At 60.5% G+C, this 54,077-nt stretch carries 56 protein-coding genes and 4 tRNA genes (1 of these 60 running past the window's edge); 31 read left to right on the top strand and 29 right to left on the bottom strand.

Annotation, left to right across the window (positions count from 1 at the left end):
• Positions 1-1,069, bottom strand: partial view of a pyridoxal phosphate-dependent decarboxylase family protein gene (locus tag K5Q02_RS17105; RefSeq protein ID WP_225832478.1) — the 5' portion only. Its footprint begins 281 nt before the window's first position; only the first 1,069 of its 1,350 coding nucleotides appear in the window; the start codon lies at positions 1,067-1,069; the stop codon falls past the left edge of the window.
• 225 nt (positions 1,070-1,294) lie between these two features.
• Entirely contained in the window at positions 1,295-3,904 is a 2,610-nt protein-coding gene (acnB, locus tag K5Q02_RS17100) for a bifunctional aconitate hydratase 2/2-methylisocitrate dehydratase (RefSeq protein WP_225839719.1), read from the bottom strand.
• Positions 3,905-4,299: 395 nt separating this feature from the next.
• Between acnB and K5Q02_RS17095 the strand changes: the two genes are divergently transcribed.
• A complete protein-coding gene (locus tag K5Q02_RS17095) occupies positions 4,300-4,776 on the top strand; it encodes a DUF1289 domain-containing protein (RefSeq protein WP_225832476.1) in 477 nt (158 codons plus the stop codon).
• 189 nt (positions 4,777-4,965) lie between these two features.
• Here K5Q02_RS17095 and ppnP read toward each other — a convergent pair whose 3' ends face one another.
• Together ppnP and K5Q02_RS17085 are read right to left on the bottom strand one after the other, a co-directional pair.
• A complete protein-coding gene (gene ppnP / locus K5Q02_RS17090) occupies positions 4,966-5,247 on the bottom strand; it encodes a pyrimidine/purine nucleoside phosphorylase (RefSeq protein WP_042553669.1) in 282 nt (93 codons plus the stop codon).
• A gap of 82 nt (positions 5,248-5,329) precedes the next feature.
• A complete protein-coding gene (locus K5Q02_RS17085) occupies positions 5,330-5,872 on the bottom strand; it encodes an exonuclease domain-containing protein (protein ID WP_225832474.1) in 543 nt (180 codons plus the stop codon).
• A 192-nt stretch (positions 5,873-6,064) separates the two neighbouring features.
• On the opposite strand from K5Q02_RS17085, the gene K5Q02_RS17080 reads away from it, so the two are divergent.
• The 5 genes from K5Q02_RS17080 to K5Q02_RS17060 all read left to right on the top strand — a co-directional run bounded on the left by K5Q02_RS17080 (position 6,065) and on the right by K5Q02_RS17060 (position 11,184).
• Positions 6,065-8,278 (top strand): putative bifunctional diguanylate cyclase/phosphodiesterase, encoded by a 2,214-nt coding sequence (locus K5Q02_RS17080; RefSeq protein WP_225832473.1) that lies wholly within the window; start codon positions 6,065-6,067, stop codon positions 8,276-8,278.
• 11 nt (positions 8,279-8,289) lie between these two features.
• A complete protein-coding gene (locus K5Q02_RS17075) occupies positions 8,290-9,930 on the top strand; it encodes a sensor histidine kinase (protein WP_225832471.1) in 1,641 nt (546 codons plus the stop codon).
• Between the two features lie 2 nt (positions 9,931-9,932).
• Positions 9,933-10,196: an ATP-binding protein gene (locus tag K5Q02_RS17070; protein WP_230411027.1), complete on the top strand. Its 264-nt coding sequence runs from the start codon at positions 9,933-9,935 to the stop codon at positions 10,194-10,196.
• A 91-nt stretch (positions 10,197-10,287) separates the two neighbouring features.
• Positions 10,288-10,548, top strand: coding sequence for a YkgJ family cysteine cluster protein (locus tag K5Q02_RS17065; protein ID WP_225832467.1), 261 nt, complete (start codon positions 10,288-10,290; stop codon positions 10,546-10,548).
• A 36-nt stretch (positions 10,549-10,584) separates the two neighbouring features.
• Positions 10,585-11,184, top strand: a complete 600-nt coding sequence (locus K5Q02_RS17060) for an START domain-containing protein (RefSeq protein ID WP_225832465.1) — start codon at positions 10,585-10,587, stop codon at positions 11,182-11,184.
• Positions 11,185-11,245: 61 nt separating this feature from the next.
• Here the strand turns inward: K5Q02_RS17060 and K5Q02_RS17055 are convergent, their stop codons facing one another.
• Positions 11,246-11,914: a Bax inhibitor-1/YccA family protein gene (locus tag K5Q02_RS17055; RefSeq protein WP_225832463.1), complete on the bottom strand. Its 669-nt coding sequence runs from the start codon at positions 11,912-11,914 to the stop codon at positions 11,246-11,248.
• A 179-nt stretch (positions 11,915-12,093) separates the two neighbouring features.
• Here K5Q02_RS17055 and K5Q02_RS17050 point away from each other — a divergent pair.
• Positions 12,094-12,184: transfer RNA gene (locus K5Q02_RS17050), tRNA-Ser, on the top strand.
• Positions 12,185-12,345: 161 nt separating this feature from the next.
• Positions 12,346-12,783, top strand: a complete 438-nt coding sequence (locus K5Q02_RS17045) for a GNAT family N-acetyltransferase (protein WP_225832461.1) — start codon at positions 12,346-12,348, stop codon at positions 12,781-12,783.
• 102 nt (positions 12,784-12,885) lie between these two features.
• Here the strand turns inward: K5Q02_RS17045 and K5Q02_RS17040 are convergent, their stop codons facing one another.
• The 3 genes from K5Q02_RS17040 to K5Q02_RS17030 all read right to left on the bottom strand — a co-directional run bounded on the left by K5Q02_RS17040 (position 12,886) and on the right by K5Q02_RS17030 (position 15,090).
• A complete protein-coding gene (locus K5Q02_RS17040) occupies positions 12,886-14,115 on the bottom strand; it encodes a two-component system sensor histidine kinase NtrB (protein ID WP_225832459.1) in 1,230 nt (409 codons plus the stop codon).
• Positions 14,116-14,438: 323 nt separating this feature from the next.
• Positions 14,439-14,687, bottom strand: coding sequence for a DUF1654 domain-containing protein (locus K5Q02_RS17035; protein ID WP_225832457.1), 249 nt, complete (start codon positions 14,685-14,687; stop codon positions 14,439-14,441).
• A 196-nt stretch (positions 14,688-14,883) separates the two neighbouring features.
• Positions 14,884-15,090 (bottom strand): hypothetical protein, encoded by a 207-nt coding sequence (locus tag K5Q02_RS17030; protein WP_225832455.1) that lies wholly within the window; start codon positions 15,088-15,090, stop codon positions 14,884-14,886.
• Positions 15,091-15,467: 377 nt separating this feature from the next.
• On the opposite strand from K5Q02_RS17030, the gene gacA reads away from it, so the two are divergent.
• From gacA to K5Q02_RS17005, 5 genes are all read left to right on the top strand, one after another.
• Positions 15,468-16,112, top strand: coding sequence for a response regulator transcription factor GacA (gacA, locus tag K5Q02_RS17025; protein WP_225832453.1), 645 nt, complete (start codon positions 15,468-15,470; stop codon positions 16,110-16,112).
• Positions 16,099-17,937, top strand: a complete 1,839-nt coding sequence (gene uvrC, locus K5Q02_RS17020) for an excinuclease ABC subunit UvrC (protein ID WP_225832451.1) — start codon at positions 16,099-16,101, stop codon at positions 17,935-17,937. Before gacA ends, uvrC begins: the two co-directional genes overlap by 14 nt.
• Positions 17,938-17,970: 33 nt before the next feature.
• Positions 17,971-18,531, top strand: a complete 561-nt coding sequence (gene pgsA / locus K5Q02_RS17015) for a CDP-diacylglycerol--glycerol-3-phosphate 3-phosphatidyltransferase (protein ID WP_225832450.1) — start codon at positions 17,971-17,973, stop codon at positions 18,529-18,531.
• A 66-nt stretch (positions 18,532-18,597) separates the two neighbouring features.
• Positions 18,598-18,673 (top strand) — tRNA-Gly (locus tag K5Q02_RS17010).
• Positions 18,674-18,712: 39 nt separating this feature from the next.
• Positions 18,713-18,786 (top strand) — tRNA-Cys (locus tag K5Q02_RS17005).
• A gap of 175 nt (positions 18,787-18,961) precedes the next feature.
• Here K5Q02_RS17005 and K5Q02_RS17000 read toward each other — a convergent pair.
• Together K5Q02_RS17000 and K5Q02_RS16995 are read right to left on the bottom strand one after the other, a co-directional pair.
• Positions 18,962-19,255: a hypothetical protein gene (locus tag K5Q02_RS17000; protein WP_225832448.1), complete on the bottom strand. Its 294-nt coding sequence runs from the start codon at positions 19,253-19,255 to the stop codon at positions 18,962-18,964.
• A gap of 215 nt (positions 19,256-19,470) precedes the next feature.
• Entirely contained in the window at positions 19,471-19,704 is a 234-nt protein-coding gene (locus K5Q02_RS16995; protein WP_225832446.1) for a hypothetical protein, read from the bottom strand.
• A gap of 336 nt (positions 19,705-20,040) precedes the next feature.
• Here K5Q02_RS16995 and K5Q02_RS16990 point away from each other — a divergent pair, with 336 nt between their 5' ends.
• Positions 20,041-20,520 carry a hypothetical protein gene (locus tag K5Q02_RS16990; protein ID WP_225839718.1) on the top strand — a complete coding sequence of 160 codons (480 nt, stop codon included), beginning with the start codon at positions 20,041-20,043 and terminating at the stop codon, positions 20,518-20,520.
• A gap of 109 nt (positions 20,521-20,629) precedes the next feature.
• On the opposite strand, the gene K5Q02_RS16985 is transcribed toward K5Q02_RS16990, so the two are convergent.
• Positions 20,630-20,920 (bottom strand): Arc family DNA-binding protein, encoded by a 291-nt coding sequence (locus K5Q02_RS16985; RefSeq protein WP_225832444.1) that lies wholly within the window; start codon positions 20,918-20,920, stop codon positions 20,630-20,632.
• A gap of 165 nt (positions 20,921-21,085) precedes the next feature.
• Here K5Q02_RS16985 and K5Q02_RS16980 point away from each other — a divergent pair, with 165 nt between their 5' ends.
• Positions 21,086-21,298, top strand: a complete 213-nt coding sequence (locus tag K5Q02_RS16980) for a hypothetical protein (RefSeq protein WP_225832442.1) — start codon at positions 21,086-21,088, stop codon at positions 21,296-21,298.
• Positions 21,246-21,548, top strand: a complete 303-nt coding sequence (locus K5Q02_RS16975) for a hypothetical protein (protein ID WP_225832440.1) — start codon at positions 21,246-21,248, stop codon at positions 21,546-21,548. Before K5Q02_RS16980 ends, K5Q02_RS16975 begins: the two co-directional genes overlap by 53 nt.
• 16 nt (positions 21,549-21,564) lie before the next feature.
• Here the strand turns inward: K5Q02_RS16975 and K5Q02_RS16970 are convergent, their stop codons facing one another.
• Positions 21,565-21,894, bottom strand: a complete 330-nt coding sequence (locus tag K5Q02_RS16970; protein ID WP_225832438.1) for a YgaP family membrane protein — start codon at positions 21,892-21,894, stop codon at positions 21,565-21,567.
• Between the two features lie 223 nt (positions 21,895-22,117).
• Here K5Q02_RS16970 and K5Q02_RS16965 point away from each other — a divergent pair, with 223 nt between their 5' ends.
• The 4 genes from K5Q02_RS16965 to K5Q02_RS16950 all read left to right on the top strand — a co-directional run bounded on the left by K5Q02_RS16965 (position 22,118) and on the right by K5Q02_RS16950 (position 23,417).
• Positions 22,118-22,369 carry a DUF1652 domain-containing protein gene (locus tag K5Q02_RS16965; protein WP_225832436.1) on the top strand — a complete coding sequence of 84 codons (252 nt, stop codon included), beginning with the start codon at positions 22,118-22,120 and terminating at the stop codon, positions 22,367-22,369.
• 93 nt (positions 22,370-22,462) lie between these two features.
• Entirely contained in the window at positions 22,463-22,714 is a 252-nt protein-coding gene (locus tag K5Q02_RS16960) for a hypothetical protein (RefSeq protein WP_225832434.1), read from the top strand.
• Positions 22,715-22,806: 92 nt separating this feature from the next.
• Positions 22,807-23,142 (top strand): DUF883 family protein, encoded by a 336-nt coding sequence (locus K5Q02_RS16955; RefSeq protein ID WP_042554592.1) that lies wholly within the window; start codon positions 22,807-22,809, stop codon positions 23,140-23,142.
• A gap of 188 nt (positions 23,143-23,330) precedes the next feature.
• Positions 23,331-23,417: transfer RNA gene (locus K5Q02_RS16950), tRNA-Leu, on the top strand.
• Between the two features lie 130 nt (positions 23,418-23,547).
• Here K5Q02_RS16950 and K5Q02_RS16945 read toward each other — a convergent pair.
• Together K5Q02_RS16945 and K5Q02_RS16940 are read right to left on the bottom strand one after the other, a co-directional pair.
• Positions 23,548-24,336 (bottom strand): outer membrane protein OmpK, encoded by a 789-nt coding sequence (locus tag K5Q02_RS16945; RefSeq protein WP_225832432.1) that lies wholly within the window; start codon positions 24,334-24,336, stop codon positions 23,548-23,550.
• 265 nt (positions 24,337-24,601) lie between these two features.
• Positions 24,602-24,853, bottom strand: a complete 252-nt coding sequence (locus K5Q02_RS16940; protein ID WP_042554594.1) for a hypothetical protein — start codon at positions 24,851-24,853, stop codon at positions 24,602-24,604.
• Between the two features lie 147 nt (positions 24,854-25,000).
• On the opposite strand from K5Q02_RS16940, the gene galU reads away from it, so the two are divergent.
• Complete coding sequence (gene galU, locus K5Q02_RS16935) at positions 25,001-25,837, top strand: UTP--glucose-1-phosphate uridylyltransferase GalU (RefSeq protein WP_225832430.1); 837 nt, start codon at positions 25,001-25,003, stop codon at positions 25,835-25,837.
• A gap of 57 nt (positions 25,838-25,894) precedes the next feature.
• Here galU and K5Q02_RS16930 read toward each other — a convergent pair whose 3' ends face one another.
• The gene (locus tag K5Q02_RS16930) at positions 25,895-26,317 is read right to left on the bottom strand and encodes a VOC family protein (protein ID WP_225832429.1); all 423 of its coding nucleotides are present in this window, start codon (positions 26,315-26,317) and stop codon (positions 25,895-25,897) included.
• Positions 26,318-26,436: 119 nt separating this feature from the next.
• Here K5Q02_RS16930 and gorA point away from each other — a divergent pair, with 119 nt between their 5' ends.
• From gorA to K5Q02_RS16915, 3 genes are all read left to right on the top strand, one after another.
• Positions 26,437-27,792 (top strand): glutathione-disulfide reductase, encoded by a 1,356-nt coding sequence (gene gorA, locus K5Q02_RS16925; RefSeq protein ID WP_225832427.1) that lies wholly within the window; start codon positions 26,437-26,439, stop codon positions 27,790-27,792.
• A gap of 7 nt (positions 27,793-27,799) precedes the next feature.
• Positions 27,800-28,423, top strand: a complete 624-nt coding sequence (locus K5Q02_RS16920) for a trimeric intracellular cation channel family protein (RefSeq protein ID WP_225832425.1) — start codon at positions 27,800-27,802, stop codon at positions 28,421-28,423.
• 73 nt (positions 28,424-28,496) lie between these two features.
• Complete coding sequence (locus tag K5Q02_RS16915; RefSeq protein WP_225832424.1) at positions 28,497-29,876, top strand: FAD-binding protein; 1,380 nt, start codon at positions 28,497-28,499, stop codon at positions 29,874-29,876.
• Positions 29,877-29,899: 23 nt separating this feature from the next.
• Here K5Q02_RS16915 and tcyN read toward each other — a convergent pair whose 3' ends face one another.
• The 4 genes from tcyN to K5Q02_RS16895 all read right to left on the bottom strand — a co-directional run bounded on the left by tcyN (position 29,900) and on the right by K5Q02_RS16895 (position 33,238).
• Complete coding sequence (gene tcyN, locus K5Q02_RS16910; protein ID WP_225832423.1) at positions 29,900-30,655, bottom strand: L-cystine ABC transporter ATP-binding protein TcyN; 756 nt, start codon at positions 30,653-30,655, stop codon at positions 29,900-29,902.
• A 26-nt stretch (positions 30,656-30,681) separates the two neighbouring features.
• Positions 30,682-31,350 carry a cystine ABC transporter permease gene (gene tcyL, locus K5Q02_RS16905; protein WP_225832421.1) on the bottom strand — a complete coding sequence of 223 codons (669 nt, stop codon included), beginning with the start codon at positions 31,348-31,350 and terminating at the stop codon, positions 30,682-30,684.
• Positions 31,347-32,144, bottom strand: coding sequence for a cystine ABC transporter substrate-binding protein (tcyJ, locus tag K5Q02_RS16900; protein ID WP_225832419.1), 798 nt, complete (start codon positions 32,142-32,144; stop codon positions 31,347-31,349). Before tcyJ ends, tcyL begins: the two co-directional genes overlap by 4 nt.
• Before the next feature lie 95 nt (positions 32,145-32,239).
• A complete protein-coding gene (locus K5Q02_RS16895) occupies positions 32,240-33,238 on the bottom strand; it encodes a D-cysteine desulfhydrase (RefSeq protein WP_225832418.1) in 999 nt (332 codons plus the stop codon).
• Positions 33,239-33,463: 225 nt separating this feature from the next.
• On the opposite strand from K5Q02_RS16895, the gene K5Q02_RS16890 reads away from it, so the two are divergent.
• Positions 33,464-34,243, top strand: a complete 780-nt coding sequence (locus tag K5Q02_RS16890) for a MetQ/NlpA family ABC transporter substrate-binding protein (RefSeq protein WP_225832416.1) — start codon at positions 33,464-33,466, stop codon at positions 34,241-34,243.
• A gap of 69 nt (positions 34,244-34,312) precedes the next feature.
• Here K5Q02_RS16890 and K5Q02_RS16885 read toward each other — a convergent pair whose 3' ends face one another.
• A complete protein-coding gene (locus K5Q02_RS16885) occupies positions 34,313-35,230 on the bottom strand; it encodes an AraC family transcriptional regulator (RefSeq protein ID WP_225832415.1) in 918 nt (305 codons plus the stop codon).
• Positions 35,231-35,335: 105 nt separating this feature from the next.
• Here K5Q02_RS16885 and K5Q02_RS16880 point away from each other — a divergent pair, with 105 nt between their 5' ends.
• The 6 genes from K5Q02_RS16880 to K5Q02_RS16855 all read left to right on the top strand — a co-directional run bounded on the left by K5Q02_RS16880 (position 35,336) and on the right by K5Q02_RS16855 (position 40,978).
• Positions 35,336-35,896, top strand: a complete 561-nt coding sequence (locus tag K5Q02_RS16880) for a carboxymuconolactone decarboxylase family protein (RefSeq protein WP_225832413.1) — start codon at positions 35,336-35,338, stop codon at positions 35,894-35,896.
• Positions 35,897-35,916: 20 nt separating this feature from the next.
• The gene (locus tag K5Q02_RS16875; protein ID WP_225832411.1) at positions 35,917-36,981 is read left to right on the top strand and encodes an acyl-CoA dehydrogenase family protein; all 1,065 of its coding nucleotides are present in this window, start codon (positions 35,917-35,919) and stop codon (positions 36,979-36,981) included.
• Positions 36,978-37,808 carry an ABC transporter ATP-binding protein gene (locus tag K5Q02_RS16870; protein WP_225832409.1) on the top strand — a complete coding sequence of 277 codons (831 nt, stop codon included), beginning with the start codon at positions 36,978-36,980 and terminating at the stop codon, positions 37,806-37,808. The genes K5Q02_RS16875 and K5Q02_RS16870 overlap by 4 nt, the downstream gene beginning before the upstream one ends.
• The gene (locus tag K5Q02_RS16865; RefSeq protein ID WP_225832407.1) at positions 37,774-38,973 is read left to right on the top strand and encodes an ABC transporter substrate-binding protein; all 1,200 of its coding nucleotides are present in this window, start codon (positions 37,774-37,776) and stop codon (positions 38,971-38,973) included. The genes K5Q02_RS16870 and K5Q02_RS16865 overlap by 35 nt, the downstream gene beginning before the upstream one ends.
• A gap of 5 nt (positions 38,974-38,978) precedes the next feature.
• Positions 38,979-39,740, top strand: a complete 762-nt coding sequence (locus tag K5Q02_RS16860; protein WP_225839717.1) for an ABC transporter permease — start codon at positions 38,979-38,981, stop codon at positions 39,738-39,740.
• A 161-nt stretch (positions 39,741-39,901) separates the two neighbouring features.
• Complete coding sequence (locus K5Q02_RS16855) at positions 39,902-40,978, top strand: sigma-54 interaction domain-containing protein (RefSeq protein ID WP_225832405.1); 1,077 nt, start codon at positions 39,902-39,904, stop codon at positions 40,976-40,978.
• Positions 40,979-40,990: 12 nt separating this feature from the next.
• Here K5Q02_RS16855 and K5Q02_RS16850 read toward each other — a convergent pair whose 3' ends face one another.
• The 9 genes from K5Q02_RS16850 to K5Q02_RS16810 form a co-directional block, all read right to left on the bottom strand.
• A complete protein-coding gene (locus K5Q02_RS16850; protein WP_225832403.1) occupies positions 40,991-42,124 on the bottom strand; it encodes an LLM class flavin-dependent oxidoreductase in 1,134 nt (377 codons plus the stop codon).
• Positions 42,118-43,134, bottom strand: coding sequence for an LLM class flavin-dependent oxidoreductase (locus K5Q02_RS16845; RefSeq protein WP_225832401.1), 1,017 nt, complete (start codon positions 43,132-43,134; stop codon positions 42,118-42,120). Before K5Q02_RS16845 ends, K5Q02_RS16850 begins: the two co-directional genes overlap by 7 nt.
• A gap of 23 nt (positions 43,135-43,157) precedes the next feature.
• Complete coding sequence (locus K5Q02_RS16840) at positions 43,158-44,201, bottom strand: LLM class flavin-dependent oxidoreductase (RefSeq protein ID WP_225832399.1); 1,044 nt, start codon at positions 44,199-44,201, stop codon at positions 43,158-43,160.
• Positions 44,198-45,214, bottom strand: a complete 1,017-nt coding sequence (locus K5Q02_RS16835) for an LLM class flavin-dependent oxidoreductase (RefSeq protein WP_225832398.1) — start codon at positions 45,212-45,214, stop codon at positions 44,198-44,200. The genes K5Q02_RS16840 and K5Q02_RS16835 overlap by 4 nt, the downstream gene beginning before the upstream one ends.
• Positions 45,211-46,164 carry a 5'/3'-nucleotidase SurE gene (gene surE / locus K5Q02_RS16830; RefSeq protein WP_225832396.1) on the bottom strand — a complete coding sequence of 318 codons (954 nt, stop codon included), beginning with the start codon at positions 46,162-46,164 and terminating at the stop codon, positions 45,211-45,213. Before surE ends, K5Q02_RS16835 begins: the two co-directional genes overlap by 4 nt.
• The gene (locus K5Q02_RS16825) at positions 46,161-47,501 is read right to left on the bottom strand and encodes an LLM class flavin-dependent oxidoreductase (RefSeq protein ID WP_225832395.1); all 1,341 of its coding nucleotides are present in this window, start codon (positions 47,499-47,501) and stop codon (positions 46,161-46,163) included. Before K5Q02_RS16825 ends, surE begins: the two co-directional genes overlap by 4 nt.
• 11 nt (positions 47,502-47,512) lie before the next feature.
• Positions 47,513-49,831, bottom strand: a complete 2,319-nt coding sequence (locus K5Q02_RS16820; protein WP_225832393.1) for a TonB-dependent receptor — start codon at positions 49,829-49,831, stop codon at positions 47,513-47,515.
• Between the two features lie 201 nt (positions 49,832-50,032).
• Entirely contained in the window at positions 50,033-51,610 is a 1,578-nt protein-coding gene (locus tag K5Q02_RS16815) for an alkaline phosphatase D family protein (RefSeq protein ID WP_225832391.1), read from the bottom strand.
• A gap of 64 nt (positions 51,611-51,674) precedes the next feature.
• Positions 51,675-53,945 (bottom strand): TonB-dependent receptor, encoded by a 2,271-nt coding sequence (locus K5Q02_RS16810; protein WP_225832389.1) that lies wholly within the window; start codon positions 53,943-53,945, stop codon positions 51,675-51,677.
• Between the last annotated feature and the right edge of the window lie 132 nt (positions 53,946-54,077).

Here is a 54,077-nt window from a genome sequence, read left to right as displayed (position 1 = left end):
CGATCATTTCGCGCAAGCCGTCGCGGCCGAGACTGGCCAGCGCCGCCCAGATCGCCACGCCGCGCGCGCGCCGGGAAAACTCCAGGGTCAGATTCTTCTGCGAATCCTTCGAGGCCATGGCATAGGCTGCATCGCTGTTCATCGCCGCAGCCAGGGCATCGCCATCGCGACAGATGGCCATGGCGCTGTCGTACGGGGTGTTTAGCCATTTGTGGCCGTCGGTGGTCCAGCTGTCGGCTTGTTCGATGCCTTCGGCCAGCCCAGCCGACGAAGAGGCTCGTGCCCACAGGCCGAATGCGCCGTCGACATGCACCCAGGCACCAGCAGCCCGGGCGCGGGGAATCAGTTCGGCGAAACGGTCGAACTCGCCGGTGTTGACCTCACCGGCCTGAAGAATCAGCAGGGTGTGGTCATCCAGTTCCGGGAGCCGGGCGGGGTCGATACGGCCATGTTCGTCGACCGGCGCCAGTTGCAGGCGACGCATGCCGAAACCGAGCACGCGCAAGGCTTTTTTCACCGTGATGTGGGCGGTTTCGGAGATCACCACGCGAATCTCCGGGGCGCCGATCAAACCGTCCTGATCGAAATCCCAGCCTAGTTTCGCCAGCAACTGGCGGCGTGCTGCGGACAGGCAGGCGAGGGTACAGGCCGTGGCGCTGGTACCGAAGCCGACTGCGCTCTCGGTCGGCAGGCCGAGCGCCTCGCAGACCCAGCGGGCTGCGACTTTCTCCAGCTTGTCGGCAACTGGGGAGCCGTCGAATGACGACGCGCACTGATCCCACGCCAGCACCATGCGCTCGGCGGCTGCGGCGGCAGGCAGAGTGGCGCCGATCACGAAACCGAAATAGCGCGGGCCGTTGCTGGTGACGGTGGCGGGCGTGCCCAGTTCGTCGAGCTTGTGTAGCACCTGCTCGGCAAGACTTCCGGTGGTTGGCAGAGGCTGATCGAAGCCGTCCAGCGCCGCGATGGCGCTTTCCAGCGGGTAGACCCGGCGTTGCGCGATGCTGTCGTAATAGGCGAGGGCGCGACGATCGGCGTCGACCAGTAAAGCGCGTTCATCGGTGTGCATGGGGCGGTTCTCGGCAGGGAAATTCGATGGCTAACCCTAACCGAGCGAGCTGTTTTGCCGGCAGATACAGCCTTCTGGTGCTTTTCCCCTACAGTCGACCGGCCAGTACAGCTGTATCCGGTACAGTTGCCGCCGAGTGTCCGACGTTTCTGCGGTGATACTGCGTTTTCCTACGCGCATAAAAAAGCCCCGCACCAGGCGGGGCTTTCTAACGCAGGTGAAGCCTTAAGCTTGAACGACCGGGATGTTCGCGTTGGCCGCTGCTTCGCGGAACTCGGCGATCTGATCGAAGCTCAGGTAGCGATAGATGTCGGCAGCCATGCTGTCGATATTCTTCGCGTACTCCATGTACTCCTCGACGGTCGGCAGCTTGCCCAGGATGGACGCGACAGCGGCCAGCTCGGCAGAAGCCAGGTACACGTTGGCACCATCACCCAGGCGGTTCGGGAAGTTACGGGTCGACGTCGACACAACGGTCGAATTCGGCTCGACGCGTGCCTGGTTACCCATGCACAGCGAGCAGCCCGGCATTTCCATGCGCGCGCCGGCCTTGCCGTAGATGCCGTAGTAGCCCTCTTCGGTCAGTTGGTGAGCGTCCATCTTGGTCGGCGGCGACAGCCACAGACGGGTAGGCAGCTGACCTTTGACCTGATCCAGCAGCTTACCGGCAGCGCGGAAGTGACCGATGTTGGTCATGCACGAGCCGATGAACACTTCGTCGATCTTCTCGCCCTGAACGGTCGACAGCAGGCGCGCGTCGTCCGGGTCGTTAGGTGCGCAGAGAACGGGCTCCTTGATATCGGCCAGGTCGATTTCGACGATTTCGGCGTACTCGGCGTCCTTGTCTGCGCTGAGCAGCACAGGGTTGGCCAGCCAGGCTTCCATCGCTTGAGCGCGACGCTCCATGGTGCGCGCATCGCCGTAGCCTTCGCTGATCATCCAGCGCAGCAGGGTGATGTTCGACTTCAGGTATTCGGCAATGGCTTTTTCCGGCAGCTTGATGGTGCAACCTGCAGCGGAACGCTCGGCAGAGGCGTCGGACAGCTCGAACGCCTGCTCGACGGTCAAGTCGTCCAGGCCTTCGATTTCCAGGATGCGGCCGGAGAAGGCGTTGATCTTGCCTTTCTTCTCGACGGTCAGCAGACCTTGCTGGATGCCGTAGTAAGGGATGGCATGTACCAGGTCACGCAGGGTGATGCCCGGTTGCAGCTTGCCCTTGAAACGCACCAGAACCGACTCTGGCATATCCAGCGGCATAACGCCGGTGGCTGCGGCGAAGGCGACCAGGCCCGAACCGGCCGGGAAGGAGATGCCGATCGGGAAGCGGGTGTGCGAGTCACCACCGGTGCCGACGGTATCCGGCAGCAGCATGCGGTTCAGCCAGCTGTGGATGATGCCGTCGCCAGGACGCAGCGACACGCCGCCACGGGTGCGGATGAAATCCGGCAGAGTGTGGTGAGTGGTGACGTCGATCGGCTTCGGATAGGCCGCGGTGTGGCAGAACGACTGCATCACCAGGTCAGCGGAGAAACCCAGGCAAGCCAGGTCTTTCAGCTCGTCGCGGGTCATCGGGCCAGTGGTGTCCTGGGAACCGACGGTGGTCATCTTCGGCTCGCAGTAGGTGCCCGGACGAACACCTTTGTCTTCCGGCAGTCCGCATGCCTTGCCGACCATCTTCTGTGCCAGGGTGTAACCCTTGCCAGTGTCGACCGGCGCTTCTGGCAGTTTGAACAGGTCGGTTGGGCCCAGACCCAGCTCGGCACGTGCTTTTTCGGTCAGGCCACGGCCGACGATCAGCGGGATACGGCCGCCAGCGCGAACTTCGTCGAGCAGAACCGGGGTCTTCATTTCGAAGGTGGTGATGACGTCGTCAGTACCGTGCTTGCAGACTTTGCCTGCGTGCGGGTACAGGTCGATCACGTCGCCCATGTTGATGTTCGAGACATCGAATTCGATCGGCAGGGCGCCGGCGTCTTCCATGGTGTTGTAGAAGATCGGCGCGATTTTCGAGCCGAAGCAGAAACCGCCAGCACGCTTGTTAGGCACGTACGGGATGTCGTCGCCGAAGAACCACAGCACCGAGTTGGTGGCGGATTTACGCGAGGAACCGGTACCGACCACGTCACCGACGTAGGCAACCGGGAAGCCGTCGCCGTACATCTGGGCGATCTGCTTCATCGGGCCGATGGAGCCTTGTACGTCAGGTACGATGCCGTCGCGGGCCATTTTCAGCATGGCCAGGGCGTGCAGCGGAATATCCGGGCGCGACCAGGCATCTGGAGCGGGCGACAGGTCGTCAGTGTTGGTTTCGCCGGTTACCTTGAAAACCCGCAGGCTGATCTTGTCGGCCAGGGTTGGACGCTTCTTGAACCATTCGCCATCGGCCCAGGACTGCAGCACGCCTTGAGCGTGTACATTGCCTGCTTTGGCTTTTTCGGCAACGTCGTGGAACGCGTCGAACATCAGCAGCGTGTGTTTGAGCTGTTCAGCTGCGATGGCGGCCAGTTCGGCGTCATCCAGCAACTCGACCAGGGTCGCGATGTTGTAGCCGCCCTGCATGGTGCCGAGCAGTTCGGTGGCGCGCTTCTTGTCGAGCAGGGGGGAAGTGGCTTCGCCCTTGGCGATAGCGGAGAGGAAACCGGCTTTTACATAGGCCGCTTCGTCGACGCCTGGCGGCACGCGATTGGTGATCAGGTCGAGGAGGAATTCTTCTTCGCCGGCCGGCGGGTTCTTCAGCAGGTCAACGAGACCAGCGGTTTGTTCGGCGTTTAGCGGCTGGGGCACGATACCCTGGGCGGCACGCTCTGCTACGTGTTTGCGGTAGGCTTCAAGCACAGTTATTACCCTCATCAGTGGTCCCAAATAGGGTGTCCGGGACGCATGCAGGAACGCATTAAACACATCCGCAGCTCAGCCTCATGGGCTGTGCGCGATGGTTTCAATGCTTCCATCCGGAAGCTGCTTTCAAAGTTTTACGCCGGCAGGACGGGTCTGATGAGGGGCTGGCATGGCCTGGGGATGACCATGCCAACATCGACCTGCAGGATCGACTGTGCTCGTGACGCTTTGAAAACAGCTTCCAACGGACATTGGCGCCTTTCGCAAGGCGCGCTGATTCTAGCGGAATACTGGAGCAAAGTTAAGCGAAAGACCCATCATCCTCTGGGGTGTTCCGTATTAGACAAAGGGCTAAGATGTCCCCTTAACAGTCCTGTGTATCGATGTAACGCATGTCCAATCAACCTATCAAGACGCCTTGTGTCGGCCTGTGCTCTACGGTCTTCGGTGATTCCGTGTGCCGCGGCTGCAAGCGCTTCCACCATGAAGTGATCAACTGGAACGGCTACAGCGACGAGGAGAAACAGTCGGTCTGGCTGCGCCTGGAGATGCTTCTGGTGCAGGTAATGACGGCCAAACTGGAAGTTTTCGACGAGGGGCTTCTGCTCAAACAGCTGCAGCAGCGGCAGATTCGCTATGTTCCTCACCAGTCCGCGTATTGCTGGGCCTACCAGCTGCTGGCGCGTGGTGCCCGGGTGATCACTCAGGTGGACGCCTACGGTATTTCCCTGCTGCCGGAATTTCGCGACTGGGAACTGCCAGATCTGCGTGACGCCATCGACCGGGAGTTCTTCCTGCTCTCCGAGGCGCATTTCGAGCGCTATATCGCCCCGCGCTTTTTAAAGGAAGGCATGGAGTTGCGCGTTTAGGTCTGCCAGCCCTGTAGACCGATTCTGAGCCCATCAATACCTGGGGATCAGCTGTCCTGGGTATCGCTGCACTCAACCACGGACTATGGTCGTGTCAAACTTTCGGTAGGGCTGCTCGGCAGTTATTGCATCCCTTCCACGTAAAAGCCCAGCACTTGGCCGGGCTTTCAGTTACCGCAGGACGACTTGTCAGCGGTATTCGCACAGGTAAGCGGTGTCTTGCTCGACCTTCAGCTGGAACTTGCTGTTGGCCGGCACGGTGAAGCGGCTGCCTGCAGTGAAAGTCTCCCAGTTGTCGCTACCTGGCAGCTTCACGGTCAACGCGCCAGCGATCACATGCATGACTTCCAACTGGCTAGTGCCGAATTCGTAATCCCCTGCAGCCATTACGCCAATGGTGGCCGGGCCTTCTGCCATGCCGAACGCGATGGATTTGACGGTGCCGTCGAAATACTCGTTGACCTTGAACATATGCATCCTCGCTAGGGGCAGAAATAAATGGCCGGCAAGTATGCCCAAGGCATTTCCTGTCGTCACCTGTAAGCGTGTGCCTTCAGCGAGCCATCACCAGCGGAAGTAGACGCGCGGTATTACGAGCATCGGTCAGGGCGCGGTGCTGCTGGCCGCTGAAGCCGATACCGGCAAGCTGTAACGCCGCGTTCAGCCCAACCGGGCGTGCCAGATGGCGCTCTTCGGCGAAACGTCGCTTGAGGTTCACATGAGGCAGCGTTTGCAGGTGGCTGACCAAGCCGTTGGCTTGCCAGTCCTGCTGCAGCTGCTTGCGATCGTAGTCACCCCAGCTGCACCAGCCTTGTAGACGTGTCCGATGAGGCTCCAGCCAGCGTTCGAATTGTGGCCATAGAGCTGACAGCGTCGACGCCGAATCGACATCCGCCTGGCTGATATGGGTCAGCTCGCGGCAAAAGCGGGTGAGATTTGGGCGGCGCAGCGGCCGCACGAAGCGCTGGAAATGGTCAATCTCGTGACCGCTGGCGTTTACCAGACTGGCGCCGATCTCGATGATTTCCATCTGCTCGATGGGCCAGCCACCTTCTTCCGTGGTGGCTTCCAGATCGATGACCAGCCAATACCCCATAGCTTCTCCTTGTCCGTTAAACCCGGTGCATCTCAGGTGGTGATGAGTGCTGCAGACTCAGACCGATGAATGGCCGCATTCGTGCCATTTGCGAAATGCCATCATGCCTCTTGTCTCTTTCCAAGGCTGGCTATACTTGGCGGCACGGAAGGTATTGTTCCTCTTCGTATGGGTGATAGGTGAGCGTGTTTCATGGATGACTCCGTAGTGTTTTTCGACGATGAGCCTGTTGGCAGCACGCAGCAGCCGGTTTGGCACATTCTCACCGTAGACGATGATCCCGGCTTTCAACGCGCCACGGCTTTCGCCATGAGCGAGATGGAAATTCTTGGCCGGCGTATCGAGATACAGCAGGCCTTCAGCAATCGCCAGGCGGCGATGATTCTCGCCGAACAGCGCGATATCGCCCTGGTTCTGCTCGACGTGGTGATGGAGACCGAGGATGCCGGCCTGCGCTTGGTCAAGACCCTGCGCGAGGTGATCGGCAATGCCGAGATCCGCGTCGTGCTACTCACTGGCGAGCCTGGCATGGCACCTGTGCAGGAGGTCATGCGTGATTACGACATCAACGATTACTGGTCCAAAAGCGAGCTGAGTGCCGAGCGCCTGCGTACGGTGCTGACCGCCGGGCTGCGCAGTTACTCGCAGCTCAAGGCCACCGCCCGTGCCCGTCGTGGCCTGCAGATGATCGTCGAGTCCAGCAATGCGCTGTTCTGCTCGAAGAATACCCGCGAGTTGTCAGCCAAGATCCTCTCCGAGATTGCCTCGTTGCTGGACTTGCAAGCCGAAGGCATCGTCTGCGTCAAGGCGCAGGAGCCTAGCCCCGGCAGCCTTCCCAATGCTCATGTGATCAGCGCCAGCGGGCGCTTTTACGGTTCCATCGATGGCGACCTGGATGGGCTGCGCGACGATGCCGTGGCCAGCGCCTTGCGCTGTAGCCTGCAAAAGCAATGCACGCTGCGCTTCGACGATTGCACCGTACTATTTTTTCCGCGCTTTCAGGCCGGCGCTGACTACGCCTGTTACGTAGCGACCGAGCGCACCTTGGATGATACCGAGCTTGAACTGCTCGAGGTCTTCAGTGCCAGTATCAGCCGTGGCCTCTATAACGTCGCGTTGTTCAGCCGCCTGGAGGAGATGGCCTACCAGGACGACTTGCTGAAGATCCCCAATCGCAATGCGCTGATTCGCATGCTCGACATGACGCTTAGCAGTTCGAATAAGGACGAGCGCGTTCTGGTGCTGATCGATATCGACAACTTCTCCGGCGCCAACACCGCTTTCGGGACTGGTTATGGAGATTTCATCCTGGGCCTGGTGGCCAACCGACTGCGCGAGACCTTTGATGGCAACGTGCTGATCGCCCGGGTACGCGATGATCTGTTTGCCATTCTCGGCCCGGAAGATCAGGTACGCGCCGAGGATATCGTGGCGTTGTTCCGCCGCCCCAATCGTCCTTATGAACTCGGCCAGGTGCATAGCCTGAGCAGCGTGACCCTGTACCTGCGCGATTTTGACGACACCGCCAGCGTCGCGCTTCAGGATGCGCGGCTTACGCTCAAGCAGGCCAAGCAATTGGGCCATGATCAGCATGTGGTGCACGACCGTCAGCTGCAGGGGGCTCACGCCGAATCCTTCCGCTTGTTGCTGGCACTGCGTGATGCGGTGGCCAGCGATCTGATCAGTATCGAGCTGCAGCCCCAGCTGGACATGCGCAGTGGCGTTGTCACTGGTGTCGAAGCCCTGGCTCGCTGGTACCAAGCCGACGGCAAAGCGATACCGCCACTGCAATTCATTCCACTCGCTGAAGCCACCGGCTACATTCTGCCTCTGGGCGATCTGCTCATGCGCTTGTCGCTGCAAGCGGCCAGGCGCTTGGACGAGGCCGGCTATGGCGACATTCGGGTCGCCATCAATGTCTCGGCAACGCAGTTGCTGCAGCGCGATTTCATCGAGCGCTTCACCCAGCATCTGGAGTCGGCAGGGGTGCGGGCCAGCCAGGTCGAGCTGGAAATCACCGAATCGGTGGCCATGCGTTCGTTCGAGCAGGTCTGTGAGCAGTTGCTGGCCCTGCGCGAGATGGGCGTGAAGGTCGCCATCGACGATTTTGGCACCGGCTTCTCGTCGCTTAGCTACTTGCGGCAACTGCCCGCCGATCGCCTGAAGATAGACCGCAGCTTCGTGGAGGAACTGCGTGCGGAAGATGACGGTAAGTCGATCGCTGAGGCAATCATCCAGATTGCCCGGCGCGTAGGCATGTCGGTCATCGCTGAAGGCGTGGAAAACCAGGATCAGGTCGAATGGTTAACCCAGCATGATTGTGTGGAAGCGCAAGGCTATCTTTTCGCCAAACCCATGCCGCTGGAGCGTTTGCTGAGCTGGCTGGGTGAGCGTGCGTACCGGTGATAATCAGCCGAATGGCAAGGTGGCGCAAAGCGCTGTCAAAACCCCTGCCACGCAACCTGCTGGTTTTGTTTCTGCCTTGGTCGCTGCTGATCATCGTGCTCAGCGTACTGCTCTATGACCGCATGCTCAATGACCGCCTCGAGCCGCTGCTGGATGCGCAAAGCGACAGCCTGGGGGAGGGCGTCGCCGTTTTGGAGCGCCACCTGGCCAGCCTGCGCGGTGATCTGCAGTTCCTCAGTCAGCAACCCTTGCTGACGCGAGCCATCAAATACGCTTCCGATGACAGCTACGCCGCATTGAGCGAGCTGTTCGTCGAGTTTTCCAGCAGTCGCGGGGTTTACCAACGCATCCGTTGGCTCGATGAAACCGGCATGGAGCGTGTTCGTGTCGATGCAGTATCCGGCGCGGCGCTGGCCGTCGACGCCGCGGATTTGCAAAATGACTCCGCTGCCTACTATTTCGTGGAAACCATGCACCTGTATCGGGGCGAGTCCTACCTGTCGCGCTTCGACCTCGATCGGCAATATCGGCCTGATGGCTCGATCCGCGCGCTGGTGCCCATATTGCGGGCTGCGGTGCCCGTGTTCAGTGATCGGGGCGAGCGGCGAGGCATCCTGATCCTCGACTATCGAGCCGAACGCCTGCTTGGCCGCTTGCAGGAAACCTCCGCCGCTTATGGTGGCTCGCTGCAACTGCTCGACCATGAAGGTTACTGGATGTTGGGTGAGCGCCCCGAACATGCCTGGGGCTTCATGCTCGGCAAGCCCGAACTGACGCTCGCCAGCCGCCAGCCATCGAGTTGGCGACGATTGCAGCAAGAGCAGCGGGGCTCATTCATCGACTCTGCCGGTTTCTGGGCGTACAACCATTTCCGTCCGGGCGACGGTAACTCGGCGACCATAAACGTGGCGGATCACTGGTTGCTGCTGTCACACCTGCCCGCTGAGAATCTTGATGCCTTGCGCTGGGAAGTGTTGTGGCGGGTACTGCTGTTCTTCGGTGTACTGCAGGGGCTTGGACTGCTGGTCAGCGTGCGGCGCGCCATCGACGAAGCGGAGCGTTTGCGGGCTGAGCACGAGTTGCATGTCAGCAGCCGAGCCCTGGCCTTCAGCAATGAGCAATTGCAGCGCACCGTCGACCAACTGCAGCGAACCCGGCGCGCCCTGTTGCAGGCGGAAAAGCTGTCGTCCTTGGGCACCATGGTTGCCGGTGTCGCCCACGAACTGAACACTCCAATCGGCGCGGCAAGTGTGGCGGCTTCGACGCTGGAGAAAGCCAGTCAGGAGTTCCAGGCCGGAATGCGTGAAGGCTTGAAGCGCACCACGCTGGATCGTTTCGTACAGCGTACCGATGATGGTCTGGGCATCATTCTTACCAGCCTGGAGCGTATGTCGCAGCTTACTCGGGCGTTCAAGCAACTGGCCACCGACCGTGCCAGTACCGAGCGCCGTCGCTTCGATCTGCGCGAGCTGGTCGATGAGGTCGTTCTGCTGCTGCAGCCGAGGCTGCGGCAGAGCCCGCACCGTATCGAACTCGACGTTCCGCAAAATCTCATGCTTGACAGCTATCCAGGCCCTCTCGGGCAGATCTTGCAGAACCTCATCGACAATGCTCTGATTCATGCCTTCGATCCGGGCGTTAAAGGGGGGTGACGGTGCGCTGTGAGGTCGACGAATCCCAGGGGCATTGCGTGATCGAAGTCAGCGATGATGGACGTGGAATGGACGACGACCTGCAGGGCAAGATCTTCGACCCATTCTTCACAACTCGCCGCGGACAGGGCGGCACGGGCCTCGGCCTGCATATCACCCACCAGCTGGCGGTGGATATTCTCGGCGCTCAATTGGATGTAGACAGTGCCCCTGGTCAGGGCTCACGCTTTAGCATTCGCTTTAGCATTCGCTTGAGCCTGGGCTGACGGCAGTGACGGCAGGGGCTGCCAGCCTCCCGCCAGGCACGCTAGAATTGCCGCCGCTTAGCGCCGTGTCGTTCGTTCGAGGTTCCTCCCCATGCAATGCCGTCCCGGTTGTGGCGCCTGCTGCATTTCTCCCTCCATTAGCTCCTTCATTCCTGGCATGCCCAACGGCAAACCGGCGGGGCAGCGTTGCGTAAACCTCGACCCGGGCAACCGCTGCACAATCTTCGGTCACCCGGATCGCCCCGCAGTTTGCTCGGCATTTTCGGCAGATCTCGATGTCTGCGGTAATAGCAGCGAGGACGCTATCCGCCTGCTCGCCTGGCTGGAGGGCGCTACGGCAACAGCTGTTTAGGCGCTACAAGAAAACAAGTCAGCCTCGGAGAATGAAATGTCGTTGACCCGATTGTTGGTAGCAAGCACTGCCCTGTGTATCGCGTCTGCCACTCACGCCGAAGGGTGGAGCCTGGTCAAGGACGAAGAGGGCATCAAGGTGTACTTGAGCGACGTGGCCGGTTCACCCTACAAGGCCTATCGCGGCGTGACCCTGATCAAGGCTGATATAAGCAGGCTCAGGGCGCTTCAGGAAGACGTCAAGGCGTCGTGCGCCTGGATTCACGAGTGCCAGGAGCAGCGGCTGCTCAAGCATGAAGGGGACAAGAGCTGGACATACACGCGTTTCAATACTCCATGGCCCGTCACGCCCCGTGATTCGATCATCGAAGTGACGACCGAGCAGGGCGCCGATGGCAGTGTGACCCGCAAGTTGCATGGCGTGCCCGACTACAAGCCGGAAGAGAAAGGCTATGTGCGGGTGGCTGAAGTAGAAGGGCACTGGACGATGACCCCCAAGGCTGACGGCATGGTAGAGGTCATCTACGAAGCACATTCCGACCCAGGAGGCAGCGTTCCTTCGTGGCTCTCTAATAAATTCGTCGTAGAGGCGCCGTTCAATACCCTCAAGGGCATGCGGGAAAAGGCCACTCAGTAGAATTTGCCAGAAATGAAAAGGCCCGCCAATTGGCGGGCCTTTTCACGTACGGGGGAGTCGATCAGTCGTCGCTGCCCATGATGCCGAAGATTTGCAGCAGGCTGATGAACAGGTTGTAGATCGATACATACAGGCTAATGGTCGCCATGATGTAGTTACGCTCACCACCGTGAATGATCGCGCTGGTCTGATACAGGATGCAGGCCGACGAGAACAGCACGAAGCCAGCGCTGATTGCCAGTTGCAGGCCGCTGATCTGGAAGAAGAAGCTAGCCAACACAGCACCCAGCAGGACGAAGAAGCCGGCGGTGATGAAACCGCTCAGGAAGCTCATGTCCTTACGGGTAGTCAGCACATAGGCAGACAGACCACAGAACACCAGAGCCGTCATCATGAATGCCGAGCTGACGACTTCAGCGCCATTAGCCATGCCCATGTAACGGTTGAGGATCGGGCCCAGGGTGTAACCCATGAAGCCAGTCAGTGCGAAGGCGGACAGCAGGCCCCAGCCGGAGTCACGCAGCTTTGCCGTCAGGAAGAACAGGCCATAGAAGCCGATCAGCACGACGAAAATGTTTGGGTACGGCACGTTGGCACGTTGAGCCATGAACGCCACGATGCCACTGAATGCCAAAGTGAGAGCCAGCAAACCGTAAGTGTTGCGCAGAACGCTGCTGACTGCGGTTTGTTCAACCCGTGTAGGGTTGTGTGCGTAATCTTGTTCGCGCATGGCGACACTCCTGTAAAGGCTAATGGTTCCGTGACCAAGGTCGGGAGGCATCATAGCAGAGCCTTGGGTACTGCCCAATCAGAGTGTTTGACAGTGTGTTACGTTCCGGTAAGATGCCGCCCGCAACCAACAAGGTTGCAAAGGGATGTTTCGGCAAGATGAAGCATCCAAGTCGACCTGGAGGGTTGGCAGAGTGGTTGAATGCACCGGTCTTGAAAACCGGCGAACGTTAATAGCGTTTCTAGGGTTCGAATCCCTAGCCCTCCACCAAAAAATAGAAAAAGCCTGGCGGATCGCTGGGCTTTTTTTTGCGTTTTTTCTCCGGTGCGCTGCGTTATGGGCTTTTGCAGCGCCCAAGTTGAACTGAGCGATCAGGCGCGGTGGGCCAATTTTCCTGGCTTTTCGCGTTCAGCCTATGGAGGTAGTGCGCCATGGATATATTGATAAGGCTTGGCACCGAGTCCGATGTCAGTGCGATATTTGATATTCGAGTCAGTGTGAAAGAAAACCACCTTTCCCGCGATCAACTGACGGAAATGGGCATCACCCCAGATGCCATACGGCAAGTAATCTCCACGACCCCGAGCATCTGGATCGCAGAGGTGAATGGTATGCCGGCAGGTTTTTCCATGGCGGACGTAGAAGATGCCTGCGTCTTCGCTGCTTTTGTCCGGCCAGAGTTCGAGGGGCTTGGGTTGGGGCGCAGTCTGATGGCAAAAGTCGAGACACTCCTGTTTGAGCATCACCAGACCATATGGCTTGAAACCGCTGAGGCGAGCCGCGCCAATGGCTTCTATCGGAATCTCGGCTGGGAGCCTGTGGAGCGTTTGCCGGGCGGCGATATACGTTTTGAAAAACATCGCGCATGATCTTGGCTACGCGCTATCGAGTCATTGGGTTAGCCATTAGAGCGTTAGTGATGTTCTGCGCGCTGTTCGAGCGAGTCGCAACACTGCGCAAATTCTTGCTGCTTAATGATCAGCCCCTTCAATGGCCATAGAGTGCTCCGTTCCATAGCTGGGGAAGTGCAGGCGAAAGCAACTACCTTGTCCCGGTTCGCTTTCTACGGTGAGCTGACCATTCATTTCATTGATGAAGCCGCGCACCATGGAGAGCCCCAGGCCGGTGCCTTTGCCGTCCTCCTTGGTGGTGAAGAAGGGCGCGAAGACCTTGTCCAGTACCTCAGGCGTCATGCCGCAGCCGTCGTCGATCACGCTGATCACCACATAGCTTCCTGGCTGGAAGTTGGAGTTGTGATGGCTGAAGTTTGTGCGGTCGAGGTTGGCGTCGTGGGTGCTGAGGGTCAGCGTGCCGCCGTCTGGCATGGCATCCCGGGCGTTGATAGCCAGGTTGAGGATGGCGCTTTCCAGTTGCTGTTTGTTGGCCTTCAGGAAGCGTGCATCGGGAGCCAGGCTGAGATTGAGCACGACCTTGCTGCCAACTGCAGTGCGGATAAGCGAAGCCATGCCGAGCAGCACCTGGTTGGGATCGATTCGCTCCAGTTTCTTGGCGCGCTTACGGGAGAAACGCAGCAGGTTGTCCGCTAACGAGGTGGCTCGATCCACTGCCTCCTTGCAGAGATCATAATATTTGCTCAGGCGGCTGGAGCCCGCTGTCTCGATATCCTTCTCCATTAGCGACAAGGCCATGGACATGCTGGCTAACTGGTTGTTGAAGTCGTGGGCAAGGCCGCTGGTGATCTGGCCGACCACTTCCATTTTCTGCGACTGAAACAGAGCGCTCTCCAGATGCTGCTGATTGAGCTCTTGGGCGACCTGCTGGCGAAGGTCCTGCACGCTGTTCATAAAGCCCAGCATGGTGCCGTTTTCGTCGAACAACGGGACGATATTGGCCAGCACCGGCACACGACTGCCGTCGCGGCGTTCGACGATGGTACGGAAGTTGGTCACTGCCTTTTGGGTGACAAGAATGTCCGCCAGCGGCGTGAGTTCATGGGGAATATGCACGCCTTCGGGAGTCAGCAGCTTGTGCGCCCCGCAGAACTTGACCTGGCTGTCGCCCAGCATGGGGGCCTCGCCCCAGATTTCCGCTGCCTTGTGGTTGTACGCTACGACGACGCCAGTGGAATTACAGAGATAAACGCCTACCGGTAGATGCTCGATGAGTTCGTGGCTGAGCTTGCTTGCCAGAGAGGTGCCGGCAGGCAGCAGCAGGCTTATGCTGAGCGAGTTTTCTGACATGAGCTTCTACTGATACGGGAAGGGGATCTCGCTAGCTAGGTTAGTGCCATTCCCCTCCCAGTGCGAGAGGGGCTGAAAGATACCCGTATTAGCGCTGCAGGGCTTGGCGTCAGTTCTGGCTGAACCCGTCGAGAATCTGCAACAGTGTGTAGGCGCCTGCACCTAGCAGAGATACCAACGATACGCTTAGGGCGAGCGCAATCGAGATCATGCTGGGGTGATCTCTGCCTGATTGTGCGGTCTGTCGAAGCATCGTGCTATCAGCCCATAGCTCAAAATAGAATGAGCCTTGTCGCCTTCGCTCAGGCTATTTTCGCAACCGATCAGTCATCTTTTGGAACCGTCCAGAACAACTGGTAACCGTCGTCCCGGTGAGCGATCGTGACGTTATCGTTCTCACCGATTTCTTCGAGGATGCGCGCCCAGTCGTCTGGGTTATCACCCTCCGCGTGGAGCAATACGGCTGTCCGAGATTTTTGCGCAGCCGGTGAGTTGATGGCCCGTGAAACCCTGGCGCCGAGCAATGCGTAGGAAGAGGGCGTCGCTGCTGCTGATGGGGTGCCTTTTGCCATGTGAGCCAACCTGCTTACTGTTTTTATATACAGTAATAGTGGAGGCAGTAAATGTCACTCTGTCTTCACGTTTGCAGCGAGCGTTTTGTGACTACGCCGAGGGGAGCGTGGCTGCCTACTCAACTATCAGTAGTTTAAATAGGCAGAGGTGAAGCTAAATCACGCGCGGCCGTACAAGGTTCTCGCTGGTGAGCTATCAGTAGCCCAGCGAGCCCTTGAGGTCTGCATAAACGGCAGTCATCAGGATCTTGTTCTGCATCTGCGCGGCAGACAGTCGACGTGTCGCAACGAGATTGCACTGCAGGTCAAGGCAATCGACCTGCAGACCGTCCGAGGAGGTTTCCGTGATGATGTGGTAACGGCCAGCGGTTACGGTTTTGAGCTGCTTGATGAGCATGTCCATGTGATTTCCCCTGGGTATGTTTCACGGTCTGTAATTTGAGAGCGGTGACTCACGGCTGGCGTTCCGCTTAAATTATTCGCCTTTGCACTGCTCGAGTTTCCGTGCTGGCGATTACAGTTCGATGGCGCTGGTATTTCGCTCTTAAGGTGCGATAGCTGGACCCTTGAGCAGCCAGAGCTGCGACATCCTTGCGCATTTATTTCGGCTGCTGGCAGATTGCTGAAGGCGTCGAAGAGGTGATGCCAACGCCGCTAGAAACTTATAATTGGCGCTAGTGAATTGACGTGCGGAGCTAACTCAGGCGTCAGGTTTTTTGTTATGGTGCGGTTCTCTCAGGTAGTCGCTGTGCGGCGCTCGCGCAGGTACGAGGTGTTCATTTGATTAAGGTATTGGTTGTCGATGATCATGACCTCGTTCGTACTGGCATCTCACGCATGCTGGCCGATATAGAGGGCCTGCAGGTCATTGGCCAGGCCAGCTCCGGCGAAGAGTCGCTGAAGAAGGTTCGTGAGCTGAAGCCGGATGTAGTCCTGATGGACGTCAAGATGCCTGGCATTGGCGGCCTTGAGGCCACGCGCAAGCTGACCCGTAGCCATCCCGATCTCAAGGTCGTGGCTGTTACTGTGTGTGAGGAAGATCCGTTTCCGACGCGCCTCTTGCAGGCCGGTGCAGCCGGTTATCTGACCAAAGGCGCTGCGCTGGAAGAAATGGTGCAAGCCATTCGTATGGTCTTCGCCGGGCAGCGCTTTATCAGCGCGCAGATTGCTCAGCAGCTGGCCCTGAAATCGTTTCAGCCGCAGAGCAGCAATTCGCCGTTCGATCTGCTCTCCGAGCGCGAGATTCAGATCGCCCTGATGATTGCCGGCTGCCAGAAGGTGCAGAGCATCTCCGACAAGCTCTGCCTGTCGCCCAAGACGGTGAACACCTACCGTTATCGGATTTTCGAAAAGCTGGCGATCACCAGCGATGTGGAGCTGGCGTTGCTTGCAGTGCGTCACGGCATGGTCGATGCCACTAGCTGAAGCCACTCCCGTGTTCGATGCCAGTGCCTTTCTCGCCACCTGCAGCGGTCGCCCAGGCGTATACCGTATGTTCGACGCGAGCTCGAATCTGCTCTACGTCGGCAAAGCCAAGAACCTGAAGAAGCGTCTTGCCAGCTACTTTCGCAAGACCGGTTTGGCGACCAAGACCTCCGCGCTGGTCGGCAAGATCGCCCAGGTGGAAACCACCATCACCGCCAACGAGACCGAGGCGCTGCTACTCGAGCAGACACTGATCAAGGAATGGCGGCCGCCGTACAACATCCTGCTGCGTGACGACAAATCCTATCCATACGTATTCCTGTCGGATGGTGACTACCCGCGCCTGGACATCCATCGCGGCGCCAAGAACAGCAAGGGCCGCTATTTCGGGCCTTACCCGAGTGCTGGTGCGATCCGGGAAAGCCTGGCGCTGCTGCAGAAGACTTTTCTGGTGCGCCAGTGTGAAGACAGCTACTTCAAGAACCGCACGCGACCCTGCCTGCAATACCAGATCAAGCGTTGCAAGGCGCCTTGCGTCGCCCTCGTCGAGCCGGCCGAATACGCCGAGGATGTGCGCCACTCGGTGATGTTTCTGGAAGGGCGCAGCAATGCCCTGAATGCCGAGCTGTCCACGAACATGCAGCAGGCCTCCATGGCACTGGATTTCGAAAAGGCCGCCGAGCTACGTGACCAGATGGCGCTGCTGCGTCGCGTGCAGGATCAGCAGAGCATGGAGGGCGGTACCGGCGACGTCGATGTCATCGCGGCCATGGTCAACCCAGGCGGCGCCTGCGTGCACCTGATCAGCGTGCGTGGCGGGCGCGTGTTGGGCAGCAAGAATTTCTTTCCCCAGGTGGCGATCGAGGAAGAGACGCAGGACGTGCTCGTGGCGTTTCTCGGTCAGTACTATCTGGGCAGTCAGGAGCGCGATCTGCCGACCGAACTTATCGTCAACGCGCCCCACGAAGACTATCCCGTGCTTATCTCAGCCATTCAGGAGCTGCGTGGGCGTGAGCTGGGCATCAGCTACCGCGTCCGTGGCACCCGAGCGCGCTGGCAGGCGCTGGCCGTGACCAATGCCGAGCAGGCGCTGGGCGCCAGGCTGGCCAACCGGGCGCATATGGCCGGTCGCTTCGACGCCCTTGCCGAAGCCCTGGACATGGACGGAGTGCCACAGCGCCTGGAGTGCTTCGATATCAGCCACTCCAGCGGCGAGGCCACGGTAGCCTCCTGCGTGGTGTTCGGCCCCGAAGGCCCGATCAAATCGGACTACCGGCGCTACAACATCGAAGGCGTCACCGGTGGCGACGACTACGCTGCCATGCACCAGGCGCTGACCCGCCGCTTCAGCAAGGTTAAGCAGAACGAAGGTAAGCTGCCGGACATCCTGTTGGTCGATGGTGGCAAAGGTCAGTTGGCTATGGCCCGCGAAGTGCTGACCACCCTCGAGGTTCCAGAGCTTATTCTGCTCGGTGTAGCCAAGGGCACCACGCGCAAGCCGGGCCTGGAAACCCTGTACCTGAACGACGCCGCAAACGAGTTCACCTTGCCGGGCAATTCGCCAGCCCTGCACCTGATCCAGCAGATCCGCGATGAATCGCACCGTTTCGCTATCACCGGGCACCGTGCCCGGCGTGGCAAGACACGCCGCACATCGAGCCTGGAGGAGGTCGCTGGCGTCGGGCCGAAGCGCCGCCGTGAACTGCTCAACCACTTTGGTGGTCTGCAAGAATTGTCTCGTGCCAGTGCAGAAGAGATCGCTAAAGCACCTGGTATCAGTAAAAAGCTCGCTGGGTTGATTTATGCAGCCCTGCACAGCGAGTAGAATGCCGCCTCACCTAACCGCCCAGTCGAGCCGATGAATATCCCCAACCTCCTAACGGTGCTCCGCGTTCTGCTGATCCCGATCTTCATTTTGTTGTTCTACATGCCATTTTCGTGGAGCTACTGGGCTGCCAGCGCGGTATTCGCCTTTGCCGCCGTAACTGACTGGCTCGATGGCTACCTGGCACGCCGCTGGGAGCAGAGCACACCGTTCGGGGCTTTCCTTGATCCGGTCGCCGATAAGCTGATGGTCGCCACCGCCTTGGTGCTACTGGTTGCCGAACACGCCAACCTGTGGCTGACCGTACCTGCGACCATCATCATCGGCCGTGAAATCGTCGTCTCGGCGTTGCGTGAATGGATGGCCGAGCTGGGGGCGAGGGCGCATGTTGCAGTGTCCAACCTGGCCAAATGGAAGACCGCCGCACAGATGGTGGCTTTGGTGATCCTGCTCGGTAACCCGCCGTTGTTCGGCTTCTGGGTACTGATCGGTTATGTGCTGCTGATTATCGCTGCAGTACTCACCTTGTGGTCGATGGTGCAATATCTGCTTGCCGCTTGGCCGCACCTCAGCGTGACCGCAGAAAAGAAATAACTTTTTTGAATCAAGAGCTTGACTGGGCGTTGCGAAGCTATAGAATGGCGCCCGTCGATAAGACAAGCGGGAATAGCTCAGTTGGTAGAGCACGACCTTGCCAAGGTCGGGGTCGCGAGTTCGAGTCTCGTTTCCCGCTCCAATTTAAATGGGCCGTCTAGTACGGCCTGTTCAGTTTAAAGGCTGAGTAGCAGAGTGGTTATGCACCGGATTGCAAATCCGTGAACGCCGGTTCGATTCCGACCTCAGCCTCCAAACAGAAAGCCCCGTAGTTAATAGCTACGGGGCTTTTTTGTGTCTGTTTGGATAGTTGTAGTAGTTCACGCACGCTGTACGTGATATCCAAACGGGTGACTTGCATATCCCATCAATGGGAGGCGCTACTTTGTTGGAGGCTACTCAGCTAGGGGCGCTTGTCGGGGCGTGCCAGTCAGCCGTTCATCAGTTTGATCCACCGGTAGCAGCAGTACAGTAACGCTGGCGCTATGGAGAGGGAAAGGCTTACGCCAAGAGAGAGCCCGACCACAAAGTGGATCACGACGAAAACCACAACGGCGAACGCAAGCAGCGCCGTGGTCAGCCCATCTACCAAGGCAACATCTTCTGCGGCCTTGTTCCAGGTGTTTTCCGGGCGATTCTTCAGCGAGCGTTTTTTGCGCACGAGCCAGACGTCAGTGACGAAATCCACTACCCATTCGATCAGCCCGCCGATAAATACCAACATACTCACTCCTTGAAACGGCCTTCAATGATCCTGGCCGTGAGATATAGCTGAGTCAATGGCGAAAGGCATCGGTATTTATGTGGGGCGCGTCGCAGAAATGAAAGGCCAGTCGTTGGCGTAAGCGCGTCAAGCCGCAGCCTGTTTAATAGGCGCGATGCGATGAGAGCCATCGCATCGCGCCTACGACTGACTCCTGCATTGATAGCCGATCATCATCAACCCTTGGCTCTCACTATTCGTCCAGCCTTTACCTCGCCAGCATATTTGTTGAGCCGATCCTCGCCGTTGATCAGCACGCCGACCATGCGAAGAATGGCCCAGGCATCCGCTTCGTTCTCTGTACCTCTTAGGCGCTCTGCAATTTTGACCAAATCGACAGATGCCCATTTCAGATCTTCTGCGACTGCTTTGAGGTCTTGTTTCAATATCTGCGTTTGACGCTGTCCCATACTGCCTCTTTCGTGTTTGTTGGTTCTTTAATTGCCCATAATGATCCGGCACCGTTTCTGATCCGGCATGAGGCAAGTTTGGAGCTGCTCAGCACCAACCTATCCTGCATCGCCAATTATTGCCTTAGCGCTGGATAAGAGCTGAATGCCTCTGGGATGGAGACGAACAGCTGCGTGGCGATAGCCCTGAGTCTTGGTCTGGCATCCAGCGGCGATCAAGGTGAACGGCAACCCCTTACCGCTTTCCAAGCATTGTACTTATTGCCTGCGGTAACCGTTGTGTCCCTGATCGCTATCCCCGATACACCCGAAAAAGAAACATCCGCCAGCGATTCCATGATGTTCGGCACGCCGAAGGAACGTCTGGATTTCTACCGCCGGGAAATTCATTACGAGACGGGTCAGCTATCGAGCCGTACCAACGCCTATCTGGGGGCACAGTCGTTTTTGGTGATTGCTTATGCATCATCGATGGCGAATACCAATGAGACCTGGGGTGATCTGTTCACGTTGATCATTCCCGCGCTGCTGGCCTTGCTGGGAATCGTCAGTTCGCTGAGCGCATGGCCTGGCATCAGGGCCTCTGCGGCGATCATCGGGCACTGGCAGTTCAAGCAGGACACCCTGTTGCGCAGCGAGCCGCGGTTCGGGCACGCCTATGACGACTCACCGTTGTTTTGCGAAACCGAGGCGTGTGAAGAGCGCTACCGCAAGTCGCTACTGTTCTCGCTGCGCTCGCCCTGGTTGTTCAGCGGCTTCTGGGGGATTTTGGGCGCGTTCTCGGTGTGGCTGCAGTTCGCCACAGCCCATATCTGACATAGCCGAATGATGGAGCGAGGCGGGCACGTCGCATTCACTGCACCGGCTCGGGCCCCGCGTGGGCGGGGCCGCATATCGTTATGGCGTGATAGCCAGCCCGACAGGCTCAGCGCGTGCCTGTCTTAAGACCATCGAGATAATCGATATTGGGCTCCTGCACCTTCTTGCCGGGCTTGGCAGTGGTCTGCAGTTCGCTCTTCAGCTTCGCTTCCAGTGCGTCGATCAGCAGAGACTGCCGCGCCTGGCCTTCGAGGTGCGCCTCGATGGCCCGAATTATCTCGGTGTTCATGCTGGTGTAATTCTCGTTGGCCAAGTCTTCAATACGCTTACGCATTCCGTCCGGCAAACGAACCACGAACTTATCAGCAGTACGAGCGTTGAATACTGGTTTGGTCACGGTAGGCTGCTCCATGTTGGTTGGTAATAGCTATTTGATGCTATGCAGCACAATAGTTCATATCCCTGGACGATCGGCTGTTTATTCATGTTGCTGTGGGCTGTATCACGCCTGAAAAGCGAATGGCGTAACATCAGGGGATGTCATCAATGGTTGGAGGTAAGGATGCTCAGCGCAATTGACTGGATCTATCTTGTGGTGCTGGCCGTGCTCGCCATCAGCGTGCTCTATGCCTACTTCAGGCCTGCCGCGAAGAAGCGCAAGGCCGAAAGCGATTCCAGCAGCTCCAGTGGTGGCTCTGGCGGTACCATGATTACCGACAACGATGTCTCGGCGGATTCTGGCGGTGGTGGCGACGGCGGCGGTGGGGGAGATTGAGCAGGATGCATTCACTATCGTGCTGTGGAGCAAATATTTCGCTCCGCCGCAGAGTGATATTCCCTTTCCGAAAATCGCTATCGATACCGGCCTGGCCGAGAGTGTGGTTTCCACCTGGGTCACGCACTCCCGGCCTTACCCGGACGGCAGTGGCTACAAAGTGTTCTTCAAGGTCGAAACGCCACCTGATGTCCGCGAGCTGGTTCCAAGAATGACGCCCACCAACATGCTTATCGTGCTGGCCACATGATCGGTAGGCGTTAGCCCTACGGCGAGATAGGGTCACTGGCCGGGAAGGTTTCCTCGAGCGCGTTATCCATCTGCGCCTCCCTATCTTGCGCCTGGCGGCTGATAGTCACTTCATCGAGGTCTGCGGGGGCGTGTCGCTCGTATGGCGCTCCCTCTGTTTCAGCAGAGCTCAGAAAGTCTTTGAGCTGGCAATGGCCGGTAATGCCACGCTGGGCGATCAGTGCCGACGCCGCGATCTTGATCAGCCCGACGACTCCACCCTGCCTGATACCACTGACTGCACCCACCACGCCTACGGCTAGTGAGAGCAAGCGCTCGGTACCTTCAACATTGTTGTACGCGTGCATGTGACACCTCATCTGGACGTACCTCCGCATGGAGGTAACGCAATAGTGAGGGGTGTCGCAGGGGCAAGGTTCAGGGTGGCTTACCAACGGTTGATTTGGGTGGCGACGCGCGATTTTGATCGATGATGCCGGCCAGCCGACAGGCGGGACAAAATGCCTCATGCCAGTTTATTTGCGCGAACTAGACTTGGAGGGTCATCAACGTGAGGAAGGAGTTTCCAAGATGATGTCCGCTCTCGAGCAACGCCACATCGTCGAGTGTGCGTTTCTACCACTGGCCTGCAACTGCTCGATCGATGGCAGTGAATCAGTAACCATCCAGATCCGGGATCCGGTCACAGCGCAGGTTTATCTGAATGTCACCGGCATATCTCGCTCTGAGCTGTCCACCTCGCGGCAGATATCTCAGCTGGTGGCGCAGTTGCGCCAGGATCTGCGTACGCTGAATTCAGGCAGTGATCGCAAGGAGGCCTGAGGTCGTCATCCGCGCTCGCGGTCAGACAGAGTGAACTGCCTCCACATCCCGCAGCCTCAGTTAGCAGTACTGACTGGTGAAGAGGATGACGATATGGACGGTGGAAAATTCGATGGCCTCGACCTCGAGCGCTTCCATTCGCTGCTGGCGCAAGAGCTGGGGCTGTCGGAGGATGAGCTGGAAACCTGGATGGAAGAAGAGCGCGAGCGGGTCGACGAGGAGGGCCAGTTGATCGGCCACGCCGTCACCTTCAAGCACGACATGCCCTTCGATCTACGTGCTCGCGTGCGCGGCATGGCCGGTGATAATGTCGCCCATACCGGGCTTATCGAGCTGGACTTCTGAGTGCGCAATGGCGGCGATCAGCAAAAAACCTGAACTCTGGCGACCGGCGGCGCCTCCAAAATAGCGTCAATCACTTTATGGAGTATTCGCTAATGGCTCGTAAAACTTCGCTGGAAAGCGGCCTGGATCAGTTTCAACAGGAAAGCGCCAAGGAATTGAAGAAACTTCTCGACCAGGCCAGCAAAGCGCTGGGCGATGCCGAGTCCTTTTCTGGTGACAAGGCACACGAGGCTCGCGAGAAAGTGATCGCGCTGCTCAATGAAGCCAAAGGTTCGATCACCGATAAAGGCCGTGAGGCTGTCGAACTGGGTCGTGAAACCATCGGTAACGCTCAGGATCGCATCGAAAGCAACCCATGGACTTCCGTCGCCGTAGCCTCGGGCTTCGGTCTGCTGATCGGCTTGCTGGTCGGTCGTAGCAGCAAGTAAATCGGTGCTAGCGGGCGCGCAGCCTCTGGTTGCGGCCCGCCAGGATCGACGCGAGCGCAACTGCATGGTCAGCCTGCGGTCGACTCAATAGCCTCGTAGATCACTGATTTACGGGGCTTTTTATTGCGCCGTTTAACCTTGCAGCGCCGCCTGGGGGTGTATATAGTCCAGCCCTCGCATATTTCGCCGCCCCGATGGTGAAATTGGTAAACACAGCAGACTTAAAATCTGCCGACCGCAAGGTCTTGCCGGTTCGATTCCGGCTCGGGGCACCATCTGCGGCAGCCATGCTGCACTCCCTCCGTGCGATCCTCTCTGTTATTCCAGATCACTCCCGTCACGAACCAATGATTGGAGCGTGCGTAGCCTTGCCGCCGTTTTACCGGCAGCAAGACCTACAACCACTTAGAAGTGAGCCTTCACCAGCAGACTGATGGCGCTCTGGTTGGTGCCGCCCAGTACTTCGTCGCCCAACGGGCTGTCGTTGTCGATGCCGTACTTGTGCTTCCAGTAGTCGTATTCGACGCCCACGTAGAACTTCTTGCCCCAGCCCATGGCCTTGGCCAGGTCGTATTTGATCTGCGGGTTGATGTGCAGGTTGGCGTGGTAGCTGTCGTCGTTGTCGACCACCCAGTCGATGAAGCCGTCGATCACCAGGTCGGAATTGCCGACCGGCACGGTGTAGCTCCACACGGGGGTGATCTGCCAGACATTACGGCCGTCGCGCTTGCCGTCGGGGCGGCGCAGGTAGGTGTTGAGCTGGAAATAGTCGAAACCGGGAATTGCCAGGTCGATGGCCGGGCCTAGCAGGTAGGCGTCGACATCGTCTTCACCGAACTCGTAGGTGGCGGACAGCAGTACATCCTTCACCGGGCCGAACGACAGGTCGCTGCCGCTGATCTTGCCGAACGACAGGCGTGGGCTGATCTCACCGTAGAAAGTGTGCCCGTCGCCTGCACCATTGGTGGCCTCGGTGTTGTACTTGATGCCGTCGACGAACAGAAACAGGTCACCGAAGCTCCAGCCGCTGGCGTGCTCGAAAGTCAGCGTCTGCTGGCGAGGCGGGTCGATCTTGAAGTCGATGCCGTTGAGGTAGGTCAGGCTGTTGTCCTGCCACAGCAGAAGGTCAGCCATGGCTTGGACAGGAGTCAGCAGGCTGCCCGCCAGCAGCAGGGAAGTCGCGGTGTGTTTCATCGGGCGTGTTCCGGAGAGTATTGAGTGATCGGCCCGCCGGTTTCGGCGAGCGGCTGCACGAGCGGTACTTGGCGGGCTGCAGATGCAGGCGAGGGCTCTGCAATGCCTGTCCCGGCTTGGCGCGGCGCGGGAGTGTACAGCATTTGCGAGCGTGGATCGTGCCGATATCGAGCGGGCGGTAGAGACGAAAACGCCGTTTTCTCAGGGCGAGAAAACGGCGTTGTTGGCAAAGCTCAATCAAACGTGGTGATCGGCCAGCGGCGGATCACGCGTCGAGCTGTTTGGCCGTCTCGACACCTGATGAGCTGAGCTTGATGGGGTAGTTGAGGGACAGTTCACCAGCAGTGCCCGAAACGGCGCCATCGTGGATAAGACCGCTGTCCTGCAAGTGCTTGAGCGTATCGGCGACCGCATGTTCGCCACGGAAGTTATCCAGAACCTCCTTGCCCAGGCCGGCAGGGTGAGCGTGCAGCAGGCGGGTGAGAACCTCTTTCTTCAAATCATTGTCAATGGACATGCGAACCTCGCGTTGCGGTGGGTTTCATAGTTTGTGACTGCCTGGCTGAGCAAACGTTTTAGGTGATTAACGTCCTGCCGTTGTAAGCCGCGGGCGTCCTGATAAACTGCTTCGGCGTCGATAACCCTCTCTCATTCAGGGACTTCCATGATCAAGAAATGCTTGTTTCCCGCCGCTGGCTACGGCACTCGTTTTCTCCCGGCAACCAAGGCTATGCCCAAGGAAATGCTGCCGATCGTGAACAAGCCGTTGATCCAGTACGGCGTGGAGGAAGCGCTGTCGGCTGGCCTCAACGAGATTGCCATGGTGACGGGCCGCGGTAAGCGCGCCCTGGAAGACCACTTCGATATCAGCTACGAGCTGGAAGAGCAGATCCGCAATACCGACAAGGAAAAATACCTAGTCGGTATTCGCCGCCTGATCGACAACTGCACCTTCTCCTACACCCGCCAGGTGGAGATGAAGGGCCTGGGCCACGCGATTCTCAGTGGCCGCCCGCTGATCGGTGACGAGCCGTTCGCCGTGGTACTGGCCGATGACCTGTGCCTGAACCTCGAAGGCGACAGCGTGCTGACCCAGATGGTCAAGCTGTACAACCAGTTTCGCTGCTCGATCGTGGCGGTGCAGGAAGTGCCGATGGAAGAGATCCACAAGTACGGTGTGATCGCCGGCGAGACGATTCGCGACGATATCTTCCGCGTTAACAGCATGGTCGAGAAGCCGAAGCCGGAAGACGCTCCGTCGAACCTCGCGATCATCGGTCGTTACATCCTGACGCCGGACATCTTCGAACTGATCGAGAAGACCGAGCCGGGCAAGGGCGGTGAAATCCAGATCACCGACGCGCTGATGAAGCAGGCACAAGACGGTTGCGTACTGGCCTACAAATTCAAGGGCCAGCGTTTCGACTGCGGCGGCGCCGAGGGCTATATCGAGGCGACCAACTTCTGCTACGAGCACCTCTACAAGACTGGCAAGGGCTAATCGCTCGCTGATAGGACTGGCTGACAGAAAAACCGCCTTCGGGCGGTTTTTTCATATTCAGCTTTCGTTGATCGGCTTGGCGCCTGGCCCCAGCGGTTGGCCGTAGCTGAACTCGATGTAGTGGCCTGCGGGATCCTTGACGCCGCAGTAATAGCCAACCGGGTAGGGCTCGTCGCGTTGTGCCCAGATCAGGCAGCCAGCAGCCTGTGCCTTGGCGGTGATGGCGTCGACTTCCTCGCGGCTCTGCAGGGCGAAGCCGAAGTGGCTGTAATCGTTGGCCGACAGGCGTCGTGGCTCGCCACCGGGCATGATCACGAAGATGAATTCGCTCTCGCGACCAGGCTCCGCCATCCACACGATCTGCGATCCCTTGCCGGGCCGACGGTGGATGACGTGCATGCCACAGAAGTCTTCATAAAAGTCGATGCAGGCCTGCAAATCCGGAACGTGCAATGCCAGGTGTGTGAGGATCGGGCGCATAAGTAGCTCCTTGTTCTATCGAGACTAGACAGGCCGCCTTGAGGATAAGTTTGCGCCATGTGCCAGGCGGGCAGGGCGCTTCGTTTACGGTATGCTTTGCATCTGTTCAGGAGGCTGTGATGACCTACGATTTCGATCTCTTTGTAATCGGTGCCGGTTCCGGCGGTGTACGTGCGGCGCGCTTCTCCGCGGGCTACGGCGCCCGTGTGGCGGTGGCTGAAAGCCGTTATCTGGGCGGCACCTGCGTCAACGTGGGTTGCGTGCCGAAAAAGCTGCTGGTGTACGGCGCGCAGTTCGCCGATGAGTTCGAGCAGGCGCAGGGTTTTGGCTGGACGCCCGGCGAGGCCAAGTTCAGCTGGCCGACGCTGATCGCCAACAAGAACCGCGAAATCGAGCGCCTCAACGGCATCTACCGCAAGCTGCTGGTGGGCAGTGGCGTAACCCTGCTCGAAGGCCATGCGCGGCTGCTCGACGAGCACAGCGTCGAAGTCGACGGCAAGACCTACAGCGCCGAACGCATCCTTATAGCCACTGGTGGCTGGCCGCATATCCCCGATATTCCGGGGCATGAGCACGCAATCAACTCCAACCAGGCGTTCTTCCTTGAAGAGCTGCCCAAGCGCGTACTGGTGGTGGGCGGCGGTTATATCGCCGTGGAGTTCGCTTCGATCTTCAATGGCCTCGGCGCGCAGACGTCGCTGCTGTATCGCGGTGAGCTGTTCCTGCGTGGCTTCGACAATTCCCTGCGCACGCACCTGCATGAAGAACTCGGCAAGCGCGGCCTGGACGTGCAGTTCAACACCGACATCGCGCGAATCGACAAGCAGGCCGACGGCAGCCTGCAAGCCACCTTGAAGGATGGCCGCATTCTGCAGGCCGATTGCATCTTCTACGCCACCGGGCGTCGTCCGATGCTTGATAACCTGGGGCTGGAAAACACCGCCGTCAGCCTGGATGACAAGGGCTATATCAAGGTCGATGACGAGTACCAGACCACGGCGCCGTCGATCCTCGCCATCGGTGACGTGATCGGTCGCGTGCAATTGACGCCCGTGGCCCTGGCCGAAGGGATGGCCGTTGCGCGTCGTCTGTTCAAGCCGGAGGAGTACCGCAAGGTCGATTATCAGAACATCCCGACTGCGGTGTTTAGCCTGCCGAACATCGGCACGGTGGGGCTGACGGAGGAACAGGCTCGCGAGGCCGGCCACCAGGTGAAGATCTTCGAAAGCCGCTTCCGGCCGATGAAACTGACCCTGACCGAAAGCGATGAGCGCACCTTGATGAAACTGGTGGTCGATGCCGATACCGATCGCGTGCTGGGCTGCCACATGGTCGGCCCGGATGCCGGCGAGATCGTCCAGGGCCTGGCGGTCGCCATCAAGGCTGGGGCGACCAAGCAGGTGTTCGACGAAACCATCGGCGTTCACCCAAGCGCTGCAGAGGAATTCGTCACCCTGCGTACGCCGGTGAACTGACTTGTCGATGAGCCAGCTGTTTTACCTTGCGGATTTGTTCGGGGTGGCGGTATTCGCCATCACCGGCGCGCTGATGGCGGGGCGCAAGTCCATGGATCTGTTCGGTGTGCTGGTGATCGCCATCATCACCGCACTCGGCGGCGGTACGCTGCGCGATGTGATCCTCGATAATCATCCGGTCAGCTGGATTCGCAACGACACCTACATTCTGGTCGCTTCGCTGGCTGCTGTGGGTACGGTGATCTGGGTGCGCCTGACCCAGCCGATCCACGAAAAGGGCCTGCTGATCGCCGATGCCTTCGGCCTGGCGGTGTTCACCGTGATCGGTACCGAAGTCGCCCTGCAGTACGCGATGCCGTCCAGCACGGCGGTGATCATGGGGGTGATGACCGGTGTCGCCGGTGGGGTGATGCGTGACGTGATCTGCAACGAGATCCCGCTGATCTTCAAAAAGGAGATCTACGCCACCGCCTGCCTGGCCGGCGCGGTGACCTTCGTGCTGCTGCGTATGCTGGAAACGCCGCACTGGCTGGATACCGGCATTGCCATGCTGGTTGTGCTGGTGATCCGTCTGGCAGCGATCCGCTGGCACTTCTCGCTACCTCGGTTCCACCTGCTCGACCGCGACTGATACGTTTGCGCGTCAGGGCGCGGCAGGCTTCTCGATAACGCTGTTACCCATTTGTGTTCACCAAGGAAGGTCGATGCATCGTTTGCTCCTGTGTCTGTGCGTGCTGAGCCTGGGCGTCTGCGCTGAAGAGGTGGTCAATGACGTCACCGGCCTCAACCCGGTCGTCGTCGAGCAGGTCGTCGTGCCGCGTAGCGAGCAGGATGTCGTCGAGGCGCTGCGCAGTCATGTCGGGCCAGTCAGTATCGGCGGCGGTCGTTACAGCATGGGTGGGCAGACGGCCTCGGACGGCGCGCTGCAACTGGACATGCGCGGGCTCGATCAGGTGCTCGAGTTCTCCGCCGAGCGCCGGGAAATTCGCGTGCAAAGCGGTATCACCTGGCGCGCCATACTCGAATACGTCGACCCGTACGACCTCTCGCCGCAGATCATGCAGTCCTACGCCAACTTCACGGTGGGTGGTTCGCTGTCGGTCAATGTGCATGGCCGTTACGTGGGCGAGGGGCCGATCGCTGGTTCGGTGCGGGGCATCCGCGTGGTGCTCGCCGATGGCCGTGTGGTGGACGCCAGTCCTAGCCACAACGCTGCGCTGTTCCATGGTGTGATTGGTGGCTATGGTGGCCTTGGGGTGATAGTCGAGGCCACGCTGGGCCTGGTGGAGAACACGCGCATCGCCAGAGAAAGCCAGGTCATGCCCCTGCAGGACTATCGCCCTTGGTTCTATCGCGAGGTAGCCTCCCAGGCGGATCTGGTGATGCACAATGGCATTCTCTATCCCGATGACTTCTCCACGGTGCGGGCCGTTTCCTACCGGCGCACCGAGTCTGCCTTGACCGAAGCGCAGCGGCTGAGCCCCAGGCAGCAGGGGAGCCCTATACAGCGCGCGGGGATTCGTCTTAGTGGATCATCCTCGGGCATCAAACTGCGTGAAGCGGCGTTTGATCCGCTGCTGTTCCGCAGCCCCAAGGTGCAGTGGCGCAACCATGAGGCCAGCCTCGATGTCAGCGAGTTGGAACCGATATCCGGCCCGGGCTTCAGTTATGTGCTGCAAGAGTATTTCGTACCGCCGGCGCAGCTGGAACGCTTCATCGGCGAGCTGGCGCGCCTGACCCATCAGCATCAGGCCACGCTGATCAACGTCTCCATTCGCCATGCCAAGGCTGACCCGGATACCGTGTTGAGCTGGGCTCCCGAGGAGGTCTTCGCTCTGGTGCTCTACTACCGGCAGGGCAGCTCAGACGGCGAACGGCAGAAATCCGCAGCCTGGACTCGGGATCTGATCGCCGCCGCCCTGCGCTGTGGGGGGCGGCATTACCTGCCTTATCAGATTCACGCCAGCCGCGAGCAATTCCTCCAGGCTTACCCGCGGGCGCCGGAATACTTCGCGCTCAAACGCCAGTTGGATCCCACCTACAAGTTTCGCAACCGTCTGTGGGACGCCTATTACCCTCGGTAACTATCGATAGCGAAGCCGCTAGATCACTTCAGCGCATCGCCGAGAAACTTGCTGAGAAACTGCTGGGTGCGTGCCTGTTTGGGCGTGCTGAGCAGTTCGCGGGCATCGCCCTGTTCGACGATTACGCCCTTGTCGATGAAGATGACGCGGTTGGCCACGTCGCGAGCAAAACCCATCTCATGGGTGACGATCACCAAGGTACGCTGCTCCTCGGCCAGGGCGCGGATGGTCGCCAGCACTTCACCGACCAGTTCCGGATCCAGCGCCGAGGTGGGTTCGTCGAACAGGATCACGTCCGGTTCCATGGCCAGCGCACGGGCAATCGCCACGCGCTGCTGCTGGCCGCCTGACAAACGCTTCGGGAAGGCGTCTTCCTTACCCGTCAGACCGACCTTCGCCAACAGCTGCCGGCCGCGCTCGATGGCCACGTTGCGCGATTGTTTCTTCACCACCACCGGGCCTTCGATGATGTTTTCCAGCGCGGTGCGGTGCGGGAACAGATTGAAGTTCTGGAACACGAAACCCACGTGCTGACGCAGCTTGCGAATCAGCCCCTGCTGCTGGCCCATCGGCTTGCTGGCGTCGATCTCGATCTCACCCACGCGAATGCTGCCGCCGTCCGGTGTTTCCAGCAGGTTGAGGCAGCGCAGCAGGGTGGTCTTGCCCGAGCCGCTAGGGCCGATGATAGCCACCACTTCGCCGGCTGCGATATTCAGGTCGATGCCGTTGAGAACGGTCTGGCCCTTGAAGGCCTTGGTCAGGTTGCGAACGGTGATCATGCTGCTGCTCGTGTCCGGTAGGGCCATCAGTTTTCCGCCTCGTGGCGGTTGACCCGCGCTTCCAATCGGTTTTGCAGATGCGCCAATACGCTGGAGAGTATCCAGTAGATCAGGGTTGCCGCGAGGTACATGGTAAAGACCTCGTACGTGCGGGCAGTGATCAACTGTGCCTGACGGAACAGCTCCGGTACCTGAATGGTGGCCGCCAGCGCGGTGTCCTTGACCAGCGAGATAAAGCTGTTACCCAGCGGTGGCAGGGCAGTGCGTGCGGCCTGAGGCAGGATGGCGCGCAGCATCGTCTGAGTCTTGCTCATGCCAATGCTGGCCGCTGCTTCCCACTGGCCGCGATCGATCGAGGCGATGGCCGCGCGCATGATCTCTGCAACGTAGGCCGCCATGTTCAGAGAAAAGCCAATCAGAGCCGCAGTCAGTGGCTCCAGTTGCAATCCCAGCTCAGGCAAGCCGAAGTAGATGATGAACAGCTGCACCAGCAGCGGTGTACCCCGGAAAAACGAGATGTACACCCTGGCGAACCAGCCCAGCGGCGCGATGGCGTAGAGCCTGAGCAGCGCGAGGCCGAAGCCCAGCAGCGTGCCGAAAAACATGCCGCCAAGGCTCAGGACGATCGTCCAGACTGCTCCCTTGAGCAGGAAAGGTAAGGAATCCAGTACCAACTGGAGGTTGTCTTGCATCATTGAGTGACGTCAGCCTTGAACCATTTTTCAGAGAGCTGTTTCAAGGTGCCGTCAGCGCGCAGCTTTTCAATGGCCTTGTTGATGGCCGCAAGCAGCTCGGGATTGCCTTTGCGCAGTGCGATCCCCGATTCCTGGCGGGAGAATGCGTCGCCAGCAACGGCCATACGGTCACCCGTCTTGGCGACCATTTCGAATGCTGCCAGGCGATCGACCAGAACCACATCGATGCGACCAACATTGAGGTCCTGGAACTTGGTCGGATCATCATCGTAAGTGCGGATATCTGCCTGCGGGACGTTTTCCTTCAGCCACTGCTCATAGTTGGTGCCCAGGCCGACACCGACCTTCTTGCCTGCCAGATCCGCCGCGCTCTTCACGCCCTCAGCGTCACTTTTCCGGGTCAGGGCCTGAATCCCCGAGACGGTATAAGGCGTGGAGAAATCGTACTTCTTCTTGCGCTCGTCCGAGATGGTGACCTGATTGACCACTATGTCGATGCGACCCGATTCCAGAGAGGCCAGAATGCCGTCCCACTTGGTCGGTTGAAAGCTGACCTTCACGCCCAGCTCTTTGGCCAGCGCTTCGGAGAAATCCACCTCGAAACCAGCGAGCTTGCCGCTTTCGTCCTGGAAGTTGAAGGGCGGATAAGTGCCTTCGAGGCCCACCTTGATGCTGCCGCTGTCCTTGATCTTCTGCAGATCATCGGCAGCAAATGCCTGGCTACCGAGGCCGGCGCAGAGGGCCAGACCGAAACTGCCGATAAGGAACTGGCGACGCAATGTTGCGAATGTCATAGCTGAGCCTCTGTCTTGTTGTGTGCGGAAGTGCGGCACTCTAATCGTTCTAGGTTTATTCGATAAAATAATAAAAAATTATTTGCATATGCCAATTATGGCGTCAAGGATTGGTAGGCAAACAATGCCGGAGCACCGCCGGTATGCAGGAATACGATCGGCTTACCTTCTGCAAACTCCCCTTTCTGTACGCCGTCCAGCAGCCCAGCAAATGCCTTGCCGGTGTAAACCGGATCGAGCAGCAGTCCCTGGCTGCTGGCAAGCAGACGAATCGCATCGAGTGTACCGGTATTCGGTTCGCCGTAGCGGGGGCCGTAATACTCATCCCACAGCTCGATGGACAAATTATCCGGCACGCTGATGCCCAGCAGTTCGGCGGTTCGTTGCACCAATCCCAGTATTTTGGGGCGTTGCAAGTCAGCAGGCCGCGAGACGGTAATGCCGAGTACACGCCAATCGGGCAGAACATGGGCTAACGCCAGCGCCATGCCCGCATGAGTTGCGCCGCTCCCGGAAGCCAGTACCACAGTGCCGCTATCGAGGCCCAGCGCATTGACTTGCTCAGCGAACTCTAGCCCAGCCTTGACGTAGCCCAACGTACCCAGCGCATTGGATCCGCCAATAGGGATCACGTAAGGGTGCTTGCCGGTGGCACGCAGGCGATCTGCCTTGGCCATCAGCATGATGTCCGGCTCTTCCAGGTTGTCGACAATTTCCACTCGCGTGCCGAACAGATCCAGCAGCAGACGGTTGCCGTTGTGCAGGTAATTCTGCTCCTGGGTATCGATAGGGTTTTCCAGCAAGGCGACGCAGGCCAGGCCTAGCTTGGCAGCCAGTGCCGCAGTCTGGCGTACGTGATTGGACTGGATCGCACCCGCAGTGATCAGCGTATCGGCTTGCTGCGTCAATGCATCGGCCCCGAGATACTCCAATTTGCGCGCCTTGTTGCCGCCAAGGGCAAACAGGGTGAGGTCATCACGTTTGACGTATATGTCCCGGCCTATGTGGTGTGAGAGCCGCACCAAGTGCTGCAGCGGGGTGGCATGGGGTACCAGTTCGAGACGCTCGAATCGGCTCAGAGCTTCACTGATCATGGGGGGATTCACTGCCGAAAAGGAGGATGAATATCACTTTAGAAGTGACAGCCCGAAACACAACAAGTGCGTAAGCTTCTGCTTATTCTCAAAAGAAATATAGGAATGAATTAAAAGTATTTTCATCGTATATCTGTGCGCCGTATCTTCAGCGCGCCGTCCTACCCTGTGCGGCCGACCACCACCATGCCGATGTCGATCCACCGGCAACTACCGAGAATAATCATGAAAAAAACGCTTCTGTTGGCTGCATTGGCCTCCGTCCTGGCTACCCAGGCATTCGCCGCTGAAAAACTCACCGTAGCGGCAACGCCGGTTCCCCATGCCGAGATTCTCGAGCTGATCAAGCCGAAGCTGGCCGAGCAGGGCATTGATCTGCAGATCAAGGTTTTCACTGATTACGTGCAGCCCAACCTGCAGGTCGAGCAGAAGCAACTCGATGCCAACTACTTCCAGACCAAACCGTATCTGGACAGCTTCAATGAAAGCCGCGGCACCCACCTGGTGATCGTCAAGGGCGTACACGTCGAGCCCTTCGGCGGCTATTCGCGCAAGTACAAGAGCCTGAAAGAATTGCCGGACGGCGCCACCATCGCCATCCCCAACGAGGCCAGCAACAGTGGCCGTGCGCTGCAACTGCTGCAACACGCGGGTCTGCTGACCCTGAAAGACCCGGCCAACATCCAGGCAACGCCGAAGGATCTGGCCACCAACCCGCACAACTTCAAGTTCAAGCAGCTCGAAGCGGCCATGCTGCCTCGCGTGCTGGATCAGGTCGACCTGGCGCTGATCAACACCAACTATGCGCTGGAAGCCAAGCTCAATCCGAACAAGGATGCCTTGGTGCTGGAAAACAAGGATTCGCCGTACGTGAACTACCTGGTAGCACGCCCGGACAACCAGAACAGCGAAAGCATCAAGAAACTGGCTGACGCACTGACCAGCCCGGACGTGAAAGCCTTTATCGAGAAGAAGTACTCCGGTGCTGTAGTCCCGGCTTTTTAAAACGCTGCGAGCTCACCCTCGCTGACCAAAACGCCGACAGAAGCCTCGCTTCTGTCGGCGTTTTTATTTCTAGGGTGTCGTAGCACCGTTGAACTGTTTGCGAAATGCTCCTGGCAATATGCCGGTGACCTTGGCGAACGCCCGAGTGAAGGCCGCGACCGACTGATAGCCCACGGCTTCGGCGACGTCTGCCACGGCGACTCCTTGCTTGAGTAGGCGGGTGGCCTGACGAATCCGCAGGCTGATCAGCATCTGCCCGGGCGAGGTTCCCGAGAGTTCCTGAAAGCGCTTGCAAAACGCCGAGCGCGACAGCCCGGTGTAGCTGGCCATTTCCTCCATGGGCCAGCTGTGTTCGGGGCGCGCGATGAGCTGTTCGATCAGCGCGCTGAACTGGGGCTGACGCGCCAGGCCCAGCAGGCCTCCGAGTTGCTCGGCCTGGCCTTGTTCGCGCAGGACGTAGAGAAACAGCAGGTGACTGAGCCGTTCGAGGAAGGCATCGGAAGGGCCATCGCCGCGCGCGCACTCGTCGAGAATCAGCTCGAACAGCCTGCGCGCCGCACTCAGCGATGGATCACCGGCACGCAGTACCAGAAAGGCTGGCAACGCCTGCAGGATCAGGCTGCTCAGGCCAGGGCGGAAATGGAAGAATCCGCAAACCAGACCGACACCCTCACGGGCCTGTTGCTGCAGCGGTTGCATCGCGACCTTGGGGCTGCAGCGCGCAGCATCGGCATCCGCTGCATTGGACAGGCGATAGTGAATGTCATGGAGCAGGAACACGGCATCGCCCGCACGCAGCTCCACGGGCTCGACGCCCTCGTCGAGGTGCAGCCAGCAGTCGCCGTGCAACAGCACATGGAAACTGGCTCTGGCCAGGCCATGAGTACTGGCCTGCCAGTTGCCGCAATAACGGCCGACATGAAACAGGCTGGCGTCCAGCTCCAGGCTCTCTAATAACCATTCAAAAGGGGGCAGGGACGAATTCATCTAATGAAAAGACTCAAGAGCAAGTAATAGCGACTTTCTCATATTGTTGGGTTTTCTTATAACCAAGAAAATGGATGGCAATTCGCTCAACCCTGGAGTTATCCCATGTCTCGCGTGACCTTGCATACCGTGGAAACCGCTCCCGTAGAGGCCCAGCCTTTTCTGCGCAACGCCCAGGCCGCTTCCGGGTTCGTTCCCAACCTGCTGGCGGTGCTCGCCAATGCGCCGGCCGCACTGGAAACCTACGTCACCGTCTCCGGCCTGAATGGCAAGGCCAGCCTGGGCCTCGCCGAGCGCGAGGTGATTCAGCTGATCGCCGCGACCACCCACGGCTGCGCCTTCTGCGTTGCCGGCCACACGGCGGTCGCCAGCAACAAGGCCAAGCTGCCTGCCGAGGTCGTCGAAGCGCTACGTGCCCGCGGCGAGCTGCCGGATGCCCGTTACGAAACCCTCGCTCAGTTCACCCGCGAGGTCATCGCCACCCGCGGCAATGTCAGCGACGCGGCGTACCAGGCCTTTCTCGAGGCAGGCTTCACCGAGGGCCAGGCCTTGGAGGTGATTCTCGGGGTGAGCCTGGCCACCTTGTGCAACTTCGCCAACAGCTTCGCCCACACGCCGCTCAACCCGGAACTGGAGCGTTATCGTTGGGATCAGGCCGGCGCGTGAGCCGCAGAGGAGGTTTCGCCATGCTGGATGCCAACCTGAGCCGCTGGCTCGACGAACAGGCCGGTTCGCTGGACTGCGGCCAGTGCGATGCCGAGGCCGTGCTGCCGCAACTGGCGGCTGCCGGTGTGCTGCGCCTTGGCGTGCCGAAAGCGCTGGGCGGCGAAGGTGGCCATGTGGTCGACGCTTTGCGCGCGGTCGCCGATGTAGCCAGCCATTCACTGACGGCCGCCTTCGTGTTCTGGGGTCAGCGGGCGTTCATCGAGTATCTGCTGCAGGGCGACAATCCGGCGCTGAGCGAGCGCCTGCTGCCTGCGCTGCTCAATGGCGAACAGGCCGGCGCCACCGGGCTGTCGAATGCCATGAAGTACCTGTCGGGGATCGAGGAGCTGGGCGTCAGTGCTACGCCCACCCGTGACGGCTGGACGCTGAATGGACGGCTGCCCTGGGTCACCAACCTGCGCAAGAGCGGTTTCGTGGTGGCGGCAGCAATCGATCTGCCGGGTGCCCAGCCGTTCGTGGCGGCATTTCCGGGAGATCTGAGCGGTGTCGAGCGCAGTGAAGACTTGCAACTGCTCGGCCTGCAGTCCAGCAACACCGCTGCGCTGCAATTGCATCAGGCGCAGCTGCCGCGTGAATGGCTGATCGCTGCTGACGCGCGGCGCTTTCTTCCGCAGGTACGCCCGGCGTTCCTGGGCCTGCAGTGCGGGCTGTCGATTGGCCTGGCACAGCGCGCCCTGGCCGAGGTACGTGGGGCGCTGGCGCAGCGCTCGATCCTGCATGGCGAATACGAACAACTGGCGAGCACCCTGAGCCTCGAACGCCTGCGCCTGGAACAGGGGCTGCATGACGGTACCTTCCTCGCTCAGCCATCGGCGCTGTTCGCCCTGCGCATCGGCCTGGCCGAGCGCGTGGCCGAAGCTCTGCAACTGGAACTGCAGGCCAGTGGTGGGCGCGCCTATCTGCAGCCTCATGGCGATGGTTTTGCCAGGCGCTGGCGAGAATCGGCCTTCGTGCCGGTGGTGACCCCCAGCCTGGTACAACTGCGCGCCGAACTGCAGAAGAAAGCCGCGCAGGTGTCTGCGTGAGCACGGTACTGCAGGCCCGGGACATCGGTCTTGCTTACCCGCAGGGCACAGGCTGGCAGCAAGTGCTCGAAGGGTTTCAGCTCGATCTGCAGGCTGGCGAGGTGGTGAGCATTCTTGGCCCCAGCGGCGTAGGCAAGTCCAGCCTGCTGCGGGTGTTGGCCGGGTTGCAGCAGCCGGGCCAGGGCAGGGTGGAGCTGTTCGGCGAAACCTTGCGTGGCCCTCATCCGCGGGTGGCGGTGGCCTTTCAGGATCCGTCGCTGTTGCCCTGGCTGACGTTGGAAAAGAACGTCGCCTTCGGCCTGGATTTCACTCGGCAGCCACGCCGTGAGGCAGCCCAGCGCGAGGCGCTGATCGATCGCGCCATCGCCGCGGTGGGCCTGAGCCAGGCTCGCGGCCGCTATCCGGCGGAGCTTTCAGGTGGCATGGCGCAGCGCACTGCGCTGGCCCGCTGCCTGGCGCGCGAGCCGCATGTACTGCTGCTCGACGAACCCTTTGGCGCCCTGGACGAAGTGACCCGGGCGCAGATGCAGCAGTTGCTGCTGAAAATCATCCGTGAACAGCGCACCGCAGCCGTGCTGATCACCCATGACATCGATGAAGCGCTGCTGCTCTCCGAACGTATTCTGCTACTGGGCGACACCCCGGCGCGCACGTTGGGCGAGTGGCACATCGACCTGCCGCACCCGCGTGCGGATCTGGTCGACGAGCTTGGCGCGCTACGCGTCGACATCCTCAAAACCCTACGGCGGGCGAGCCGCGATCACGCACCCTCACCCCTGCAGGAGCCACAACATGTGCCTGGACGATCCGACCCATTCCCGACGTGACATTCTCAAACTCGCCACGCTGCTGACCGCAGCCGGCGCATTGCCTTTGCTGAACAGCCTGCAGGCGCGGGCGGCCAGCGAGCCCGACGCGCCGGTGCGCATCGGCTACCTGCCGATCACCGACGCCACGCCGCTGCTGGTGGCGCACAACAACGGCCTGTTCGAGGCCGAAGGCATCAAGTCCGAACGCCCGGTGCTGTTGCGTAGCTGGGCCCAGGTGATCGAGGCGTTCATCTCCGGCCAGGTGAACGTCATTCACCTGCTATCGCCGATGACCGTCTGGGCACGATACGGCAGCAAGGTGCCAGCCAAGGTCGTGGCCTGGAACCATGTCGGCGGCTCCGGCCTGACCGTGGCGCCGGATATTACCGATGTGAAGCAACTGGGCGGCAAGACCGTCGCCATCCCGTTCTGGTATTCGATTCATAACGTAGTGGTGCAACAGCTGCTGCGTGACGCCGGCCTGACGGCGGTGAGCAAGGCGACCACTGCCAACCTCGCCGCCAATGAGGTCAACCTGATCGTGCTGGCACCTTCGGACATGCCGCCAGCCCTGGCCAGCAAGCGTATCGCCGGCTACATCGTCGCCGAGCCGTTCAACGCCCTGGCGGAAAACCTCAAGGTCGGCCGTATCCAGCGCTTCACCGGCGATGTGTGGCGCAATCACGCCTGCTGCGTGGTGTTCATGCATGAACACGACCTGAACAACCGACCGGAGTGGTCGCAGAAGGTCGTCAACGCCATCGTCAAAGCGCAGTTGTGGACCCGTGACCATCGCGAAGAGGCCGCGCAGTTGCTGTCCAAGGACGGCAGCAATCGCTACACGCCGCACACCCCGCAAGTGCTCAGGCAGGTTCTGGCCCCGGCAGCCAGCGAGCGTGAAGCCTACCTGGCCAGCGGCGCCATTCAGCATGGTGACTGGGCCGACAAGCGCATCGACTTCCAGCCCTATCCGTTCCCCAGCTACACCGAGGAACTGGTTCGTCGCCTGAAGGGCACCCTGATCGAAGGCAATAATGGCTTTCTCGCCAGCCTCGACCCGGCCGCCACAGCCCGCGATCTGGTCGATGATCGTTTCGTACGCACGGCCATCGAGTCGGTTGGTGGCCTCAAGGCATTCGGTGCGCCGGACAGCTTCGAGCGGGTCGAGGAGATTACCGTTTGATCAACCTGCTACGCACACACGCCGGGCCCTGGGGGCTTGGCGTACTCGGTCTGTTTAGCCTGTTCGGCTTGTGGTGGCTGCTGATGGCGTTGTTCAGCGGTGGCGAGGGCTTGGCAGCGCTGTTCACGCCCCAGGCCACCCTGGTCAGCCTGATCGAACTACTTCAACGCCCGGAGCTTGCCGAGCACGTATTGGTGAGCCTCAGGCGCATTTTCATTGGCTTGGGCCTGGCATTACTTATCGGCGTGCCACTGGGCTTGCTGGTAGGCAGCCTGCGTCATCTGGAATGGGCGACCACACCGGCATTCCAGTTCCTGCGCATGATCTCGCCACTGTCGTGGATGCCCATCGCGGTGATGCTGATGGGCGTCGGTGATCAGCCAATCTACTTCCTGCTGGCCTTTGCCGCCGTGTGGCCGATCCTGCTCAATACCGCCGCTGGTGTGAAGCAGCTCGACAGCCGCTGGCTGCAGTTGGCACGCAGCCTCAGCGCGACGCGCCGGGAAACCCTGCTGCGGGTGATCCTGCCCGGCATCGTCGGCCACGTGCTGACCGGCGTGCGCCTGGCCATCGGCATTCTCTGGATCGTGCTGGTGCCCTGCGAGATGCTCGGTGTCAGTGCCGGCCTGGGTTACTACATCCTCGACACGCGCGACCGCCTGGCCTACTCGGAGCTGATGGCCATGGTGCTGTTGATCGGTGTGCTGGGTTTTCTGCTCGATGCCGCGGCGAGGTGGCTGCACGGGCGCTGGAGCCATGCAGGCTGACAGAGGCCGAGCGGTGCTCTGGAGCGCGGTTCTGGTGTCTGGCGAAGGAGAAGCCGAGATGGCATAAGGGTTATTAGGATATAAAAATATATTATTTATTGTTATAAGTCGCTGATCAGTATTGTGCTTTTAAACCAGAACGAACTGCCCAGAGTCGACGGATGAAAAGCCTTGCCGAGAACCAATCTGCCGTACTGACCCTCCCGGGAGGGGATGATCAGCCGCTGTCCATCCGCGCCAAGGCGCTGGTGTTCAACGACCCGCGTTCGCGGGAGCTGCTCGACTATCTGCAGCGCCTGGGCCCGGCTGACGTTCCGGTGCTGATTCACGGTGAAACTGGCACCGGCAAGGAACTGGTGGCTCGGCATCTGCACCGCACCAGCGGGCGCAAGGGTAATTTCGTTGCGGTGAACTGCGGGGCGATCAACGAGAACCTCGCCGAGAGCGAGCTGTTCGGCCATGAGGCTGGCGCTTTTTCGGGTGCCACCGGGCGGCGCATCGGCTGGTTCGAAGAGGCCGACGGCGGCACGCTGTTCCTCGACGAAATCGGTGATCTGCCATTGTCCTTGCAGGTGAAATTGCTGCGTGCGCTGCAGGAGCAGGAAATCGTTCGTGTCGGTTCGCGCAAACCGATCAAGGTGGATATTCGCCTGGTTACCGCCACCAACGTGGATCTGGAGCAGGCTGTCGAAGCCGAGAACTTCCGGCTCGACCTGTTCTACCGAATCAATGTGGCACGGGTGGATGTCCTGCCACTGCGCGATCGTCCTCTCGACGTGCTGCCACTGGCCGAGCATTTCCGTGATCGCTACTGCCTGCGGATGAAGATCGCGCCGCCGATGTTTTCAGAAGCAGCGGTCACTGCGCTGCTCGATTACGCCTGGCCCGGCAATATTCGCGAGCTGGAAAACATCGTGCACCTGGCGCTGCTGGTGGCAACAGGAAAGGTCATCCGCCCGGAAGATCTCAAGTTCTCCGGTGGCGGGTTGGCAGCCTCGCGCCACTCGAGCGTTGGCAGTGGCGTACCACGCTTGCCTCAGGAAGTGATCCGCGAGCAGATCCAGCGTCTGTTCGAGGTGCCGGGCGAGTCGCTGTTCAAGGACCTGGAAGAGTTGCTGGTGCGCGAAGCTTACACCTGGTCCAGCTACAACCAGGTGCGCAGCGCCGCGTTGCTGGGTATCACCCGTAACGCCATGCGCACGTTGCTGGTCAACCATGGGCTGCTCAAAGGACGCTGAGTGGCGCCTTTTTCAGAGCTTTATGGGTGCCGCTTGCCAGCCGGGTAGGCGCTTCAGGCGCGGTAGCAACTCACTGCCCAGGTGCAGGGCTTCTTCCAGGTGCGGGTAGCCGGAGAGGGTGAAGCTGCTGACGCCCAGCTTGCGATACTCCTCGAGTCGTTCCACTACCTCATCGTAACTGCCGACCAGTGCAGTGCCTGCGCCGCCCCTAACCAGACCGACGCCCGCCCAGAGATTGGGCGAGACTTCCAGTTCCCGAGCGCCGAGCTGGCGGCCTCGGTGCAGCTCGTTCTGCCGTGACTGGCCCACCGACTCGTAGGTGTCGAACTGCTGCTGCGCCTGCTCGATGGCGTTTCTGGGGATTTCCTTGAGCAGCCCCTCGACCTTCGCCCAGGCCTGTTCGCTGCTGGGAGCAGTGAATATGTGCATGCGCAGGCCAAAGCGCAGCTCGCGGCCGACGTTGCTCGCCTGCGCCCGCATCTGCCCGATGCGTTCTTGGATCATGGCCGGCGGTTCGCCCCACATCAAGTAGACATGGGCCTGGCAGGCGGCCACGCGCTGCGCCGCGGCGGAGGCACCACCGAAGTAGAGCGCCGGCAGTGGGCCTTCAGGTGTTTCCAGTTCCAGGGGGCCGGTTCGGTAATGGCTACCTTGATGGTGGCGTCCCTCACCAGCCCAGAGTGCCTGAAACAGCTGGAGAAATTCCTCGGTACGCGCATAGCGCTCGTCATGCTCGAGAAAGTCGCCCAGAGCGCGTTGTTCGAAGCGACTGGAACCGGTGACGATGTGCAAGGCCAGGCGGTCGCCGCAGATCCGCTGCAGGGTCGCGGCCTTGTGCAGGGTATAGGCGGGCAGCTCAGCCCCGGGCCGCACGGTCAGCAGGAAGCGCAGATTCTGGACTTCCTGGGCGAGCACCGAGGCGATCAGCCACGGATCCTCGAAACCACTGGCGGTGGGAATCATGATCGCGTCGAAGGCGCTCAGTTGCGCTGCGCGAACGATCTGCCTTAGGTAGTCCAGGGTTGGTGCACGGTCGCCCTGCTGGAACAGTGCGGCACGCGGCAAGCCGCTGCTGGTCAGGTGGCGGCCATCACCATTGGTGGGCAGAAACCAGTTCACTTCGACAGCGGGGTTATGGCTCAGCACGCAGTGAATTCTCCAATCTCGATGCCCTTGGCTCTCAGGCGCGGCAGCACCTGCTCGCCCAGGCGCAATATCTCCTGCACCGATGGCCAGGATTCCAGCAGCACATGACCGATACCCACGGCATGCAGCTCTTCGAGCCTGGCGACTACCTGATCGATGCTGCCGACCAGCAGCGGTGGCAGGCCCGCAACCGGCTGCCAGATGTTTGGGTAAAGCTCGAAGCGCCTTACCGCGTTGCTAGCCAGGCCGACCACCCGGGCGTCACCGTAGCCGGCGATAGCCAGCGGGCTGGCCGACTGTCGCTCTAGCCAGGCCGCTGCCTCCCGCCAGGCTTGCTCGGCGTCGTCACGCACGATCAGTCCCAGTCGGGTCGCGAAGCCCAGCGACCGCGACTGTTGACCGGCGGCGTCACGCAGTCGCTGCAGATTGGCTGCCAGGCGCTGCGGATGATCGGCCTGCAGCAGGCATTGGCCAGCATGGCTGGCGATCAGCTGGGGGCTCAGGGTGTCATCCAGCAGCAGTGGAGGAGGCGTGATGTCACGACGGGCCAGACCGGCATTTTCCAGTTGAAAGTAGCGCCCGGAGAAATCCAGCGGCTCACTGTCTGGCTTCAGCAGGTGGCTGAGGATATGCAGGTACTCGCCGATGCGCTCGTTGCGCTGATCGCGATTGAGCAGTTCACCGAAGGTTCGCCGAACGCTGTTCTGATCGCTGTCAGGCAGATGCAGCTGCAGGCGACCATGGCTGATCGACTGCAGGCTCTGGGCGGCTGCCGCTAGTGCGGCAGGCAACATCACTTCGGTCGACAGGCTGGTGGTCAGCTTCAGCCGCGAGGTGTGCGCGCAGAGCGCCGCCGCCACGGTGAAACTCTCCGGGTATCCGGGCCCGCTGGGGATGAAAAGGCCATCGAGGCCGGCATATTCGGCGGCTTGGGCGACCTGAATCCAGGCACCGACGCCGCTGGCTGCGTTGGGTATTGCCGGGAGTTTCCAACTGATCGAAAGGCTCATGGTGCGGGCTCCGGGGGAAACACTCACTGCAGCGGCAAGCGATCCCGAGCGGTAGCGTGTCCGGCATTGGCGGGCGTCCAGCCAAGCGCGGGGGCGATATCCCGGGCGATGGTTTCCAGGCGGCGAAGAACCTGTGCCTGGGTCGAGCTTTCCGATTGTACGACCGCAATGAAATAGTCGGCATAGGGTAGCAAGGATGGATCATTGCGCAGGCTGCGGATGATCTCCTCCGGATGGCCGTGGTGAACGTTGAGCAGTTGCAGGTGCTGCTCGAGGTTCGCAGCCTCATCCATCAGCCCTTCACGAATCAGCCTTGGTACATGCAATTCGATATCGGCTGCCAGCTCGGCCTGGGCACTCTGCCGGTCGGCCGCTGGGAATACCGCGCGAACCACGCCGATGCGAGGCGAACGGTTGGTGTGTTGCCAGGCGTTCAGATAGGCATCGGCCAATGGTTTCTGCACGGTCAGCGGATCGTGGGTGGCGGTTCCGAGCAGCAACCCGTTGCCTTGCTGCGCAGCATGCGCCGCGCCTTGTGGGCTGCCGTGTGAATGCCAGAGCCGGTTACCCAGCGCCTCGCCAGGCGGCTGCAAGCTGGCGCTGCCGGTGAGCGGTGTTCCCGAGAGGATCTCTTGCAACCGTTGTACGCCGTTTTGGAAATCATCCTGGCGACGATCCGGATCACGATCGAACGCTTCGAATACGCCCAGATTTGCGCCGCCGCTGCCGAGGCCCAGCTGTACGCGGCCTTCACTCAACTGGTCGAGAACGGCGGCGTCTTCGGCCAGGCGCAGGGTGTCTTCCAATGGCAGGACGATCACTGCGGTACCCAGCTCGATAAGGCGGGTGCGTGCAGCTACCGCCGACAGCAATACCAATGGTGAAGGCAATTGCCCGAAACCACCGCTAAGGTGGTGCTGGGCGATCCAGCCGCCATCGAAACCAAGGGCTTCGGCCACCTCGAACTGTTCGATCAGGTCGCGATACGCCTGACGCGGATCGCGGCCGAAGGCGTGGGTGAGAAAGCCGAGTTTGAAGGGGCGTTGCGGGCGAGCAGGCTGGGTCATGAAAGAGCGACCTTGTGAGTGGGGCGGTTGGCAACGGCAGGTCTCCAGCCCAGTGCTGGGGCGATCTCCTTGGCGATCAACTCGAGGTGGCGAATCGCTTCGTCGAGGCGCGTCGAGCGGGTTTGCACCTGCACGACCAACTGATCGCCCGCGCCCAGATTCGGGCCCTGTGAAAGCCGGCTGACGATCCCGGCGCTGTCGCCATGCAGGATATCCAGGCGCTCCAGTGCGGCAGCGAAATCGTCGGCGGCGTCTGCGTTGTAGGAGCCGATACTCTGCTTACCGTGGATATAGGCGCGAATGTCCCGGTTCAGGCTGGAAGCCGGATCATGGGCATCGGCGCCGGGGAACACGGCACGCACCAGGGCTACCCGTGAGGGTTGCTGGGCGTGGTTCCAGGCATTGCGGTACCGCTGGATCAAGGCTGTATTGGCGGACGGAGGCAGGTTGGGGTTGGGCGCCACGATCAAACCGTTACCCCGTAGGGCTACCTGCTCGACACGGGAGGTGGCTTCCCAGGTTCGCTGTGCCAGGCCGTGAGCCGGCGGGTTCAGGGTCTGGCCGTTGGCGTTCAGTTGCGCGCCGCCTGTGAAACGCTGCAGCTGTTCGATGCGCGTGTCGTATTCGTCGTGGCGGCGACCGATGTCCTGACCGAAACCGTTGAAACTGTCCGGGTCGAAACCGGCACCAAGGCCCAGCTGCAAGCGGCCGTCGGCGAGCAGGTCGAGCACGGCAGCGTCTTCCGCCAGGCGCAGCGCGGGTTCGTGAGGCAGTACGATGATGCCGGTTGCCAGGCCGATGCGCCGCGTTCGCTGAGCTGCTGAGGCCAACAGTGGCAAGGGCGAGGGCAGGCGGCCGCTCTCGCAGCCGAGATGGTGCTGGGCGACCCAGCCGGTGTCGAAACCGAGCGCCTCGGCCACGCTGAACAACTCCAGGGCGTCCTGGTACACCTGCGGTGTGAAGTGCGGGCTGTAGACACGATTCAGAAAGCCCAGGCGGAAGGTTTCGCTCATGGCTGCCGGGTCTCCTTGGCAGTTTGCAGAGGTAGACCGAGCAGCGCTTTCGAGGCAGTTGGTTGTGCGGTCTCGCCGGGCAAACCGGTAAACGGGCTGATGGTGATATAGCCCTTGGCCAACCACACGGCTTCGTCCTCTTGCTGAGCCTCGGTAGGCGGCGTTGCGGCCGCGAAACTGATCCCGGCTTTGCCGGCCTGGGCTTTGAACAGAGGCGCGAGGTCGTCGGTATAAACGATGTCGAAGGGCACCTTGCTGCCGATACGGGTCAGCTGGATGCCCTGGATGGCGTTCACGGGTGGCAGGTTGACGTTCAGGCCAGTGGCTGGCGGCAGCAGCTCTGAGCCCGGTGTGCGGCTGCGTTCCAGGGTATCGACCAGGCGGGCGACGATTTCCGCGACGCGGGCCGTGTCCTTCTCCTTGAGGTCGACACTCACGGCAATGCTCGACACGCCTTTCTGTAGTGCCGTAGCCGCTGCGTTGAAGGTGCCCGAGATGTTGTTCAGGGGGCCGAGGTTATTGCCCGGATTGGGGCCGACGATGACCAGATCGGGCTTCGGCAGGATCTTTTCCAGGCCCAGCAGAACGGCCATCACTGGTGTGCCGCTGATTTCGATGCGTACGTCTTTGCCCGCACACGCTGGGCTTTCGCAGCGACCGTCTTCCCAGGTGGTCAGGTAGTAGCTGTCGGGGTAGGCCGGATTCTGGTCGCGACCGATACTGATTTCGCGACCATAGAAGAAAGCGCCGCCACGGGCGCTTTGCTCCCGATACGGCGCGCTGATTTTCACCGTATGCCCACGTTCCTTGAGCACTTCGTACACGGCTCTCAGGTTGGGGTGATCGTAGCCATCGTCATTGCTGAGCAGGATGTTCAGCGCGCTGGCTGGCGTGGCCACTAAGGCCAGCGTCAGGGCGCCCGCCAGGCGCCAAGAAGTAGTGAGCGTCATGCGCCGACCTTCTGCTTGCTGAAACGGTTCGCGGGACGCTTGAGGCCCAGGTGCTCGCGCAGGGTGGTGCCGCTGTACTCAGTGCGAAACAGCCCGCGACGCTGCAACTCGGGGATGACCAGTTCCACGAAGTTTTCCAGGGAGCTGGGGAATACCGGGAAGTACACGTTGAAGCCGTCGCAGGCACGGGACTGGAACCAGTGTTCGAAGATGTCGGCGATATCTTCGGCAGTGCCAATGGCTGGGTTGGCATCGGCGAGACGCAGGTAGAGCTGGCGAATAGTCAGGTTCTCCCGGCGCGCCAGCGCAATGACATTGTCCCGGCGGCTACCACGCTGACCCGCAGGAGTGTCCGGCAGCGGGCCATCGAGGTCATAGCCGGACAGGTCGATATCATCACCCAGGGTATCGGCCAGCAGGCGCAGACCGACCACGGGATCGACCAGCGCCTGCAATTCGTCGAACTGCGCCTGCGCCTCTTCACGAGTACGGCCGACGAAGGGGGTGATACCGGGCAGAATCTTGATCTCGTCCGGCCCGCGGCCGAATTCGGCGGCTTGCTCCTTGATCTCGCGGTAAAAGGTTTTGCCGGCCTCGACATCATGGTGGGCAACGAATATCGCTTCGGCCACACGGGCCGCCAGCCGGCGACCATCCTTGGAAGCACCGGCCTGTACCAGTACCGGATGGCCCTGGGGCGGGCGAGACACATTGAGCGGGCCGCGTACCGAAAAATGCTCGCCCTTGTGGCCGAGCACGTGCAGTTTGTCCGGGTCGAAATACACGCCACTGTCCTTGTCGCGTAGGAAGGCATCGTCGTCCCAGCTGTCCCAGAGCCCCTTGACCACGTCGTGGAACTCCTCGGCCCGCCCGTAGCGATCAGCGTGCTCGACGTGGGTTTCCCGACCGAAATTCCAGGCCTCGTCGGAGACTACCGAGGTCACCAGGTTCCAGCCGGCGCGGCCCTTGGACAGGTGATCCAGCGAGGCGAACTTGCGGGCGATATGGTACGGCTCGTTGTACGTCGTGGTCGCCGTGGCGATCAGCCCGATACGCTCGGTGACTGCCGCCAGGGCGGAAAGCAGGGTCAGTGGTTCGAAATGCTCGCCGCGAGCAGTGCGGCTCAGCGCATCGATGTGATGCCCCCAGAGCGCCACGACATCGGCGATGAACAGGGCATCGAACTTGCCGCGCTCGGCCAGTTGGGCGATGCGCTTGAAGTGCTCGAAGTCCTGGCTGGCGTCCGCCTGGGCCAGTGGGTGACGCCAGGCGGCCACATGGTGCCCGCTGTTGGCAAGAAAGGCGCCGAGGTGCAGCTGGTCGGTACGTCGTGACATGCCGATACCCCTTAGTAGTTGTAAGACACGCGCACGCCAACGCTGCGCGGCTCGCCGGCAGCTGCAACGCTGGTACCGGGCAGGAAGAAGTTGCGGGTCAGGTCGTATTCCTTGTCGAGCAGGTTGCGCGCCCATACGCCGGCGCTCCAGTTGCCATTACGCGGCGATACCGTGAGGTTGGCGTTGACCAGCCAGTAAGGGTCGAGGGTGTAATTGGGGCCGAGCAGCAGCAACTGCTTGTACTCGTCGCGGTAGCTGAAGTTGGTTTCGGCGCGTACGTCGAATTCGGCCACCGGCCAGGTGTAGGCGATGGAGCCGCCGTAGCTGAGTTTCGGGAAACTCAGTTGCTCGCCCTTGTAGTTGTTGTAGACCTCACCACCAGCAGCCACGGTGGCAGTGCCGTTGACCGCCAGGAAGTCATCGGTGTACTTGCCTTCCTTGTAGCCAACGTACTGCTGGATTTCCAGGCCATGGATCGGCTGCCAGAGTAGCTCCAGCTCGCCGCCGACGATGCGCGAGCGCGGCGCGTTGACGAAGCTGCCGACCAGCGAGCTGGATTGCTGGCTCCACACGGTCGAGAGCACCTGCTGATCCTGATAGCCGTAGTAGAACAGCGCGCCGTTGAGGCGCAGGGAGTCGGTCAGGTCGCTCTTGAAACCGACTTCGAAGGCGTTCACCGCTTCAGGCTTGAAGGCCTCCAGGGCCAGCACGTTGCCGCTGTTGTGCGCGGTGTAACCACCGGACTTGTAGCCACGGCTGAAGCTGGCGTAAATCAGGCTGGCAGGTGACAGCTGGTACTCCAGGGCGACTTTCCCAGAGGTGCCGTTGTTGGAGAACGAGGTGTGCTGCGGGAATGGATTGACGTTGGTGCCATTGAACTGAACCCCGTCGATGAAACCCGAGAAGTAGTTATCCAGGCTGCGTTCTTCGTACTCCTGGCGCAGACCGATGATGCCCTTCAACCGCTCGGTAATGGCGTAGTCGAACTGACCGAATACGCCAACCGTTTTGACCTTCTGCACGTAGCTGGTGCGCGTGGCGAACGGGAAGCCTGGGCGCACAGGCGTGGTGAGGCGATCACTGAAGTCCGAATGGAATTTCTCGTTGAGCCGATCCTGCGAGTAATACAGGCCGGTGACCCAATTCAGGCGCTGCTTTTCATCCGAGCCCAGGCGCAATTCCTGGGTGAAGCTGCTGACCCGGTCATCGAAGTATTCGTCGGAGTCGGCGTTGCTGGTGGCATCCCAGTCACCCAGCTCACGGCGACGCAGTTCGTTGTAAGCGCTGATGCTGGTCAGCACCAGGTTGCCGTCCAGGTGCCAGTTGAGTGCCAGGCTGGCGGTGTCGTTGGTGTTGTCGACATGCGGCTTGGCGCCGCCCGATACGCCGGCTGCAGCGGCGAACTCCGGGCGCAGGCTCCAGCCAGTGTGGCGGCGGTTGCTGTCGGCACTGATGGAGCGGCCGGGCTGGTTGTAGTCTTCGAACAGACGCAGCCCCTGGCTTTCTGATTTGTCGTAGGAGTGCTGCAGGGTCAGGTGGGCGTCGAAATTATCGGTGATGTCCCATTCCAGCTGGCCGCGGACGGCGAGTTTGTCCTTGTCGCCCAGCGATTGCCCGGTTTCACGATTCTTCTGCCAGGCACCGCCATCATCCCTGATGAACGACAGACGTCCGCGCAGGTTGTCGGCCAGCGAGCCGGAAACGAAGCCTTCGGTGGTCCAGGCGTTGTAGGAGCCGTATTCGGAACTGATGCCCGCTTCGAGCTCGCGGGTCGGCCGATTGGTGATGAAGTTAACCGTGCCACCAGTGGTGTTGCGTCCGTACAGGGTGCCTTGCGGGCCGCGCAGTACTTCCACCCGGTCGATATCGAACAGCACGCCCTGGGTTTGAATGGGCAGGGCGAAGGAGACGTCGTCGACGCTGACGCCAACGCTGGACGAGTTGTTCGAGGTGTAATCGATAAAGCCAATGCCGCGCAGACGGAACTGCGGTTGGCCACTGCCGAATGCCGGTTCGATCTCAAGGCTGGGTGTGGCGTGCTGCAGGTCGTTGACCGTGCTGACGCCTTTTTCCTTGAGCGCTTCGCCGCCGATTACCGAAATCGCAGCGCCGATATCCTGAGCAGCCTCCTGGCGGCGTTGTGCGGTGACCACGATTTTAGGTAGGGCCGCTCCAGGTAGGGCCGCTCCCGGCTGTGCAGCGCGATTCTCCAACTGCTCCTGGGTTTGCGGCACGGTTTGTGCACCGGCGGGGGCCATGAAGACCCCGGCGCTGGCGAGAACGATGGCCAATGCCAGGGGCTTTGGCTGGGACTTGAAGGGTGTCGACATGATGGGAACGCTCCTTGGCGAACTGGTGGGTCAGCTCCCTGGCGCGTCCGGGTGTGGCGTAGCTGGGTTACAGCAGGTTTAGCAATAGCTATGCCATTTATTAAGTGGCTGTTTTTAAATGCTTTTATTGTTTATCTCGTTGGCCTTTGCTGATTTTTAAGCAGCCCGCCATGCAGGCTGTTGAGAAGCGCACAGCAGCGTTCAGGCGTGTTGTAGCTGTGGGCTACCTTTTTCCACCACGAAGTGCTTGAGCGTTGCCAGTTTGGCGTGCGGGTCGAGGCGCTCCGAGATGGCTTGCATACGAACGTCGAGACGCCCGTGCTGCAGGTCGAGCGACAGGTAGCCACGCGAGCGGCTGTCATAGAAGCGAATCTGCGGGTTGTCCGGGAGAATGCCTTGTATCGACTCGTAGCTTGGGCCGTTCGAGGTGATCGAGGTGCCGACGAACTCCGCGGCTACCAGCGGTGAGCTCGGATCCTCCGGGTTGAGATGCAGGTGGTTGGCCCAGAACGAGTGGTAGTCGCCGCTGAGAATCACCGGGTTGCTAACGCGGCTTTGTTGCACGCTTTCCAGCAGACGCAGGCGTGCGGCCTGGTAGCCGTCCCAGCTGTCGCTCCAGTAGCGTTCTTCGTCCTGCCCTGGCCGGTCGATGCGCAGCGGTGCGACTAGCAGGTTCTGCGCGATCAGGTTCCATGAGCTGTCACTGCGCGTGAGTCGCTCACGCAGCCAGCGCTCCTGCTCGAAGCCGAGCAGGGTGCGACGAGGATCTTTCAGGTCGACGCAACTGATCCCTTCCACGTGCCCCTTGCCATAGTTCGGTGCCTGGTAGCAGGGCTGCCGGGAGCGATATTGGCGGCCATCAAGCAGTGGAATGGTCGCCAGATTTCCGTAGGCGAAACTGCGGTAGATGAGCGGGTTGCCATTACGGTCGAACGGTACCTGGCGCAGTGGCAGGTTTTCCAGAAAGGCTTGGTAGGCGGCTGCGCGCCGGCGCAGGAACGCGGTTCGGCCAAGCCTGGGATCTTTCGAGTATTCGCTGGAGTAGTCGTCCTGCACCTCGTGGTCGTCCCAAGTCGCCATACACGGAGCTGCCGCGTGCAGCGCCTGCAGATCAGGGTCGCTGTGGTGCAGCGCATAGCGATAGCGGTAGCCGGCCAGATCGGTGGCCTCCGCTGCGTGGTAGTGGCGTGCCAGCCCGGGGGTATCGAGGGGCATGCTGTATTCGTAGATGTAGTCGCCCAGGAACAGCACCAGATCCGGACGTTCCTCGGCCATGTGCCGGTAGGCGCTGAAGTAGCCGCGTTCCCAGTTGGCGCAGGAGGCAACTGCCAGGCGCAGTCGCTCGGCGTGCGAGCCGGGCGCAGGCAGGGTAAGCGCGCGGCCCTCGGGGCTGCGTTCGCCCAGAGCGCTGAAGCGATACCAGTATTCCCGGCCCGGTTGCAGGCCACGCAACTCCACATGCACGGCATGGCCGCGCAGGCGCAGGGCGGCGCTGTAGCCGCGTTGGACTATGCGCTGAAAGCCAGCGTCCTCGGCGACCTCCCAACCCACCGGCACGCTGGCCGGCAGACGTTCTTCGCTGCCAGGGTAGAGCGGTGCGCTAGCCAGCCGTGTCCAGATCACGAAGCCGTCCGACCAGGGGTCGCCACTGGCTACGCCAAGCGTGAAGGGTGTTTCCAGATTGGCCAGCGCCTGGCCATAACGCAGCAGCCAGGGCGTAGCCGCTGCCCCGGCAAGCAAACGCAATGCACTACGCCTGCTGATGGAATTGTCGGTCATGAGATGTGCTATCCGGATGGCCCGCGGAGTACCCGCGGGCGTTATGAGGCTTTGTCGTGCGGGCTCAGAAGCGATAGGTGGCTTCCAGGCCGTAGCTCCTCGGGTCACCGGAGTGGGCCATTTGTGCGTTGGAAAGGAAGGAGCCTTTGTAGAGGTCGTACTCTTCGTTGAGCAGGTTGCGGGCGTAGACGGCCAGCTCCCATTGCGCGTCCTGCGGTTCCACCGACAGGCGTGCGTTGGCCAGCCAGTAATGGTTGGTGCTGCGCAGTGGGTCGGCGTTGACCAGCGTGTCGTGGTAGGCGTAGTCAAAGAAGCCTGTCCACTCGAAACCGGCTGCCGGACGGCTGTAGCGCAAGGAGCCGCCGTAGCTGGTTTCCGGGAAGCTGGTCAGCTTGTCGCCGGAGAAGTCGTTGTAGACCGGGAAGGCGAAGCCATTGGCGCGGGTGGCCGTCACGTCGAGTCCCTGGAAGTCCTTGTAGCGGCCTTCCTTGTAACCGGCGTTCTGGCGGATGGTCAGGCCAGGGAGCGGCTGCCATTGCAGCTCCAGCTCGGCACCCCAGAGTTCCGATTTGGGGATGTTGAGCAGGCGCCCGACGTTGCCGATCTCGGGGGAGATATAAACCTGAGACTGGAACTGCTGGTCACGATAGTCGTAATAGAACAGCGCGCCGTTGAGTCGCAGGGAGCGGCTCAGGTCACTCTTGAAACCGATCTCATAGGCCAGCAACTTTTCCGGTTTGAAGGGATCGACTTGCTCCGCATAGGTCGAGTTGTAGGCGGTGAAACCGCCGGATTTCACGCCCTGGCTGATGCTGGCATACACCAGATGACCGTCGGCCGGGCGATATTCCAGCGCCAGCTTGGCGGAGGTTTCATCGCTGCTCAGCGAGCGGTCGCCATTGTTGAACGATGGATTCGCGTAAACACCGTTGGTGATGCGCTGCGTGGAGAAGCCTTCCAACTCGCGTTTTTCATGCTCCTGGCGCAGCCCTGCGACCAGCGTCAGGGTGTCGGTCAGTGCATAGCTGCCCTGGCCAAACAGGCTGTAGCTGTCGGCATTCTGCCCGTACTGGGTGAGGGTGGCGTAGCCGAGGTTGGCGGTGAAATCGGAGAAGAACTGCTCGTCGAGTTTCTCCTTGGAGTAGTAGCCACCGATCACCCAGTTGAACAGTTCGTTGCCTTGCGAGGCCAGGCGCAGTTCCTGAGAGAACACGTCGATATCGGTTTTGAAGTATTCATCGGACTGCGGAATGATCGTGCCGTCCCAGTCGATGTATTCGCGACGTTTGAAGCTGTTGTAGGCACTGATACTGGTCAGCGACAGGTGATCGTCGATATCCCAATTGGTGGTCAGCGACAGGCCATTGCTGTCGTTGTCACGATGAGGTTTGTCACCGACCTTGAGCCCGGTGAGCGCCGCGAACGCAGGCGTCAGGCCCCAGCCGGTAGCGTTGTGTTTGCTGTCGGCAGGGATCGCCGCGTAACCGGCACCGCGAGTGGGATGCGGGATCACGCCCTGATAGGCACGGGCGCCACGGCTTTCGGATTTATCTTGCGCGTGGTGCACGTTGAGGTTGAAGCGCAGGTCATCGGTGGCGTCCCATTCCAGTTGCCCGCGAAAGGCGTTGATGTCCTTGTCACCGAGTTTCTGCCCGGTATCGCGACTCTTCTGCCAGGCGCCGCCGTCTTCCCCGGAAAAGGCCAGGCGCCCGCGCAGATTGTCGGTAACAGGCCCGGAAACGAAACCTTGCAGGGTGCTGAGGTTGTTGGAGCCGTAGCCTGCCTTGATCTCACCCTCAAACTCCTTGGTAGGCCTGCGGCTGATGAAATTGACCGCGCCGCCGGTGCTGTTGCGCCCGTAGAGGGTGCCCTGTGGGCCACGCAACACCTCTACGCGGTCGAGATCGAAGAGCAGCCCCTGGCTTTGTACCGGGAACGGATAGGCCACTTCGTCGATGTAAACACCGACAGTCGAGGTGTTGTTGCTGGCGTAGTCACGCAGGCCGATACCGCGGATGCGAAATAGCGTCTGGCTGCTGCCGTACGCGGGATCGATCTCCAGGTTGGGAACCTGATACTGCAACTGATTGATATTGGTGATGCCGCGCTCTTCCAGATCCTTGCCGGTCAGTGGGGTCAGGGCAACGGCGACATCCTGGGCCTGCTCCTCGCGCTTCTGGGCGGTCACGGTGAGCTTGGGCAGGGCGGTGGCCTCTTCGGCGCTTTGCGCTGCGAAACTTTCCGGTGCCTGCAGGGCCAGGAGAATGGCGCTGGCCAGTACCAGTCGGCGACCTCCGGATGGGTGAATGGGGGCGGGGGCATTGTGCGTGTGCATGGCAGATTCCTTGGGATTATGCGGGCACACGGCAGAAGGCCAGTTGCCCGTCGAGCTATCCGCTCTGTGTAGAGTCCGGTGCCGGTGCCATAGCATGCGTTGTGCCACACCCTTGAAAATCCGCTGCAGGCC

The organism is Pseudomonas sp. MM211, from assembly GCF_020386635.1.
GTDB lineage: Bacteria > Pseudomonadota > Gammaproteobacteria > Pseudomonadales > Pseudomonadaceae > Aquipseudomonas.
Note: the sequence above shows the minus strand (reverse complement) of the source record. Positions and strands in the feature narration are given on the sequence as shown.

What these genes read in the sequence shown, in the direction of transcription:
- K5Q02_RS17095 (WP_225832476.1), top strand. Translation starts at nt 4,300, where the DNA reads ATGTCCAATCAACCTATCAAGACGCCTTGTGTCGGCCTGTGCTCTACG.
- ppnP (WP_042553669.1), bottom strand. Translation starts at nt 5,247, where the DNA reads ATGTTCAAGGTCAACGAGTATTTCGACGGCACCGTCAAATCCATCGCG.
- K5Q02_RS17085 (WP_225832474.1), bottom strand. Translation starts at nt 5,872, where the DNA reads ATGGGGTATTGGCTGGTCATCGATCTGGAAGCCACCACGGAAGAAGGT.
- K5Q02_RS17080 (WP_225832473.1), top strand. Translation starts at nt 6,065, where the DNA reads ATGGATGACTCCGTAGTGTTTTTCGACGATGAGCCTGTTGGCAGCACG.
- K5Q02_RS17075 (WP_225832471.1), top strand. Translation starts at nt 8,290, where the DNA reads ATGGCAAGGTGGCGCAAAGCGCTGTCAAAACCCCTGCCACGCAACCTG.
- K5Q02_RS17065 (WP_225832467.1), top strand. Translation starts at nt 10,288, where the DNA reads ATGCAATGCCGTCCCGGTTGTGGCGCCTGCTGCATTTCTCCCTCCATT.
- K5Q02_RS17060 (WP_225832465.1), top strand. Translation starts at nt 10,585, where the DNA reads ATGTCGTTGACCCGATTGTTGGTAGCAAGCACTGCCCTGTGTATCGCG.
- K5Q02_RS17055 (WP_225832463.1), bottom strand. Translation starts at nt 11,914, where the DNA reads ATGCGCGAACAAGATTACGCACACAACCCTACACGGGTTGAACAAACC.
- K5Q02_RS17045 (WP_225832461.1), top strand. Translation starts at nt 12,346, where the DNA reads ATGGATATATTGATAAGGCTTGGCACCGAGTCCGATGTCAGTGCGATA.
- K5Q02_RS17040 (WP_225832459.1), bottom strand. Translation starts at nt 14,115, where the DNA reads ATGTCAGAAAACTCGCTCAGCATAAGCCTGCTGCTGCCTGCCGGCACC.
- K5Q02_RS17035 (WP_225832457.1), bottom strand. Translation starts at nt 14,687, where the DNA reads ATGGCAAAAGGCACCCCATCAGCAGCAGCGACGCCCTCTTCCTACGCA.
- K5Q02_RS17030 (WP_225832455.1), bottom strand. Translation starts at nt 15,090, where the DNA reads ATGGACATGCTCATCAAGCAGCTCAAAACCGTAACCGCTGGCCGTTAC.
- uvrC (WP_225832451.1), top strand. Translation starts at nt 16,099, where the DNA reads ATGCCACTAGCTGAAGCCACTCCCGTGTTCGATGCCAGTGCCTTTCTC.
- pgsA (WP_225832450.1), top strand. Translation starts at nt 17,971, where the DNA reads ATGAATATCCCCAACCTCCTAACGGTGCTCCGCGTTCTGCTGATCCCG.
- K5Q02_RS17000 (WP_225832448.1), bottom strand. Translation starts at nt 19,255, where the DNA reads ATGTTGGTATTTATCGGCGGGCTGATCGAATGGGTAGTGGATTTCGTC.
- K5Q02_RS16995 (WP_225832446.1), bottom strand. Translation starts at nt 19,704, where the DNA reads ATGGGACAGCGTCAAACGCAGATATTGAAACAAGACCTCAAAGCAGTC.
- K5Q02_RS16990 (WP_225839718.1), top strand. Translation starts at nt 20,041, where the DNA reads ATGATGTTCGGCACGCCGAAGGAACGTCTGGATTTCTACCGCCGGGAA.
- K5Q02_RS16980 (WP_225832442.1), top strand. Translation starts at nt 21,086, where the DNA reads ATGCTCAGCGCAATTGACTGGATCTATCTTGTGGTGCTGGCCGTGCTC.
- K5Q02_RS16975 (WP_225832440.1), top strand. Translation starts at nt 21,246, where the DNA reads ATGTCTCGGCGGATTCTGGCGGTGGTGGCGACGGCGGCGGTGGGGGAG.
- K5Q02_RS16970 (WP_225832438.1), bottom strand. Translation starts at nt 21,894, where the DNA reads ATGCACGCGTACAACAATGTTGAAGGTACCGAGCGCTTGCTCTCACTA.
- K5Q02_RS16965 (WP_225832436.1), top strand. Translation starts at nt 22,118, where the DNA reads ATGATGTCCGCTCTCGAGCAACGCCACATCGTCGAGTGTGCGTTTCTA.
- K5Q02_RS16960 (WP_225832434.1), top strand. Translation starts at nt 22,463, where the DNA reads ATGGACGGTGGAAAATTCGATGGCCTCGACCTCGAGCGCTTCCATTCG.
- K5Q02_RS16955 (WP_042554592.1), top strand. Translation starts at nt 22,807, where the DNA reads ATGGCTCGTAAAACTTCGCTGGAAAGCGGCCTGGATCAGTTTCAACAG.
- K5Q02_RS16945 (WP_225832432.1), bottom strand. Translation starts at nt 24,336, where the DNA reads ATGAAACACACCGCGACTTCCCTGCTGCTGGCGGGCAGCCTGCTGACT.
- K5Q02_RS16940 (WP_042554594.1), bottom strand. Translation starts at nt 24,853, where the DNA reads ATGTCCATTGACAATGATTTGAAGAAAGAGGTTCTCACCCGCCTGCTG.
- galU (WP_225832430.1), top strand. Translation starts at nt 25,001, where the DNA reads ATGATCAAGAAATGCTTGTTTCCCGCCGCTGGCTACGGCACTCGTTTT.
- K5Q02_RS16930 (WP_225832429.1), bottom strand. Translation starts at nt 26,317, where the DNA reads ATGCGCCCGATCCTCACACACCTGGCATTGCACGTTCCGGATTTGCAG.
- gorA (WP_225832427.1), top strand. Translation starts at nt 26,437, where the DNA reads ATGACCTACGATTTCGATCTCTTTGTAATCGGTGCCGGTTCCGGCGGT.
- K5Q02_RS16920 (WP_225832425.1), top strand. Translation starts at nt 27,800, where the DNA reads ATGAGCCAGCTGTTTTACCTTGCGGATTTGTTCGGGGTGGCGGTATTC.
- K5Q02_RS16915 (WP_225832424.1), top strand. Translation starts at nt 28,497, where the DNA reads ATGCATCGTTTGCTCCTGTGTCTGTGCGTGCTGAGCCTGGGCGTCTGC.
- tcyN (WP_225832423.1), bottom strand. Translation starts at nt 30,655, where the DNA reads ATGATCACCGTTCGCAACCTGACCAAGGCCTTCAAGGGCCAGACCGTT.
- tcyL (WP_225832421.1), bottom strand. Translation starts at nt 31,350, where the DNA reads ATGATGCAAGACAACCTCCAGTTGGTACTGGATTCCTTACCTTTCCTG.
- tcyJ (WP_225832419.1), bottom strand. Translation starts at nt 32,144, where the DNA reads ATGACATTCGCAACATTGCGTCGCCAGTTCCTTATCGGCAGTTTCGGT.
- K5Q02_RS16895 (WP_225832418.1), bottom strand. Translation starts at nt 33,238, where the DNA reads ATGATCAGTGAAGCTCTGAGCCGATTCGAGCGTCTCGAACTGGTACCC.
- K5Q02_RS16890 (WP_225832416.1), top strand. Translation starts at nt 33,464, where the DNA reads ATGAAAAAAACGCTTCTGTTGGCTGCATTGGCCTCCGTCCTGGCTACC.
- K5Q02_RS16885 (WP_225832415.1), bottom strand. Translation starts at nt 35,230, where the DNA reads ATGAATTCGTCCCTGCCCCCTTTTGAATGGTTATTAGAGAGCCTGGAG.
- K5Q02_RS16880 (WP_225832413.1), top strand. Translation starts at nt 35,336, where the DNA reads ATGTCTCGCGTGACCTTGCATACCGTGGAAACCGCTCCCGTAGAGGCC.
- K5Q02_RS16875 (WP_225832411.1), top strand. Translation starts at nt 35,917, where the DNA reads ATGCTGGATGCCAACCTGAGCCGCTGGCTCGACGAACAGGCCGGTTCG.
- K5Q02_RS16865 (WP_225832407.1), top strand. Translation starts at nt 37,774, where the DNA reads ATGTGCCTGGACGATCCGACCCATTCCCGACGTGACATTCTCAAACTC.
- K5Q02_RS16855 (WP_225832405.1), top strand. Translation starts at nt 39,902, where the DNA reads ATGAAAAGCCTTGCCGAGAACCAATCTGCCGTACTGACCCTCCCGGGA.
- K5Q02_RS16845 (WP_225832401.1), bottom strand. Translation starts at nt 43,134, where the DNA reads ATGAGCCTTTCGATCAGTTGGAAACTCCCGGCAATACCCAACGCAGCC.
- K5Q02_RS16840 (WP_225832399.1), bottom strand. Translation starts at nt 44,201, where the DNA reads ATGACCCAGCCTGCTCGCCCGCAACGCCCCTTCAAACTCGGCTTTCTC.
- K5Q02_RS16835 (WP_225832398.1), bottom strand. Translation starts at nt 45,214, where the DNA reads ATGAGCGAAACCTTCCGCCTGGGCTTTCTGAATCGTGTCTACAGCCCG.
- surE (WP_225832396.1), bottom strand. Translation starts at nt 46,164, where the DNA reads ATGACGCTCACTACTTCTTGGCGCCTGGCGGGCGCCCTGACGCTGGCC.
- K5Q02_RS16825 (WP_225832395.1), bottom strand. Translation starts at nt 47,501, where the DNA reads ATGTCACGACGTACCGACCAGCTGCACCTCGGCGCCTTTCTTGCCAAC.
- K5Q02_RS16820 (WP_225832393.1), bottom strand. Translation starts at nt 49,831, where the DNA reads ATGTCGACACCCTTCAAGTCCCAGCCAAAGCCCCTGGCATTGGCCATC.
- K5Q02_RS16815 (WP_225832391.1), bottom strand. Translation starts at nt 51,610, where the DNA reads ATGACCGACAATTCCATCAGCAGGCGTAGTGCATTGCGTTTGCTTGCC.
- K5Q02_RS16810 (WP_225832389.1), bottom strand. Translation starts at nt 53,945, where the DNA reads ATGCACACGCACAATGCCCCCGCCCCCATTCACCCATCCGGAGGTCGC.